Origin of the sequence: Streptomyces sp. NPDC048352 (genome assembly GCF_040651895.1) — a bacterium.
Lineage (GTDB): Bacteria > Actinomycetota > Actinomycetes > Streptomycetales > Streptomycetaceae > Streptomyces.
The window spans coordinates 1-53794 of record NZ_JBEZKZ010000037.1 but is presented as its reverse complement, the minus strand read 5'-3'; the positions used below and the strand labels follow the sequence as shown (position 1 = coordinate 53794).

General features: G+C 73.9%; 59 protein-coding genes, 1 tRNA gene and 1 pseudogene (1 of these 61 cut by a window edge). 33 read left to right on the top strand and 28 right to left on the bottom strand.

Annotated elements, in window-relative coordinates:
* The 4 genes from AB0D45_RS20210 to AB0D45_RS20195 form a co-directional block, all read left to right on the top strand.
* Window positions 1-651, top strand: partial view of a polysaccharide deacetylase family protein gene (locus tag AB0D45_RS20210; protein ID WP_362460833.1) — the 3' portion only. 366 nt of this gene lie to the left of the window's left edge; 651 of the gene's 1017 nt are visible here — the last part of the coding sequence; its start codon lies off the left edge, out of view; its stop codon occupies window positions 649-651.
* A gap of 222 nt (window positions 652-873) precedes the next feature.
* Window positions 874-1665: a class II aldolase/adducin family protein gene (locus AB0D45_RS20205; protein ID WP_361609183.1), complete on the top strand. Its 792-nt coding sequence runs from the start codon at window positions 874-876 to the stop codon at window positions 1663-1665.
* Between the two features lie 8 nt (window positions 1666-1673).
* Entirely contained in the window at window positions 1674-2447 is a 774-nt protein-coding gene (locus AB0D45_RS20200; protein WP_362460830.1) for a TetR/AcrR family transcriptional regulator C-terminal domain-containing protein, read from the top strand.
* Window positions 2444-3319 (top strand): alpha/beta hydrolase, encoded by an 876-nt coding sequence (locus tag AB0D45_RS20195; RefSeq protein WP_362460827.1) that lies wholly within the window; start codon window positions 2444-2446, stop codon window positions 3317-3319. The genes AB0D45_RS20200 and AB0D45_RS20195 overlap by 4 nt, the downstream gene beginning before the upstream one ends.
* On the opposite strand, the gene AB0D45_RS20190 is transcribed toward AB0D45_RS20195, so the two are convergent.
* Complete coding sequence (locus AB0D45_RS20190; RefSeq protein WP_362460824.1) at window positions 3256-3747, bottom strand: DUF3052 family protein; 492 nt, start codon at window positions 3745-3747, stop codon at window positions 3256-3258. The two genes, AB0D45_RS20195 and AB0D45_RS20190, sit on opposite strands and share 64 nt — an antisense overlap.
* A 302-nt stretch (window positions 3748-4049) precedes the next feature.
* Here AB0D45_RS20190 and bla point away from each other — a divergent pair, with 302 nt between their 5' ends.
* Window positions 4050-4958: a class A beta-lactamase gene (gene bla / locus AB0D45_RS20185; RefSeq protein WP_362460821.1), complete on the top strand. Its 909-nt coding sequence runs from the start codon at window positions 4050-4052 to the stop codon at window positions 4956-4958.
* A gap of 317 nt (window positions 4959-5275) precedes the next feature.
* Window positions 5276-5671, top strand: coding sequence for a hypothetical protein (locus tag AB0D45_RS20180; protein ID WP_362460818.1), 396 nt, complete (start codon window positions 5276-5278; stop codon window positions 5669-5671).
* Window positions 5672-5714: 43 nt separating this feature from the next.
* Here AB0D45_RS20180 and AB0D45_RS20175 read toward each other — a convergent pair whose 3' ends face one another.
* Window positions 5715-6029, bottom strand: coding sequence for a helix-turn-helix domain-containing protein (locus tag AB0D45_RS20175; RefSeq protein WP_362460815.1), 315 nt, complete (start codon window positions 6027-6029; stop codon window positions 5715-5717).
* A 120-nt stretch (window positions 6030-6149) separates the two neighbouring features.
* On the opposite strand from AB0D45_RS20175, the gene AB0D45_RS20170 reads away from it, so the two are divergent.
* The gene (locus tag AB0D45_RS20170; protein WP_361610925.1) at window positions 6150-6503 is read left to right on the top strand and encodes an anti-sigma factor antagonist; all 354 of its coding nucleotides are present in this window, start codon (window positions 6150-6152) and stop codon (window positions 6501-6503) included.
* On the opposite strand, the gene AB0D45_RS20165 is transcribed toward AB0D45_RS20170, so the two are convergent.
* From AB0D45_RS20165 to AB0D45_RS20155, 3 genes are all read right to left on the bottom strand, one after another.
* Window positions 6491-6895, bottom strand: coding sequence for a DUF2267 domain-containing protein (locus AB0D45_RS20165; RefSeq protein WP_362460869.1), 405 nt, complete (start codon window positions 6893-6895; stop codon window positions 6491-6493). The genes AB0D45_RS20170 and AB0D45_RS20165 overlap by 13 nt on opposite strands.
* Before the next feature lie 146 nt (window positions 6896-7041).
* Complete coding sequence (locus tag AB0D45_RS20160; RefSeq protein WP_362460812.1) at window positions 7042-7437, bottom strand: DUF2267 domain-containing protein; 396 nt, start codon at window positions 7435-7437, stop codon at window positions 7042-7044.
* 104 nt (window positions 7438-7541) lie between these two features.
* Window positions 7542-7976: an Hsp20/alpha crystallin family protein gene (locus tag AB0D45_RS20155; protein WP_361610929.1), complete on the bottom strand. Its 435-nt coding sequence runs from the start codon at window positions 7974-7976 to the stop codon at window positions 7542-7544.
* Window positions 7977-8101: 125 nt separating this feature from the next.
* Between AB0D45_RS20155 and AB0D45_RS20150 the strand changes: the two genes are divergently transcribed.
* Both AB0D45_RS20150 and AB0D45_RS20145 read left to right on the top strand, forming a co-directional pair.
* Entirely contained in the window at window positions 8102-8791 is a 690-nt protein-coding gene (locus AB0D45_RS20150) for a type III effector protein (protein ID WP_362460809.1), read from the top strand.
* Between the two features lie 239 nt (window positions 8792-9030).
* A complete protein-coding gene (locus tag AB0D45_RS20145) occupies window positions 9031-10104 on the top strand; it encodes a glycosyl hydrolase (RefSeq protein WP_362460807.1) in 1074 nt (357 codons plus the stop codon).
* Between the two features lie 3 nt (window positions 10105-10107).
* Here the strand turns inward: AB0D45_RS20145 and AB0D45_RS20140 are convergent, their stop codons facing one another.
* A complete protein-coding gene (locus tag AB0D45_RS20140) occupies window positions 10108-11556 on the bottom strand; it encodes an amino acid permease (RefSeq protein WP_362460804.1) in 1449 nt (482 codons plus the stop codon).
* 228 nt (window positions 11557-11784) lie between these two features.
* Between AB0D45_RS20140 and AB0D45_RS20135 the strand changes: the two genes are divergently transcribed.
* From AB0D45_RS20135 to AB0D45_RS20120, 4 genes are all read left to right on the top strand, one after another.
* Window positions 11785-12333: a hypothetical protein gene (locus AB0D45_RS20135; RefSeq protein ID WP_361609067.1), complete on the top strand. Its 549-nt coding sequence runs from the start codon at window positions 11785-11787 to the stop codon at window positions 12331-12333.
* Entirely contained in the window at window positions 12330-12791 is a 462-nt protein-coding gene (locus AB0D45_RS20130) for a VOC family protein (RefSeq protein WP_361609069.1), read from the top strand. Before AB0D45_RS20135 ends, AB0D45_RS20130 begins: the two co-directional genes overlap by 4 nt.
* 122 nt (window positions 12792-12913) lie before the next feature.
* On the top strand, window positions 12914-13756 hold the full coding sequence (locus tag AB0D45_RS20125) for a class I SAM-dependent methyltransferase (RefSeq protein ID WP_362460801.1): 843 nt from the start codon (window positions 12914-12916) through the stop codon (window positions 13754-13756).
* Window positions 13757-14130: 374 nt separating this feature from the next.
* Window positions 14131-14373 (top strand): protealysin inhibitor emfourin, encoded by a 243-nt coding sequence (locus AB0D45_RS20120; RefSeq protein ID WP_361609073.1) that lies wholly within the window; start codon window positions 14131-14133, stop codon window positions 14371-14373.
* Window positions 14374-14915: 542 nt separating this feature from the next.
* Here AB0D45_RS20120 and AB0D45_RS20115 read toward each other — a convergent pair.
* The 5 genes from AB0D45_RS20115 to AB0D45_RS20095 all read right to left on the bottom strand — a co-directional run bounded on the left by AB0D45_RS20115 (window position 14916) and on the right by AB0D45_RS20095 (window position 18954).
* The gene (locus tag AB0D45_RS20115; protein ID WP_361609075.1) at window positions 14916-15152 is read right to left on the bottom strand and encodes a hypothetical protein; all 237 of its coding nucleotides are present in this window, start codon (window positions 15150-15152) and stop codon (window positions 14916-14918) included.
* Window positions 15153-15304: 152 nt separating this feature from the next.
* A complete protein-coding gene (locus tag AB0D45_RS20110; protein ID WP_362460797.1) occupies window positions 15305-16129 on the bottom strand; it encodes a DUF1206 domain-containing protein in 825 nt (274 codons plus the stop codon).
* Window positions 16130-16236: 107 nt separating this feature from the next.
* On the bottom strand, window positions 16237-17097 hold the full coding sequence (locus AB0D45_RS20105) for a DMT family transporter (protein WP_362460794.1): 861 nt from the start codon (window positions 17095-17097) through the stop codon (window positions 16237-16239).
* Between the two features lie 133 nt (window positions 17098-17230).
* Window positions 17231-18319: a mechanosensitive ion channel domain-containing protein gene (locus AB0D45_RS20100; RefSeq protein WP_362460791.1), complete on the bottom strand. Its 1089-nt coding sequence runs from the start codon at window positions 18317-18319 to the stop codon at window positions 17231-17233.
* 74 nt (window positions 18320-18393) lie between these two features.
* Window positions 18394-18954, bottom strand: coding sequence for a hemerythrin domain-containing protein (locus AB0D45_RS20095; RefSeq protein WP_362460788.1), 561 nt, complete (start codon window positions 18952-18954; stop codon window positions 18394-18396).
* A 234-nt stretch (window positions 18955-19188) separates the two neighbouring features.
* Between AB0D45_RS20095 and AB0D45_RS20090 the strand changes: the two genes are divergently transcribed.
* From AB0D45_RS20090 to AB0D45_RS20080, 3 genes are all read left to right on the top strand, one after another.
* Window positions 19189-19638 carry an SRPBCC family protein gene (locus tag AB0D45_RS20090; protein WP_362460785.1) on the top strand — a complete coding sequence of 150 codons (450 nt, stop codon included), beginning with the start codon at window positions 19189-19191 and terminating at the stop codon, window positions 19636-19638.
* A gap of 451 nt (window positions 19639-20089) precedes the next feature.
* Window positions 20090-20326, top strand: coding sequence for a chaplin (locus AB0D45_RS20085; RefSeq protein ID WP_361611545.1), 237 nt, complete (start codon window positions 20090-20092; stop codon window positions 20324-20326).
* Between the two features lie 142 nt (window positions 20327-20468).
* Window positions 20469-21572 (top strand): hypothetical protein, encoded by a 1104-nt coding sequence (locus AB0D45_RS20080; protein WP_362460781.1) that lies wholly within the window; start codon window positions 20469-20471, stop codon window positions 21570-21572.
* A gap of 109 nt (window positions 21573-21681) precedes the next feature.
* Here the strand turns inward: AB0D45_RS20080 and AB0D45_RS20075 are convergent, their stop codons facing one another.
* The 3 genes from AB0D45_RS20075 to AB0D45_RS20065 form a co-directional block, all read right to left on the bottom strand.
* Window positions 21682-22464: a CAP domain-containing protein gene (locus tag AB0D45_RS20075; RefSeq protein ID WP_362460778.1), complete on the bottom strand. Its 783-nt coding sequence runs from the start codon at window positions 22462-22464 to the stop codon at window positions 21682-21684.
* A 433-nt stretch (window positions 22465-22897) separates the two neighbouring features.
* Window positions 22898-23446 (bottom strand): hypothetical protein, encoded by a 549-nt coding sequence (locus AB0D45_RS20070; protein WP_361611199.1) that lies wholly within the window; start codon window positions 23444-23446, stop codon window positions 22898-22900.
* A gap of 121 nt (window positions 23447-23567) precedes the next feature.
* Entirely contained in the window at window positions 23568-23843 is a 276-nt protein-coding gene (locus AB0D45_RS20065) for an isoamylase early set domain-containing protein (protein ID WP_361611200.1), read from the bottom strand.
* A 208-nt stretch (window positions 23844-24051) separates the two neighbouring features.
* Here AB0D45_RS20065 and AB0D45_RS20060 point away from each other — a divergent pair, with 208 nt between their 5' ends.
* Window positions 24052-24249: a hypothetical protein gene (locus AB0D45_RS20060; RefSeq protein ID WP_362460775.1), complete on the top strand. Its 198-nt coding sequence runs from the start codon at window positions 24052-24054 to the stop codon at window positions 24247-24249.
* Between the two features lie 319 nt (window positions 24250-24568).
* On the opposite strand, the gene AB0D45_RS20055 is transcribed toward AB0D45_RS20060, so the two are convergent.
* Complete coding sequence (locus tag AB0D45_RS20055) at window positions 24569-24751, bottom strand: hypothetical protein (RefSeq protein WP_361611206.1); 183 nt, start codon at window positions 24749-24751, stop codon at window positions 24569-24571.
* A gap of 144 nt (window positions 24752-24895) precedes the next feature.
* Here AB0D45_RS20055 and AB0D45_RS20050 point away from each other — a divergent pair, with 144 nt between their 5' ends.
* From AB0D45_RS20050 to AB0D45_RS20040, 3 genes and pseudogenes are all read left to right on the top strand, one after another.
* Window positions 24896-25255 (top strand): hypothetical protein, encoded by a 360-nt coding sequence (locus tag AB0D45_RS20050; RefSeq protein WP_361611208.1) that lies wholly within the window; start codon window positions 24896-24898, stop codon window positions 25253-25255.
* Entirely contained in the window at window positions 25252-25638 is a 387-nt protein-coding gene (locus AB0D45_RS20045) for a VOC family protein (RefSeq protein ID WP_361611209.1), read from the top strand. Before AB0D45_RS20050 ends, AB0D45_RS20045 begins: the two co-directional genes overlap by 4 nt.
* Window positions 25639-25723: 85 nt before the next feature.
* A pseudogene (locus tag AB0D45_RS20040) lies at window positions 25724-26655 on the top strand (IS5 family transposase).
* Between the two features lie 78 nt (window positions 26656-26733).
* Here the strand turns inward: AB0D45_RS20040 and AB0D45_RS20035 are convergent.
* Entirely contained in the window at window positions 26734-28065 is a 1332-nt protein-coding gene (locus AB0D45_RS20035) for a hypothetical protein (protein WP_362460771.1), read from the bottom strand.
* A 352-nt stretch (window positions 28066-28417) separates the two neighbouring features.
* Between AB0D45_RS20035 and AB0D45_RS20030 the strand changes: the two genes are divergently transcribed.
* Window positions 28418-28492: transfer RNA gene (locus AB0D45_RS20030), tRNA-Trp, on the top strand.
* A 25-nt stretch (window positions 28493-28517) separates the two neighbouring features.
* On the opposite strand, the gene AB0D45_RS20025 is transcribed toward AB0D45_RS20030, so the two are convergent.
* Window positions 28518-29723, bottom strand: coding sequence for an FAD-dependent oxidoreductase (locus AB0D45_RS20025; protein WP_362460768.1), 1206 nt, complete (start codon window positions 29721-29723; stop codon window positions 28518-28520).
* 238 nt (window positions 29724-29961) lie between these two features.
* On the opposite strand from AB0D45_RS20025, the gene AB0D45_RS20020 reads away from it, so the two are divergent.
* The gene (locus tag AB0D45_RS20020; protein WP_362460766.1) at window positions 29962-30858 is read left to right on the top strand and encodes a GNAT family N-acetyltransferase; all 897 of its coding nucleotides are present in this window, start codon (window positions 29962-29964) and stop codon (window positions 30856-30858) included.
* Here AB0D45_RS20020 and AB0D45_RS20015 read toward each other — a convergent pair.
* Window positions 30844-31827 (bottom strand): aldo/keto reductase, encoded by a 984-nt coding sequence (locus AB0D45_RS20015; protein WP_361611130.1) that lies wholly within the window; start codon window positions 31825-31827, stop codon window positions 30844-30846. The genes AB0D45_RS20020 and AB0D45_RS20015 overlap by 15 nt on opposite strands.
* Window positions 31828-31927: 100 nt before the next feature.
* On the opposite strand from AB0D45_RS20015, the gene AB0D45_RS20010 reads away from it, so the two are divergent.
* Window positions 31928-32515, top strand: a complete 588-nt coding sequence (locus AB0D45_RS20010; protein ID WP_362460763.1) for a TetR family transcriptional regulator — start codon at window positions 31928-31930, stop codon at window positions 32513-32515.
* Window positions 32516-32682: 167 nt separating this feature from the next.
* Here AB0D45_RS20010 and AB0D45_RS20005 read toward each other — a convergent pair whose 3' ends face one another.
* The gene (locus AB0D45_RS20005) at window positions 32683-33543 is read right to left on the bottom strand and encodes a helix-turn-helix transcriptional regulator (protein WP_362460760.1); all 861 of its coding nucleotides are present in this window, start codon (window positions 33541-33543) and stop codon (window positions 32683-32685) included.
* 103 nt (window positions 33544-33646) lie between these two features.
* Here AB0D45_RS20005 and AB0D45_RS20000 point away from each other — a divergent pair, with 103 nt between their 5' ends.
* Both AB0D45_RS20000 and AB0D45_RS19995 read left to right on the top strand, forming a co-directional pair.
* The gene (locus AB0D45_RS20000) at window positions 33647-34570 is read left to right on the top strand and encodes an MBL fold metallo-hydrolase (RefSeq protein ID WP_362460758.1); all 924 of its coding nucleotides are present in this window, start codon (window positions 33647-33649) and stop codon (window positions 34568-34570) included.
* A gap of 167 nt (window positions 34571-34737) precedes the next feature.
* Window positions 34738-35499, top strand: coding sequence for a DeoR/GlpR family DNA-binding transcription regulator (locus AB0D45_RS19995; protein ID WP_361611229.1), 762 nt, complete (start codon window positions 34738-34740; stop codon window positions 35497-35499).
* Between the two features lie 3 nt (window positions 35500-35502).
* On the opposite strand, the gene AB0D45_RS19990 is transcribed toward AB0D45_RS19995, so the two are convergent.
* Both AB0D45_RS19990 and AB0D45_RS19985 read right to left on the bottom strand, forming a co-directional pair.
* Entirely contained in the window at window positions 35503-36801 is a 1299-nt protein-coding gene (locus tag AB0D45_RS19990; RefSeq protein WP_362460756.1) for an FAD-dependent oxidoreductase, read from the bottom strand.
* A gap of 89 nt (window positions 36802-36890) precedes the next feature.
* On the bottom strand, window positions 36891-37559 hold the full coding sequence (locus AB0D45_RS19985; RefSeq protein WP_362460753.1) for a DUF5701 family protein: 669 nt from the start codon (window positions 37557-37559) through the stop codon (window positions 36891-36893).
* 236 nt (window positions 37560-37795) lie between these two features.
* Here AB0D45_RS19985 and thpR point away from each other — a divergent pair, with 236 nt between their 5' ends.
* Window positions 37796-38419: an RNA 2',3'-cyclic phosphodiesterase gene (gene thpR, locus AB0D45_RS19980; protein ID WP_362460750.1), complete on the top strand. Its 624-nt coding sequence runs from the start codon at window positions 37796-37798 to the stop codon at window positions 38417-38419.
* 27 nt (window positions 38420-38446) lie between these two features.
* Window positions 38447-39901, top strand: coding sequence for an argininosuccinate synthase (gene argG / locus AB0D45_RS19975; RefSeq protein WP_361611645.1), 1455 nt, complete (start codon window positions 38447-38449; stop codon window positions 39899-39901).
* Between the two features lie 71 nt (window positions 39902-39972).
* On the opposite strand, the gene AB0D45_RS19970 is transcribed toward argG, so the two are convergent.
* Window positions 39973-40443, bottom strand: a complete 471-nt coding sequence (locus AB0D45_RS19970; protein ID WP_362460747.1) for a hypothetical protein — start codon at window positions 40441-40443, stop codon at window positions 39973-39975.
* Between the two features lie 154 nt (window positions 40444-40597).
* Entirely contained in the window at window positions 40598-41209 is a 612-nt protein-coding gene (locus AB0D45_RS19965) for a GNAT family N-acetyltransferase (protein WP_362460744.1), read from the bottom strand.
* Window positions 41210-41318: 109 nt separating this feature from the next.
* Between AB0D45_RS19965 and AB0D45_RS19960 the strand changes: the two genes are divergently transcribed.
* Complete coding sequence (locus tag AB0D45_RS19960; RefSeq protein ID WP_362460741.1) at window positions 41319-42149, top strand: dienelactone hydrolase family protein; 831 nt, start codon at window positions 41319-41321, stop codon at window positions 42147-42149.
* Here AB0D45_RS19960 and AB0D45_RS19955 read toward each other — a convergent pair.
* Window positions 42129-42758, bottom strand: a complete 630-nt coding sequence (locus tag AB0D45_RS19955) for a 2'-5' RNA ligase family protein (RefSeq protein ID WP_362460738.1) — start codon at window positions 42756-42758, stop codon at window positions 42129-42131. The genes AB0D45_RS19960 and AB0D45_RS19955 overlap by 21 nt on opposite strands.
* A 7-nt stretch (window positions 42759-42765) precedes the next feature.
* The gene (locus AB0D45_RS19950; RefSeq protein WP_362460735.1) at window positions 42766-43044 is read right to left on the bottom strand and encodes a hypothetical protein; all 279 of its coding nucleotides are present in this window, start codon (window positions 43042-43044) and stop codon (window positions 42766-42768) included.
* A gap of 246 nt (window positions 43045-43290) precedes the next feature.
* Here AB0D45_RS19950 and AB0D45_RS19945 point away from each other — a divergent pair, with 246 nt between their 5' ends.
* Window positions 43291-46017, top strand: coding sequence for an exo-beta-D-glucosaminidase (locus tag AB0D45_RS19945; protein ID WP_362460733.1), 2727 nt, complete (start codon window positions 43291-43293; stop codon window positions 46015-46017).
* Between the two features lie 66 nt (window positions 46018-46083).
* Here the strand turns inward: AB0D45_RS19945 and AB0D45_RS19940 are convergent, their stop codons facing one another.
* A complete protein-coding gene (locus AB0D45_RS19940; protein WP_362460730.1) occupies window positions 46084-46482 on the bottom strand; it encodes a DUF4440 domain-containing protein in 399 nt (132 codons plus the stop codon).
* 130 nt (window positions 46483-46612) lie between these two features.
* Between AB0D45_RS19940 and AB0D45_RS19935 the strand changes: the two genes are divergently transcribed.
* Window positions 46613-47767, top strand: coding sequence for an alpha/beta hydrolase (locus tag AB0D45_RS19935; protein ID WP_362460727.1), 1155 nt, complete (start codon window positions 46613-46615; stop codon window positions 47765-47767).
* A gap of 60 nt (window positions 47768-47827) precedes the next feature.
* Here the strand turns inward: AB0D45_RS19935 and AB0D45_RS19930 are convergent, their stop codons facing one another.
* Entirely contained in the window at window positions 47828-48877 is a 1050-nt protein-coding gene (locus AB0D45_RS19930; RefSeq protein ID WP_362460724.1) for a M4 family metallopeptidase, read from the bottom strand.
* Between the two features lie 326 nt (window positions 48878-49203).
* Here AB0D45_RS19930 and AB0D45_RS19925 point away from each other — a divergent pair, with 326 nt between their 5' ends.
* From AB0D45_RS19925 to AB0D45_RS19915, 3 genes are all read left to right on the top strand, one after another.
* On the top strand, window positions 49204-50604 hold the full coding sequence (locus AB0D45_RS19925) for an MFS transporter (protein WP_362460721.1): 1401 nt from the start codon (window positions 49204-49206) through the stop codon (window positions 50602-50604).
* A gap of 115 nt (window positions 50605-50719) precedes the next feature.
* A complete protein-coding gene (locus AB0D45_RS19920) occupies window positions 50720-51436 on the top strand; it encodes a response regulator transcription factor (protein WP_361610996.1) in 717 nt (238 codons plus the stop codon).
* Window positions 51433-52842: a HAMP domain-containing sensor histidine kinase gene (locus AB0D45_RS19915; protein WP_362460718.1), complete on the top strand. Its 1410-nt coding sequence runs from the start codon at window positions 51433-51435 to the stop codon at window positions 52840-52842. Before AB0D45_RS19920 ends, AB0D45_RS19915 begins: the two co-directional genes overlap by 4 nt.
* A 39-nt stretch (window positions 52843-52881) precedes the next feature.
* Here AB0D45_RS19915 and AB0D45_RS19910 read toward each other — a convergent pair.
* On the bottom strand, window positions 52882-53794 hold a 913-nt coding region (locus tag AB0D45_RS19910; protein ID WP_362460715.1), incomplete at its 5' end, for a TAXI family TRAP transporter solute-binding subunit.

The window sequence follows — 53794 nt, the reverse complement described above, 5'->3', positions numbered from 1 at the left end:
TTCGACGACTCGACCAACAGTCAGGTGCGTCTGGGACCGGACGGCGCCCCCGCACCGGACACCGCCGTCGCCATCCTGGCGGAGACGGCGAAGAAGCACCCCGCGTTCAAGCCGGTGGCGACCTTCTTCGTCAACGCGGACGCCTTCTCGGCCACGGGCTCCGCCAAGGCCCTGACCTGGCTGAAGGAGCACGGGTACGAGGTCGCCAACCACACCGGCCGCCACGAGAACCTGCGCTCCCTGGACCAGGCGGGCGCCGCGAGGGCGATCTCGTCCGGACAGCAGGCGATCGAGAAGGCCGCGCCCGGGACGCGGGTCACGTCGCTCGCCCTGCCGTTCGGCGCGATGCCCGAACCGGCCGAGGTCGCGGCGCGCGGAGCGGGCTACCGCTACGACGGGGTGTACCTCGTGGGCTCGAACCCGTCGGTCTCCCCGTTCTCGAAGGCGTTCACCCCCGGCGCGATCCCCCGGATCCGTTCGGCGGGGCCCAAGGACGAGGACGCCGAGTTCGGTTCGTCGCGCTGGCTGGACAAGCTCGCCAGTACGAAGAGCCGGTACGTCTCCGACGGCGACCCGGACACCGTCGCCTTCCCCAGCGCATCGCGCGACGAGCTGGCACCGGCCTTCGCCAAGCGGGCCCGGGCGTACTGACCGGGGCGGCCCTCCCCCGCGCACCCTCCCCCGCAGACCCTCCCCCGCGCACCGGACACCGGCCGGTCCCCTCCGGCCGGCCCTCCGGGGTCTTGCGCAATGCGTCCATTGGACGCAGGATGTGCGTCCAATGGACGCACAAGGAGAGGGGGCGCCGTGCAGGAGCCTGCGGACGGCCGCACGACGGGGAGCGGTACGGCAACGGCCCGCGTGGCCGAGGGACTGCGCGGCAGCGCGTTCGTCCCGCGGCAGGAGGACGTGGAGCTGTCGCTGCCCCCCGTGTTCGACGACCTCGACCAGGAGCGCGAGCACCGCAAGCAGCGGCTCGCCGGAGCCTGCCGGATCTTCGGCCGGTTCGGCTTCTCCGAGGGCGTCGCGGGGCACATCACGGTGCGCGACCCGGAATATCCGGACATGTTCTGGGTCAACCCGTTCGGCATGTCCTTCCGGCACATCCGGGTCTCGGACCTGATCCTGGTCGACCACGAGGGCCGGGTCCGCCACGGCCGTCGCCCGGTCAACCGTGCGGGGTTCGTGATCCACTCCGCCATCCACGCGGCCCGTCCCGACGTGGTCGCCGCCGCCCACGCGCACGCCGTGCACGGCAAGGCCTTCTCCAGCCTCGGCCGTCTGCTCGACCCGATCACCCAGGACGCCTGCGCCCTGTACGAGCAGCACACCGTGCACCGTGACGGCGCCGGGGCCGTGGTGGTCGAGGAGGAGGCGGGCCGGCAGCTCGCCGCGGGGCTCGGGCCGCACAGGGCCGTCATCCACCAGAACCACGGCATCTTCACCGTCGGCGAATCCGTCGACGAGGCGGCCTGGTGGTTCATCTCCATGGAGCGCAGCGCCCAGGCGCAGTTGCTGGCGCAGGCCGCCGGCACGCCGCTGCTCATCGATCCCGAAGCCGCCCGGCACACCCGCGACCAGACCGGCTTCCCGCTCGCCGGCTGGTTCTCCTTCCAGCCGCTGTGGGACGAGATCGTCCGCACCGACCCCGACCTCTTCGAGTAGGCCCCGGCATGGCAACCGCCTCCGACCGTCAGCCGCCCGCGGGTTCCGCAGACCCCGCCGGCCCCGCGCCGGTGCCTGCGGAACCCGGTTCCGCCTCGTGGTGGCAGGCGCGCTACGCCGAGCGTGACCGGCGCCGGCCCCGCACGGGCGGGCTGACCCTGGCCCGGATCACCGGGGGCGCCCTCGAACTCGCCGACCGTGACGGGCTGGACGCCCTCACGATGCGCAGCCTCGGGGAACACCTCCAGGTGCGCCACACCTCCCTGTACCGCCACGTGGCGAGCCGGGAGGAGCTCCTGATCGAGACCGTCGACCACATGCTGGGCGAGATCCGGCTGCCCTCCCTCGACGGGGACTGGCGGGCCGGCCTGGAGCAGGGGGCGCGGGAGTTCCGCCGGGTCCTCACCGCCCATCCGGCCCTCGTCCCGGCCCTGACCAGCGGCCAGCTGCTCGGCCCCAACGCCCTGCGGGCCCGCGAGCACGCCCTCGGGCAGCTCCTGGCCCAGGGGTGGGCCCCGCGCACCGCCGTGCACGTGTACCTCACGGTCACCCACTTCGTGATCGGCTCCGCCGTGCTCGACACGGGTGGGGCGGCCCGGACCGGTCCGCAGCGCGCGGCGATGGCGGAGCTGTTCGCCGGCCTGTCCCCGCAGACCCACCCGGTGGTGCGCCGCCATGCCGGCCTGCTCAACTCCCCTGACGGTACGGAGGAGTTCGCCTTCGGCCTGCGCGTGCTGATCGCGGGGCTGGGCCATCTGCACGCCGAGGGGGCCGGAGCGTGAGGAGCACACCCGTCCTGCCGCCGCTGGAGCAGTGGGTCCGGGGCGGCACCCGCGTCCCGGTCGGCGGCCACGAGGTCTTCGTCCGCCAGGACGGTCCTGCGGACGGGGCGCCCGTGACCCTGCTCCACGGTTTCCCCACCTCCTCCCACGACTGGGCGCCGGTCGTCCCGGCCCTCACCGCGGCCGGACTGCGGGTGACCACCCTGGACTTCCTCGGCTTCGGGGAGAGCGACAAACCGCGCCGGCACCGGTACTCGCTGCTGGACCAGGCCACCCTGGTTGAGGAGGTGTGGCGGCGGTGCGGAACCGGTCGTACCGCCCTGGTCGCGCACGACTACGGCGTCAGCGTGGGCCAGGAGCTGCTGGCCCGGGACCCGTCGCGCGTCACCCGCATGGCCTGGCTCAACGGCGGGCTCTACCCCGACCTGCACCGCCCGGTCGTGACCCAGCGCCTGCTGCACGGGCCGCTCGGCCCGCTGGTCGCGCCCCTGACCACACGCCGCCGGTTCGGCGCGGCCCTGCGCGGGGTGCTGGGGCGGGAGCTCTGCGACGCGGACGTGCGGCAGTTGTGGGCGGCGGCGTCCCGGGCGGGCGGCCACCGGCGCGCGCCGCGGCTGCTGCGCTACATCGACGAGCGCCGCCGCCATGCCGGGCGGTGGACGGCGGCCCTGGAGGAGTACCCGGGCCCGGTGCTCTTCGTATGGGGGCCGGCCGATCCCGTCAGCGGCGCCCACGTGCTGGCACGGATCCGCACCCGGATGCCGCGGGCCCGCGTCGTCGAACTCGCCGGGCCGCCCGCGGTCGGGCACTATCCGCAGCTGGAGGATCCGTCGGCCGTCGCCGCCGCGCTGGGATCGTTCCTGGCGCCCTGAGGCCGGCCGGTCCCGCCGTCGCGGACGACCGGGGTGGCCTGCCAGGCTCCGAGGGGCACGCAGGCGGTCGCGGCCATACCGATGTCCTGCGCGGCCTCGCCGACCTCGTCCGGGTCGACGTGGCCGGGCTTGCCGGCCACGGGAGTGACGACCCAGACCGTGCCGCCCTCGGCCAGCGGAACGCGCGCGTCGTCCAGCAGGAAGGGGAGGTCCCCGTCGCCCAGCCGGAACCACATCAGCACCGCGTCCACGGCCGTGCCCGCCGCGTCGGCGGCGTCGTCGTCGAGCATGGCCGTGCCCGTCAGCCCTTCGATCCCCGCGCGCAGCCCGTCGTCCACGTCATGGTCGAAGCCGACCTCCATCACGCGCTGTCCCGCCGTGACACCGAGCCGGGCGGCCATGACCGTCGGGGCTTCGTACGCCGTCATCCGCCGTCTCCTCGCGGGTGCGCGGTCGGCACCCCCGCCGCAACGTACGGGACCGGACGCGCGGTCACCAGGGGCCCGCGGCGCCCGGAGCACCTCCACGGGTTTGGACGCCGCCGTCCGGGATACACGCGGGGTGTCGGTGGTGCGCCTTCGCAGACGGGCCGCCACCGCGGCTGGGTGACCGTGGGCGGCCCCCCTCCCCCTGGGGCCGCCCACGGCCCACGCTTTCGTGGCGCCCTGGACTGGACTGCCCGGAGCGAGGCCCGTCCCGGGCCCGCTCACACGGACAAGAGGACGTGCTCATGGAGGTGCGCCCCGATCGGCGCCGGTTCGTCGGCGGGGTGGCAGCGGCCGCTCTGGCCACGGTTCTCCCGGCCGCAGGCCCGGCCTCCGCGGCCGTCGGGCCGGAGGGCGGGATCTCCGGCCGGCTGCGTGCGCTGGAGCGGGCGCATGCGGCACGACTGGGGGTCTTCGCGCGGGACGCGGCCACCGGCAGGACCGTGCTCTACCGGGCGGACGAGCTGTTCCCCCTGTGCTCGACGTTCAAGACCGTCGCCGTGGCCGCGGTGTTGCGGGACCTCGACCATGACGGCACCTTCCTCGGCCGCCGCATCCGGTACACGCATCAGGAGGTCGAGCAGTCGGGCTACGCGCCGGTCACCGGTCTGCCGCAGAACCTCGAAGACGGCATGGCCGTCGCGGACCTGTGCGCGGCAGCCATCACCCACAGCGACAACGCCGCCGCGAATCTCCTGCTGCGCGAGCTCGGCGGCCCGTACGCCGTCACCCGCTTCTGCCGGTCCATCGGCGACGGCGTGACCCGGCTCGACCGGTGGGAGCCCGACCTGAACTCCGCGGAACCGGCAAGGGTCCGTGACACGTCCAGCCCCCGCGCCCTCGGCCGCACCTACACCCGGCTCGCCGTCGGGGACGCCCTCAGCCGGCCCGACCGTGAACGGCTGACCGGGTGGCTGCTGGGCAACACGACCGGCGCCAACCGCCTGCGCGCCGGGCTGCCGAAGGACTGGAAGGTCGCCGAGAAGACCGGCAGCGGCCGCTACGGCACGGCCAACGACGTGGGGATCACCTGGCCGCCCGGCCGGGGACCGGTCACCATGGCGGTCCTCTCCACCCGGAACGAGCCCGCGGCGTCGGCCGACGAGCCGCTGATCGCCGAGACGGCCGCGCTGCTGGCGTCGGCCTTGATGTGATCCCCGCAGGCCCGGGGGTGCCGGAGCCGCCGGCCCCCGCAGAGGAGTGGACGCGGCGGCAGGGCCCGGAAGCCGGGGGGACGGGCTTCCGGGCCCTGTGTGTCGCGTACCGCAAGGGGGGAGCGGTGTACCTGCTGGTGCGACATAGGGAAAACGATTCACCAGCCCATAGGTCACGCCCCCCGGGTGCGGGATTCGGTCTGGGTTTCACACCGGCTCACCGGCACCGGCGCGCGCGAGGGGGAACGGGAGAGCAACCTGCGGGGGAGCCGCGGCGTTGATCCCCGCGTGACAGCCACGCCTGAGAGGGGAAACCCGTGAGCAGCCCCGTCCTCGTGTCCGAGGAATGCCTTGAAGCCCTCCACCACGTGAAGGAGAAGCGGGAGGTCAACACCGCGGTCCTGCGGCTGGCGGAAGGGGCCCTGGTCCCGGAGGCGGTGGCCAACTGGACCCAAGAGGAACTGATCCAGTGCCTGCCCCTCACGGAGCCGCGGCTGGTCGTCCACGAGCTGGCCTTCGCCACTCCGGGGGGTGCCCGGCGCAACGAACCGCTGCTGATCTTCTGGATGCCCTCGGACGCGGTCGGGCAGGAGGAGGACTACACGGCCGCCTACACGGTCCTGCGGGAACTCCTCACCGACGTGCACGTGCACCTCACGGCCCGGCGGCCGGACCAGCTCGCGTACCGCAGGCTCGTCGCGCTGGCCGGCTGACGACGGGACGCGGGCCACCGGCCCGGACGCCGGCGGACGGGGCTCACGGGCGCGGACCCGGCTGGGGGCCCGCGAGGAGGTTGAGGAGGCCGGCGATGTCGCGGCCCGCTTCGGCGGGGTGGCGGAACTTGGCGCCGGAGTTGATCCGGTAGTGGTTGCGGCGGCCCACGCGCATCCGGCTGAGGTAGCCGCCCTCCTCCAGATCGGAGACGATCGACTGGACCGTCCTCTCGGTCAGCAGGCAGTTCTCGGCGACCTCCCGCAGCCGCGCGCCGGGGTCCCGGGCGATGGCCAGCAGGACCCGGGCGTGGCTGGTGAGGAACGTCCAGGGCGCGCTGGGAACCGGCGGATCTCCCATGCCTCCAGGATGTGCCAGCTTTGGGATATATGCACTATTTTTCGCGTATTTCTTGACGCATGTCGGCCCGGCGCGGACGATGCTGCTAAGGACAGCCCCCGAGAGCGCGGGGAGGACCGGATGACCCTGACCATGCAGTGCGGCCCCCTTGCCCCGGCCGTACCGGCCGACGGCCTGAGGATCACGGTCGAGCAGCGAGAACCCGGGACGGCACTCGTCACCGTCAGCGGCGAGGTCGACTTCCACAGCGCCGCCGCGCTCCTCGAGACCCTGCTGGCCGCGCTCCTCTCCTACCGGACGGCCGTCGCCGTCGACCTCGGTCAGGTCACCTTCTGCGATTGCGCCGGCCTGAACGCCCTGCTGGCCGCCCGCGCCGCCGCAGACCGGGCCCACCGCCGCATGCGCGTCACCACGACCAGCCGCCGCGTGGACCGGCTCCTCCACCTCACCGGCACCCGCCGCTACCTCACCTGAGCCCGGACCGCGCGCTGGGGGCGGCGCAGTTCGGCCCGGCCGAAGAGCAGGGCCCAGCCGTCCGGGAGCTGTTCGAGGATGCGGCTCGTCAGATGCGGGCCGGCCAGGCGGGCGACGACCGTCAGGACGGCTCCGGTCTCCCAGCGGGCGGTCGCGGGGGTGCCGCCGCTGCGGGCGGCGAGGTCCCGTACGAAGGCCCACCCGGTGAGGGGTACGGCGACGGGCAGTTCGGCGCTGAAGGCGAGGGCGGCCTCGACGGGGAGGCACTGCGCCAGGTCACGGCGCTCGTCGCCGGTGAGCTGACGGCCCAGGGCGGCCAGGACGCGCTGGACGGCTTCCTCGGCACGCTGCGTGGTGGGGTAGGCGCCGTCGTAGCGGACGGCTTCCAGCATCTGGTCGTAGGTCGTGCCGGGGGCCTGCGGGGGAAGTGTGGTCGGGGTGAGCACGGGCCACGCCTTTCTCGTGGGGCTGGCAGGGGGTGGGCGGCAGCCGGCCCGGCCCCCCGCGCGAACCGCGGCGGGACCGGACCGGTCCGGGGTCAGATGGACTGGGGGCGGCCGAAGAGGGCGTCGTAGCCGGTCGGGAGCTGGAGCAGCAGTCTGTCCGTCAGCTCTTCCCCGGCGGCGTCGGCGACGACGCTGAGGACGGCTGCGACGTCCCAGGTGGCGGTGGCCTGGGAGGCGCCCTCGATCCACGCCGCCGTCGCGCGGACGAAGCGCTCGGGGCTGAGGGGTTCGGCCGCCTGGAGCGGATTGAGCAGGATCAGGGCGTAGCTCTCGGGCAGGCGGGCGGCGAGTTCGGCCCGCTCGGCGCCCAGTACGTGGGCGCCGAGCAGGGCCAGGACGACGCGGGCGGCACGGTCCGCTTCCTCGCGGGTGTCGTACTCGCCGCGTTCCCGCACCTGGTCGAGGAACGCCTCCCAGCGCAGTGTCATCGCCTGGGACCTCCGTGGCAGGGGTGAAAGGAGGGGTGGGCGAAGGGCGGGTGCCGGGGGGAGGTTCGTTCCCGTCCTTCGCCGGTCCTGCGGGGCGGCCGGTGTCAGCCGCGGATCTCCTTGCGGCCGCCGCCCGCGTTGATGCTGACCTTGCGGGGCTTGGCGCGCTCGGCGATCGGGATGCGCAGGGTCAGGACACCTGCGTCGTAGTCGGCCGCGATGTGCTCGGTGTCGAGGGTGTCGGCCAGCACGATCTGCCGGGAGAACACGCCCAGGGGCCGCTCGGAGAGCTCCATCTGGACGTCGTTCTCCTTCAGGGTGGGCCGGCGCTCGGCCTTCACCGTGAGCATGTTCCGCTCGACGTCGATGTCGATCGCGTCCGCGTTGACGCCGGGGAGGTCGAAGGCGATGACGTACTCCTCGCCCTCGCGGTAGGCGTCCATCGGCATCACGGACGGCTTGGACCAGGTGCCGGCCGTCCCCATGAGCTGCTGGGTGAGCCGGTCGAGTTCACGGAACGGGTCAGTGCGCATCAGCATCGTCAAACACCTCCGGTCGCTTCAGGCAGTGGTTGCCATGCGCTTTTCGCGTATCCCGTTGTAGCATGTCGTCCATCGGATGACAACAGCAGACGTCATGCAGTCGACGACATCAGGGAGGGTCCGTGAACGCGGCCAGGAAACCCGCCTCCGAACAGCAGCCCGGCCCCGCCCCCGCGCAGCCCGGTCCGGCCACCTTCTTCGCCGCCGCGGGCGCGCTGGAGGCCATCCGGGCGGCGGTGGACGAGGCGCACAGCGCCGGGAGCGGCACTCCCCCGGGGCCCGCCGACGGACCGCACCACGCCCTCGCGGCCCTCCAGCTGCTCCGGGAGGTGCGTACGGAACTCGCGGGGTGGGAGAGCGGGCTGATCGAGACCGCCCGGGCGGCGGGTGCCAGCTGGGCCGACCTGGCCGGGCCGCTCGGCGTGGCCAGCCGGCAGGCGGCCGAGCGCCGGTACCTGCGCGTGCGCCCCGGCGCCGCCGAGACGACCGGCGAGCAGCGGGTCCAGGCCGTGCGCGACCGGCGTGCCGCGGAGCGCAGCGTCACCGCCTGGGCCAGGGAGAACGCCGGCGCGCTGCGCCAGCTGGCCGGGCAGATCATCGGGCTCACCGACCTGCCCGCGGCCTCGGACGGCAGGATCGGCGAGCTCAACGCGGCCCTGGGCAGCCAGGACGCGGCCCGCCTCGTCGAACCGCTGTCGGCCACCCACCGGGACCTGCACGCGGGCCACGGGGACCTCGCCGAGCGCGTCGACGCGATACGGGAGCACACCCGCCGCCTGCGCGACGACAGCGACAAACAGCGCGGCGCGTGACCGGCGCGGGGCCGTGCGCCCCGCGCGCTCCGGCCGCCGCCGGCCCCCCGGTCCACGCGCCTGGACCCCGCGGCCCCGCGACATGCGGTCAGGGCCCGGCTTTCACCCGGTCGGTCCAGGCGCGGGGGCCCCGGCTACCGCGAATGGCCCAGGATCGGGGCACCGGGCAGGCCGCGGCCCGGTGGGGACGCCTAACGTCACTGGCAAGCCCGTCCGTTCGCGAAGCTTGTGGAGACGCCATGTCCCGGAGACGCCGCTGGATGACCGGCGCCTGCATCAGTACGGCCCTCGTCGCCCTGCTCGCCTACGGGGGTGCCCCCGCCCCGCACGAGGGGTCCCCGGGCGGGTCCGGACCGCGCGGCGCCCTCGCCCCCGTCCCCGCGCCGCACGGGGCGTCGCGCGGCGGTTCCGGCTCGGGGATCGCGGTGGGCGCCTACCTCCACTACGCCTCGCCCGGCGTCGACATGATGCAGGGGCTCTCGCGCTGGCTCGGGGGGACCGACCTGCGCGCCGGGCACACCTACCTGCCCGGCGACACGTGGGCGAACATCGAGGGGGAGCCCGCTTCCCTCGACAGCTGGGCGCGGTGGCGCAAGCAGAGGTCCGACCGGCTGTTCGTCCTGAACGTGCCCATGCTGGCGGGCAACGAGGACGGCGCGCCCGACGCCCGGGTCGCCGAACTGCTCCGCGCCGGTGCGCACGGCGCGTACGACGGCCACTTCCGGCGGCTGGCCGAACGCCTGGTCTCGCTCGGGGTGCCGGACACGGTGATCGTGCTCGGCTGGGAGATGAACGGCTTCAACTACACCCACCGGTGCCGGCCCGACCCCGCGAGCTGGAAGCAGTACTGGCGGCGCATCGTGGGCGCCATGCGCTCGGTGGAGGGCCAGCGGTTCCGGTTCGACTTCGCCCCCAACCGGGGGCCCGACGCCATCGCCTGGACCACGTGCTACCCCGGCGACGACGTGGTCGACATCATCGGCATGGACTCCTACGACCAGCCTCCCGGGAACACCTTCGCCGAGTACGTCGACCAGCCGCACGGGCTGCGGGCCCAGGTCGACTTCGCCAGGGCCCACGGCAAGCGGATCTCGTACCCCGAGTGGGGGTTGTTCCGCAACGGCGACAACGCGGAGTACATGCGGGACATGCTGGAGTGGATCGCCGCGCACAAGCCGCTCTACCACAGCATCACCGACTACTGCCCGCACGGCGTGTGGCAGTGCGAGGAGAACCCGCAGGCCGCACAGGTGTTCCGGGAGCTCCTGTCGCAGCACCGGGGCGGCCGGCGGGCTTCCCTCCCGCGGCCCTGACCCCTACGGCCGCGGCTCCCGGCCGGCGGTCGTGCCCGGGGTGCGCCCGGCCAGCTTGGAGTGGCGGTAGGAGTAGCCGAAGTAGACGACCAGCCCGATGAGGAACCAGACCACGAAGCGGATCCAGGTCTCCACGCGCAGGTAGGTGATCAGCCAGATCGAGGCGATGACACCGACCGCGGGCGTGAAGGGCATCAGCGGCGTGCGGAAGGTGCGGGGCAGGTCCGGACGCCGGTAGCGGAGCACGATGACCGAGGTGCACACGACGGCGAAGGCGAGCAGGATCCCGATGTTGGTGAGCTCCGCCGCCTCGCCGATCGGCACGAAGCCCGCGATCGCCGCCGACGCCACGCCGACGATCCAGGTGACGCGGGTCGGGACGTGCCGGGTCGGGTGCGTCTTGGCGAACCAGTGGGGCAGCAGGCCGTCGCGGCTCATGGAGAACCACACGCGGGTCACGCCGAGCATGAACGTGAACATCACCGTGAGGATGCCGATGATCGCCCCGACCGCGATGATGTCGGCGACCACGGGCAGTCCGGCCGCCTTGAAGGCGCTGGAGAAACCGCTCTCCGGGTCGATGTCCGTGTACTTCTGCATGCCCGTCAGGACCAGGCAGGCGAGGACGTACAGCACCATGGCGATGGCGAGGGAGTAGAGGATCGCCTTGGGCATGTGGCGCTGCGCGTCCTTGGACTCCTCCGCCGCCGTGCTCATCGCGTCGTAGCCGAAGACCGCGAAGAAGACCGTGGCCGCGCCGGTGAAGGCGCCGCCCACCCCGAAGGGGAAGAAGGGCGTGTAGTTGCCGGTGTTGATGTGGAAGAAGCCGACGACGACGACCAGCAGCACGACGAGCACCTTGAGGACGACCACGACCGTCTCGAAGCGTGCCGCGTTCCTGATGCCCAGGGTGAGCAGGTAGGCCGTGAACAGGCACAGGACGGCCGCGATGAGGTCGAAGCGGTGTCCCTCGCCGGTGCCGGGGGCCCCGAGCATCCAGGTGGGCAGGGAGGCGCCCGTCTCCTCCAGGAGGAAGTTGAAGTACCCGGAGATGCCGATGGCGACCACCGCGACGATGGCGGTGTACTCCAGCAGCAGGTCCCACCCGATGAACCAGCCCGCCAGCTCGCCGAGGACGGCGTACCCGTAGGTGTAGGCGGATCCGGCCTTGGGGATCAGGCCGGCGAACTCCGCGTACGAGAACGCGGCCGCGGCGCTGGCCACACCGGCGATGAGGAAGGACAGCAGCACCGCCGGTCCCGCGACGCCGTTGGCGACCGTGCCGGCGAGCGTGAAGATGCCCGCGCCGATGATGCCGCCGACACCGATGGCGGTGAGCTGCCACAGGCCGAGGGTGCGGGCGAGCTGTTCGCTGGGTGCGCCTTCGGGGTCTTCGATGTGCTCGATCGGCTTGCGGCGGAGTACGCCTTGCCCTGACCACGAGGTGGCCATGCTCCGTTCCTTTCCGCCGGGGGTGGGGAGCGCACATCATCTCGGACGCGGCAGCCATACGGAATGAGGCGCTCCGGTAGCGTCGGCACAAGGCGGTCGGCAGTGGACAGTCGGCACTGGGGAGTCGGCAGAAGGCCTTCCTCCGCATTCGCCGGACTCCACCCCCTGCGCGCTCTACCGTACGGACGTGACCGCGCTCCCGCCGCGGGCTCACACGAGGAGGATCCTGTGTCATCGACCTGCGACCCCCGGCACGCTCCGGCCGGCGATGTGGGCGCCGCGCTCATGGTGATCGACTCCCGGCTCAAGGCCGTCCACGACGGCAGGACCGGGGTCGACCCCGAGCAGCAGCAGCTGATCGAGCAGTTCACGGCGTCCATGGACGCCGAGGAGGCCCGTGACCTGCTGGACGGTGCGTGCACCCTCATCTTCATGTTCATGACCTGGCTGCGGAAGGCCTACGAGCGCCACGACAAGGACGTCATGGAGTACGTGGTGCCCAGCCTGGTGGCCACGATGCGCAGGCTGCGCAGGAGCGTCCGCCCCGAGACCATCCCGACCATGGTGGGGATGGTGGTCGCGGCGGGCATCGGCCTGAGCCCGAGTCTGTGGCGCACGCAGCACGGCGAGTGGACCGACGAGGAGATGAACGCCCTCGAGGCCACCACCCTCCTGCTCGCGGAGCACATCAACCAGCTGACCGACGACCGCGACTTCGCCACCCGCATGGTCACGACGGCCCTGGCCGGCGCGGAAGAGGACGGGGCGACGGCATGAGCCGCCAGGTCCAGATCACCTTCGACGCCCGCGACCCCCGGGCGCTGTCGTCCTTCTGGCGCGACGCGCTGGGCTACGTGCACCCCGCCCCGCCCGGGGTCGAGCTGCCCGAGGGCGCCGACCCGCTCGCGGCGTGGGACGCGTTCCTGGAGCGGGCCGGCGTACCGGAGGAGCAGCACAACGCGGCCTCGGCCATCGAGGACCCGGACGGACACGGCCCGCGGGTGTTCTTCCAGCAGGTCCCCGAGGGGAAGACCGTCAAGAACCGCGTCCACCTCGACGTCCGCGCGGCCCCCGGACTCCGGGGCGAGGAGCGGATGGCCGCACTCGAAGCCGAGTGCGGCCGGCTCGTCGCCCTGGGAGCGGCGCGGGTGCGCCGCCATGAGCCCGCTCCCCCGATGAGCGAGGGCTTCATCGTCATGACCGACCCGGAGGGCAACGAGTTCTGCCTGGACTGACACGGCGCGCCCCGGCCGGCCGTGCGCCGGGGGCGGGTGGCTCGCCGGGCTGGGGGCCCGTTCGGTTCCTATGCTCGAAGGAGGAGGCCATCGGCACCGTACGGACGAGGGAGGCGGGTGGCATGACCGGAACGGCGGACGCGCGTGAGGCCGACCGTGCGCTCAAGGCGAAGCACCGGACGATGTGGGCGCTCGGCGACTACCCGGCGGTCGCCACCCGGGTCGTGTCGGCCCTCGGGCCCGTGCTGGTGGAGGCCTGCGCGGTGAAGGCCGGGGACCGGGTGCTGGACGTCGCCGCCGGATCGGGGAACGCCGCCGTTCCCGCCGCGCTGGCCGGCGCCGACGTGGTGGCCTCGGACCTGACGCCCGAGCTGCTGGCCGTCGGGCGCAAGGAGGCCGCGGCACGCGGTGCCGAGCTGCGCTGGCAGGAGGCGGACGCCGAGGCGCTGCCCTTCGAGGACGCGGAGTTCGACACGGTGATGTCCTGCGTCGGGGTCATGTTCGCCCCGCACCACCAGGCCGCCGCCGACGAACTGGTGCGCGTCTGCCGGCCCGGCGGCACGATCGGGCTGATCAGCTGGACCCCGGAGGGGTTCATCGGGCAGATGTTCGCCACCATGAAGCCGTACGCGCCGCCGCCCCCGCCGGGGGCGCAGCCGCCGCCGCTGTGGGGGCGGGAGGAGCACGTGCGGACGCTGCTCGGCGACCGCGTCACCGGCGTCGAGGCCCGGCGGCAGGTGATCCGCGTGGACGCGTTCCGGGAGCCGGAGGAATTCCGCGCGTTCTTCAAGTCCGCATACGGGCCGACGATCGCGGCCTACCGGAACCTCGCCGACGAGCCGGAGCGGGCCGCCGCGCTGGACGGGGCCCTCGACGGCCTGGCGGCCGGCGCCCTGCGGGACGGCGTCATGGAGTGGGAGTACCTGCTGTTCACCGCACGACGCGGCGCGGCGGGGGCGGGGTAGGCAACGGGCCGGGCCGGCTCCGTACGGCAGGGAGGCGAGGGCCCCTCAGGGCGGCCGACGCCGTACGCCGCGTGCTCCTCCTGCCGGCGCCGCCTCCACTGCTCCCGGCAGGGGCCGGGGCCCGCCCGCTCCGGCGGAACCCGGCCCCGGCATGCTGACGGCGCGGGGACGCCGCCCGGCGGCACGGGGCTGACCGCCCGCCCGCTCGCGTATCGGCCGTGCGGCGGCGCTTTCCGGTCGTTCCCCGCCCTCCGGCACCCGCTCACGGGAACGGGCCCGCATCCGGGGCAACCGCGACAGCGGCGGCAGCACGCCGCGCGGCGCGGACCGCGCCGGGACCCGGAACACCCGACGAGAAACCGGAGGAAACGATCATGCTGATCACGGTCACCCGCACCGGAGGCTTCACCGGGGCCGAGAAGCTCCGCGAACTCGACACCGCGGGCCGGCGCGACGCGGCGCGGATCGAGGAACTCGCACACCGCGCCGTCTCCTCCGTGCCCGACGGCTACCACTACCGGATCACCGTGGACGGCGAGGTCCTCGACGTGCAGGATCCGTGCCTGTCCGACGACCAGCGGGCGCTGATCCGCACGGTTCTCGGGGAAGGCGCCTGACCGCCTCCCAGGCCGTCTCTTTCGGATCTTGCCGGTTAAGCCCGCGTCGTCCGGTGCCGTGCATCGCAAGGCGGAGAGGCTCCCGATTACTGGACGTCCTCGGGTGCCTCGACAACGCGGCGAGGTGCGGTGCCGGGCGACGCGGGTCAGGAAAGATCCGGAAGAGACGGCCTAGCCCCCGCATCCGCCACAGGAGCCGTACTGGCGCTGCTGTCGCTCCCACCAGGACTCGCACCGGCACGCCCCGAACGGCGAGCTGCACGTGGGGCACGGGGGCTCCTGCGGGCCGGGGTCCGCTTCGGCGGGCGCATCGGGCACGCTCGCACCGCGGAACCGGGTGCAGTCGCACGGCGGACCGGCCGTGGTGCCGAGGCACTTGAGCAGGAAGACGGCGTGGACACCCTTGCCGTGTCCGCACCCGATGCAGCGGCGTGACGCCATGCGCACCACCTGAGGTCGACGGGAAGACGCGTACGTGCCTCCCAGAGTGGCCGACCGGGGCGCTCATGGCCATGGGTCGCGGCGATGTGACGCGCCGTCGGTCAGTGCAGGGCCCAGGTGAACTTGCCCCCTCCGACCCACCGGACCTCGTCCAGGTCGTCGAGGTCGTGGATCGTGATCCCCGCCTCCGCGGCGACCAGGAGCACGTCCGTCATCGACGTCGCCCTGCCGACGATCTCGCCGTCGAGTTCGACGATGCGAAAGGGCGGGGTGCCGGGTTGGATGCCCAGGACGGTGATGCGCGCCGGGGAGAGGTGGGGTGTCAGACCTTCCGTCATGGGGAGACGGTTGCACGCCGTCACCGGTGAGGGGCTCGGCGACACGGCCGGCGGGGCCGATCGTGGGCCCACCCGGTGAAGCCGGCGCCGGCTTCGCCGGCGGGACGGGGCAGCCGCGGAGCACCCGGACTCCCCCGCCCGTTCCATCGCCCTCAGACCCGGCGCCAGGCGGCCATCGCCCAGGAGAACGCCCCGAACAGCACCAGGCCCGCCGCCACCGCCACCAGCAGCCACGGTCCCGCGGGGGTGTCGGCGAAGCTGCGCAGGGTGTCGTCGACGCCCTTGGCCTTCCCGGGGTCGAACTCCAGCGCCGCGTAGACCGCGCACCCGCCCGCCGTCGCGAACAGCGCGCCCCGGGCGAGCCCGCCGCCCACGCCGAGCACGTCGACGACGTCGCCGACCCACCGCGGCCACGTGGGCAGCGCCAGGTGCTTGCGGAACGTGCGCCGTACGGCCGACACCGCGATCACCACGCCGCCCACGGCTATCCCCAGCCCGGCCAGCGCGACCAGCCAGCGGCCGGCGGGCAGTTCGAGGACGCTCGCGGTGGCGTCGCGCGACTGCTCGTCGCTGGACTTGCCGCCGCCCTGCCCGGCGGCGAACGCCAGGGCGGACCCGGCGGCCACCGCGTAGAACACCGCCCGGCACGCGGCCGCGAACCGCTTGCGGGCCTTGCGGCCGCGGGGGCCGGGTCCGCCGAAGACGGCCTCCGACAGCTGCCAGAGGGCCATCCCGACGAGGCCGATCCCGACGGCCCAGATCAGCACCTTGCCCAGGGGGCCGCCCGCCAGTCCGGCGAGCGCGCCCTGCCGGTCCGCCTCCTGCCCCGGGTTCTCACCGAAGGCGATGCGCAGGGCGATGACGCCGACCAGTACGTACAGCACCCCGCGCGTGGCCAGTCCCGCCCGGGCCGCGGCCTCGACCCCGGCGCGGGGGGCGACCTCCCGCACGCGGTTCTCACCAGAAGTCGACTGCATGGCCACCTCTCCGTCCCCGGAGCGCCCGCGCGCTCCCCGGGAGCGTCTGCCCCGTCCGGCGGCGTTGTCCCAGGCCTACCGCACCGGTCACGCGGCGCGAGGGGTGCTCACGCGGGGTGATCCGGGGTGGCGACCCTGGCCAGGGCCAGGACCCCGGCGCAGATCAGGACCAGGCCGAGGAGCTGCGGCACGAGCCACCAGTGGGCCCGCACGTGTTCCTCGTACAACAGCACCCCCAGGGCGATGCTGACGCCGGCGTCGCCGAGGGTCAGTGCGGGCTGCGAGGCCACCAGCGGGCCGCCCTGCACGGCGTGTTCGAGGAGCAGCAGGGCGCAGACGCCGCTCGCGCCGAAGGCGTACGTCTCCCAGGTCGTCAGGAACGCGCCGATGCCGCCGTCGTCGAGTACGTGTACGGCCGACTTCATCAGGGCCGCCGTGAGCGCGTAGCAGACGGCGGTGGCCGCGCCGAGGCAGCCGGCCCGCATCCGGCCGGCCGGATGCCGCAGTCCGGCCACGGCCAGCGCCGCCACGGCCGCCGCGCACGCCGCCAGCGCGAGGACCCACCGGTCGAGCGGGACGTGGGTACGGTTCCCGGCCGGTGCGGCCGCGACCAGGACGATGCCGAGCCCGGCCACCACCGCCGCCACGGCGAGCCACAGCGCCCCCGGCAGCCGGCTCCGGGCCGCCAGGGAGGCGATCAGCAGGGCGAGCGGCAGCTCCAGCACGAAGAGGGGCTGTACGAGGGCCAGCGCGCCGGTGGCCAGCGCCAGGGCCTGGCCCACGCCGGCCGCGATCACCGCCAGGATCCCGGCGATCCACAGGGGCCGCCGCAGCAGGTCGAGGACGAGGCCGAACCGGAAGCCGTCGCTCTGCGGGACGGTGAGCGACGCCCGCCGCTGGAGGACGGTCGCGAGGGCGTTGCTGAACGCCGCGAACAGCGCGAAGAGGACCGGCAGGAGGAAGCCCATGCCCCGATCATCACCGCATCGGGAGCCGCTCGCGGCCGTGACACCGTCCGCTGCCCGCGCGAATGAGTGAGTTGGTTGGCTGGCTCCCTGGAGACAGAGGGCCGGCCCCCGGCGTGCCCGGCCGGGGGCGGGCTCACGGGCCGGGCTTCGTCCAGCGCCCACCCGGGTCACCGGCCGCGGGCTCCGTTCCCGGCGTCGGCGCGAGGACCAGGCGCGGCAGCGCCTCCGGGTGCTTCTCCGAGAGCCACGCGATGAGCTGCTCCCGTACCGCGCAGCGCACCGTCCACAGGTCGTCGGCGTCCTTGGCCGTGACGATCGCGCGCACGACCATGGTGGAGGGGGTCGTCTCCGTGACGGCGACGTCCCAGCCGCGGCCGTCCCATTCCCGGCAGTGGTTCAGGATCTCGTGCACCTTCTCGCGGATGAGGTCCACGGGGGCGGCGTGGTCGCAGTGCAGGAAGACGGTGCCCGTCATCTGCACCCCGCCCCGGGACCAGTTCTCGAAGGGCCGGGTGGTGAAGTAGGAGACGGGCATGGTGATCCGGCGCTCGTCCCAGGTCCGCACGGCGAGGAAGGTCAGCGTGATGTCCTCCACCACGCCCCATTCGCCCGCGACCACGACCGTGTCCCCGATGCGCACCATGTCGCCGAAGGCGATCTGGAAGCCGGCGAAGAGGTTCCCCAGCGTCGACTGGGCGGCGACGCCCGCCACGATGCCGATGATCCCGGCGGACGCCAGCACCGAGGTGCCGAGCGCACGGAAGCTCGGGAAGGTCAGGAGCATCGCCGCGACCGCGACCACGGCGACGACGGCCGTCACGACCCTCATGATCAGCGTCACCTGGGTACGGACCCGGCGGACCCGGGCCGGGTCACGGGTCCCGGTGGCGTAGCGGGCGTACCCGGACTCGACGACGGCGGAGGCCACGCCCACGATGAGCCAGGCACCGGCACCGATCAGGGCGAGCGAGAGGGCCCGGCCGACGGCGGCCTGGTGCTCCTGGAGCGGCCGCCACGCGGTCTGGTGGTACGCGGCCCTGAGCAGCGCGGCGAGGAGCACGATCTGCAGTGCCGGACGGCAGCGGCGCAGCGAGTGCCACAGGGGCGTTCCGGGGTCGCGGGCGTCAGCCCGGCGCAGCAGCAGGTCGACGATCCAGCCCGCGGCGGCGGTCAGCAGGATCGAGCCCCCCAGGACGGTCAGCAGGCGAAGTGCGGCGTTCATATCTCCTCAGCGGGTGTAGACGTCGAGGACATGGCCTCCCCGCACCTGCCCCGACGAGGAGGGCCGACACCGCTCTACTTGCCCCGGCCGCCCGCGAGGTCCCGTGCCCGGTCGACGAGCCCGGTGCCGACGGCCGGCAGCCGGTGATGCGGCTGCGGGGCGGACATGCCGGGGTGGGGGCGGGTCGGCACGAACTTCTTCGCGCGCCGCACCTCGGCCCCCAGCGCCTCCAGCGTCTCCCGGGGGCAGGCCTCGCGGAGCCGGGGGAAGAGGTTCTCCTCCTCGTCGTGGACGTGGGCGGTGACCTCGGCCTTCAGCGCGGCGATCAGCCGGTCGAAATCCGGTCCGCCGGCGTCCAGTCCTTCGAGGTCCTTCAGCAGCTTCTCGACGCGGGCGTGGTCGGCCAGTTCCCCGTCGGCGACGAGGGCGCCCTCGCCCTGCGGGAAGTGTGCGCGGATCGCCGGGCAGAGGTGCTCCTCCTCGGCCACGGCGTGCCGGACGAGTTCGATGGTCAGCTGTTCCGCCGCCTTGCGGCGTTCGCCGACGGGGACGGTCTGCTCGATCCGGGCGAAGAGGCCGGCCAGTTCCCGGTGGTCGGTGGTGAGTTCGGCGATGAGGTCCGCTTCGCGTGCCATGGCGGGGTCCCTTCCGGTCGGCGCCGGCCGGCGGCTGCGAGCCGGTCGCAGCGCGTGTACCCGTGGGGACGCAGAGCTAACGGGAGGAGCGGAGGGTCCGGCCGGCGCCACGCGCGCGGGGGCCGTCGGTCCGGCGCATGGGGCTCCCGGGGACGGGTACCCGGGGCGGTGACGTCCTGTCGGCGGCCCGCACCAGGGGGTGCGGGAGCCGCGGGGACCACGGAAGGGGTGCACATGTCGCACGTCGAGGAGTACGTCGAGGTCTGCGTTCCGGTGCGCACGGCCTACAACCAGTGGACGCAGTTCGAGGACTTCCCCGCGTTCATGGAAGGGGTCGAACGCGTCGAGCAGCGCACGGACACGCTCACCCACTGGGTGACGAACGTGAACGGTGTCCAGCGCGAGTTCGACGCGCAGATCACCGAGCAGCTCCCGGACCGGCGCGTCGCGTGGATGACGGTCGAGGGGGAAACCCGGCAGGCCGGGCTGGTCACCTTCCAGCCGATCGACGCGAGCACCACCAAGGTCGTCCTGCACATGAACTGGGTGCCCGAGGGGCTGGCGGAGACGGCCGCCGACAAGCTCGGCTTCGTCAAGCGGCAGGTCGCCGGGGACCTGAAGCGGTTCAAGCTGTTCATCGAGTCACGCGGCAGCGAGACGGGCGCCTGGCGGGGTGAGGTCTGACCGCCCGCCGGGGACACCGCCGTTGACCGGTCCGGCCTCGAACACCGCACGGTGCGGGGCCTGTTCGAGAGGGTCGTCCCCCACTGCGGCGTGCAAGCGGGCGAGTCGACCAGGACGCCGGGCGGCCTGGCGCGCCACCTGTGCGCAGCCGGCCCGGCGAGCAAAAGGCCCCGGTCTCCGTGAGGAGGCCAGGGCCTTGATCGAGCGCTGGGCAGGCCTTGCACCTGCATCCCCCCACGGGAAGTGGGGTGTCTTTCCTTGGACCACCAACGCCGGTCCCACCACCGTGTTCCACGGCGGCGAGCTCGAGAACAAGCATACGACACGCCGACGGGCCGCACGAACGGCCCAGGCCGCCGTAACACGCCGTTGGTCAGGTGAATGCCGGGCATGAGGCCCTCGGAGGCGGTGTGATCCTGCTTCGACGTTCCGTCATCGACTTGGGAGTGACATGCGTATTCGAACTGCGATCGCCGCCACCGTTCTGGCCGCGGCCGGCATCCTCGGCGCCACCGGTTCCGCCGTCGCCGACGTGACCGCCGAGGGGCTCGCCTACGGCTCCCCTGGCGTACTGTCCGGCAACGTCATCCAGGTGCCCCTCCACGCGCCGATCAGCGCGTGCGGCAACTCCATCGGCCTGATCGGCCTGGTCGGCGGGACCGCCGGCAACACCTGCGTCAACACCTGACCGCGCCGCGGCAGCGGCCGCTCCCGACGGTGCCGCCCGGGTCCCCCGGGCGGCACCGTCCGCGCACCGGGGGTGCGACCCGCGCGAGAGCCCACCGCGCACGGCGGGTTACGGTGTCCCTCCAGGTCAAGGGGGAACAGCGATGTCGCACCACGCAGGGTGGGAACAGCAGCCGCAGCCGTCCGTACCGCAGTGGGGAGGCGGCTGGTATCCGCCCCCTCCCCCGCAGCCGGGGGTCATACCCCTGCGGCCGCTGGGCGTGGGAGAGATGATCGGCGGCGGCTTCTCCGCCTTCCGCCGGTACTGGAAGCCGCTCGTCGGCATCATGCTCTCGGTGCAGGGCGCCGGCCTGCTGATCGTGGCCGCCGCGATCGGCATCGCCGTCATGGCCGTGCGCAGCCGCTTCTCCGCCGTCTTCGACCTCCCGCCCGGGGAACGCCCCACCGGCGAGGACGTGACGACCGTGGTCCTGGCCTTCGTACCGGCCGGCGTGCTCCTGCTGGTCACGTTGCTGCTGGGCGCGGCGTTGATCAGCGCCCTGTGCCCCGCCGTCGCCCAGGAGGCCGTGCTCGGCCGGCCCGCCACGTTCGGAGCCATGTGGCGCCGCTGCTGGTCCCGGCTGCCTTCGGTGCTCGGCGTCCTGGCGCTGATCGGACTGATCGCGGGCGGGCCGGTGCTCCTCCTCTACGCGATCGGCCTTCCGCTGGTCGTCCTGTCCGCGGACTCCTCCGAGCCGCCGGCCGGCCTGTTCCTGCTGCTCGCGGGCGTCATGGCCTGGATGCCGGTCTCGACCTGGCTCATGACGCGGTTCAGCTTCGCGCCCGCCGTGGCCGTGTTCGAGGGACTGGGGCCCGTCGCGGCGCTGCGGCGCTCCGCGCGCCTGGTCCGCGACGCCTGGTGGCGCGTCTTCGGCATCACCCTGCTGGCGTACCTCGTGGGGATGGCCGTCGGTTACGCCATCCAGCTGCCGTTCGGCTTCGTCGGGATGCTCGGGCTCTTCCCCGCGATGTTCGAAGCCGGCTCGGGCGACGGCGACCTCGGCATGGTGGTCTCCGGGATCGTCGTCTACGCCGTCTCCCTGCTCATCGGCTCCATGGTCAGCGCGCTGTTCCAGCTCGGCTACCCGCAACTGGTCGTCGCCCTGCTCTACGTCGACCAGCGGATGCGCCGGGAGGACCTCGCGGCAGCCCTGATCGCCTCCACCGTCCCCGCCCAGGCGGCGCCGGGCCGTACCGCGGGCCCCTGACCGGGTTTCCCGCCCCGCACGGCCGCGCCCCTCGGCGCCCGGGCACGCGGCGGCCGCGGCGCCTCACCGAAGGGCGCCGCGGCCGGATCCTCGCTCTGCGCCGGACGGGTCAGCGCGTGGCGCCGAAGTCCTGCGTCCAGTACTGGCCCGGCTGGGCGAGGCCGATGCCGATTTCCTTGTAGGAGCAGTCGAGGATGTTCCGCTTGTGGCCCGGGCTGTTCATCCAGCCCTCCATGACCTGCTCGGGGCTGCTGTAGCCGTAGGCGACGTTCTCGCCGTACGTCCGCCACTGGTAGCCCGCGCGGGTGATGCGCCCGCCCGGGTCGGAACCGTCGGAGCCGGTGTGGGACATGTTGCCGTGGGCTGCCATGTCCGCGCTGTGGTCCTGCGCGGCCTTGGTGAGCTTCTCGTTGACGGTGAGCACCGGGCACCCGACGGCGGCGCGCTCCTCGTTGACGAGCTCGAGGACCTTCGCCTGTGCCTCGGGAAGCGCTCCGGCGGCCTGCGGGGCCGCGGCGGTCCCGGCGGAGGCCTCGGCCGGCTGCGGCTGCGGAGCTGCGGGCGGCGCGGCCTCGACGACCGGCTCGGCGGGCTCTTGGGCGACGGGCTCGGCGGGCTCTTCGGCAACGGGCTCGGCGGGCTCTTCGGCAACGGGCTCGGCGGGGGCCTCGGCCCGCACCGGAGCCTGGACCGGAGCCTCCTGCGGCAGCGGGGCCGCCGGGGCGCCGAGGGGCGCGGCCCGGTGGTGGGCGACGTGCCGTACGGGGCCGTCGGCGCGGGTCTCGTGGGGGTCCAGGCACGCCATGGCGGCGGTCGGCACGCCCACGATGGCCAGCGCCCCGACGGCGACGGCTATTTTCCTGTAGTGCGTCTTCTTGCGGTGCTTCTTCATGCGGGACCTCACTCGGTGATCGCGAAGCTCCCGGCGCCGGACCACGAGGGCGCCGGAGGAGTCGCCATTCTCAGGAGCCCCGCAGCGGCATGGCAAGCCGGAACCGTCCGGCGCCGGGGGCCCCGCGGCCCCCGGCTTGAAAGGGCCGGAAGAACGTGCATGCCCCCGTCGGGGCCCCCTGCGCACCCAGCTGACGTGCCGCTAGAACGGCCCCTCGTCAGTCCCGTTGGGCGAGCAGTAATGAAAGTCGACAATTCCGTTTCTGGCGGAGTGCGGCATGTCAACGCCAAACAGGGACAAATGGCGAAATGTGGAGGCGTCGGCGATCTCCGCGAGGCCCGCCGGGCCGACGGGGACGGTGTGTCGCATGTCACGGAATGCGGAAAGCCCCGTATGCCCGGACACCGGGCATACGGGGCTCCTCGATGTGGCGTCAGCTCCGCGAGGCGCTGGCGACCACGCATTCCTTGTACTCGCTGCCGTCGCCCTTGCCCGTGTACGGGGCCGTGGCCTCGGTCTGCTGCGAGGCACCCGCCTTGACCTTCAGGCCGGTCACCCGCGCCTGGGCGGGGATCGCGGTGGAGGCGGCGTCCCCGCGGAACTTCATCGTGATGTTGTAGGTGTAGTCCAGCGCACCGCTGTTGGTGACGGTGAGCCTGGCGACCAGGTTCTTGCCCGTGCTGTCCATCTTGCAGCCGTCGATCCTGATGTCGCGCTCGGCCCTGTTGCTGCTGGAACCACCCGGCACGGTGCCGCCGGTGGACGTGGAACCGGTACCGCCGCTGGTGCTGCTGCTGTCCTGGCTGCCGCCGGTGGTGCCCCCCGTGGTGCTGCTGCCGCCGGTGGAGCTGCTGGAGCCGGAGTGGGAGCTGGAGCTGTGGCTGCTGCCGCCACAGCTGGCACCGTGCGAGCCACGGGCTCCGGTGAGTGCGACGACGGCGATGCCGAAAACAGCGACCGCGCGGACATGGCGAAGCTTCACGTTCAAAAACCCCGTTGACGTATCAGTGAGCAAGAGGCCCGTCTTGACGGGCGCACGTCACCCTACAGCCGACGGGAGGGTGCTCCCGACACTCCGTCCGCGCGGTGCGGGGCCGGGGCGTTCAGGTGTGGAGGAGGCTGTTGGGGCCGTCCTGGTCCCCCGCGCTCTCGTCGTTGAACCAGTAGTCGCCCGCCGCCAGGTACCGGAAGGAGTGGGCGCCCTTGCTCGGCAGTTCGACCGTCACCGCGCGCTTCCCGTCCTTGCGGGGGCGCAGGGTGTGGACGCCGGGCTGCCAGTCGTTGAAGTCCCCGACCACACTGACCGGGCCGGGCGGCCGGTCCCCGGGGAGGACGAAGGTGACCTCGGTACGGTCCTTGTGCAGCTTGCGCTCCAGCATGGGATCGGCTCCTCGGGGCTCGGGGTGGTCGGGGCTCGCACCATCCTGGGCACCCGGCCCGCGCTTCCGCGGCGACGCGTCCGCACGGCGTCCGGACATCACCCTCACGCCACGATCCGCGGCCGGCGGGGAGCGGACGGGGCCGATCCGTGGCACGGTGAACGGGGAGAGCCATCCGTACACCCCAGGCATCGAGGAGTCACCCGTCATGGGCGGTATGAAGGACAAGCGCCAGGAACCCGGCAAGGGCCGCGAGGAACAGAAGCGTCCGCAGCCGTCCGGCCAGGATCCCGTCCACCCCGAGCCCCTCACCCCGTCCCGCGGGCAGGACATCGTGGAGAAGGGGCGGCGCCGCGCGGCGGAACGCCGGGGCGAGGAACACGACCTGAGCGACGACGACTTCTGAGCGGGGCTCCGCCCCGCGCACGCAGAGCCCGGCCGGGCCCGTAGTCACCCGGCCGGGCTCTGTCCCGTCCCGCCGCCGACGCGGTCGCTCGAGGTGTGCGCGAGGACCGGCACGCGACGGCGCTCGTCGTCGCTGGGCGGTGCCCCGTCCGTCACCGCGGTGGGGCTGCCGCCCGCGCCGTCGTGCGGACCGGCGCGGACGATCGTGACGGGCGGACCGCGCGTCGTCCGGAGCGGATCACGGGAAGTACCGTCCCCGCGCGCGGCGTTGCCGCGACGAGCGGACCCGTCCGCGGTCTCCGGCCGGGTGCGGCCCGGGTTCAGCGCCGCAGCCGCTTCTCGGGGGGATCGTCCCGGGGCCACAGGCCGATCATGTCCAGCAGGGATTCGAGGTCTTCGGCGCTGGTGGCGCGGGAGGCGACCGCGCGGCGGGCCGCGGCCCGGTCCACGCTGCCCGCCCGGGCCAGGAGCGCCGGCTCGTCACATCCGAAGGGATCCTTCATACGACCGATGCCACCACGCCCCGGGCCGATCCGCAGCCGCCACTGCTCCCATCGGCCCCCGTGGAGTGGGCGCCCCTTAGGGTGAAGCGGAGATCCACCAGCCGGGGTCCGGGCCTGCGGACCGCCTTCCTCCAGGAGTTGTCCATGGCGCGCTCGCTCGACGGCCTCGTCTTCTTCCCGGTCGCCGACCAGTCCCCCGGCCAGGTGGGCCGGCGGACCCGGTTCGCCTACCACGAGCAGGACGGCCGGGTCTGGGCCGAGTACCGTGGCGGGGACGTGGTCAGGGGACACCTGGTCGGCACCCGGGCGGACGACACCGTCGACTTCCGCTACGTCCAGCTCCGCCACGACGGCACGACCGCCTCCGGCCACTGCGTCTCGCGCGTGACGGAGCTCGCCGACGGGCGGCTGCGTCTGGAGGAGGCCTGGACGTGGGAGTCCCAGGAGGGCAGCGGTACCAGCGCGGTCGAAGAGCAGCCCGGAACGAGGGAGAGCGCTTCATGAGGATCCACCTGACCAGTGTCTTCGTCGACGACCAGGACAAGGCACTGGCCTTCTACACGGACGTCCTGGGGTTCCTGAAGAAGACGGAGGTGCCGCTGGGCGCGGACCGGTGGCTGACCGTGGTCTCGCCGGAGGATCCCGACGGGACGGAACTGCTGCTGGAGCCCGACGGCCACCCCGCGGTGGGGCCGTACAAGGAGGCGCTGGTCAGGGACGGAATCCCGGCGGCCTCCTTCGCCGTGGGCGACGTACGGGCGGAGTTCGACCGGCTGCGGGTGCTCGGGGTGCGGTTCACCCAGCCGCCGGTGGAGTCGGGCCCGGTCACCACCGCGGTCCTGGACGACACCTGCGGCAACCTCATCCAGCTCGTGCACACCGACTGACGGCCCGGGAAGGCACCGGGCCGATGGCCTAGGACTTGTCCGGCCGATCATGTGTCTACGCCGTGCGCAGTTCGTTGATGTGGACATGGGGCGGGGTGATCTGAGTGATGTCGAGTGGGAAGGGCTGCGGCCGTTCCTGCCAGTCAGTAACAGGCGTTGCGGCCGGTGGCGGGACCACCGGCAGGTGATCAACGGGATTCTGCACCGGGTGCGGACCGGCATGCAGTGGCGTGACCTGCCGGAACGCTTCGGGCCGTGGAAGACTGTCTACGAACGCCATCGGCTGTGGTCGGCAGACGGGACTTGGGAGCGTCTGCTCCAGCAGGTCCAGGCCGCGGTTGATGCGGCGGGTGAGATCGACTGGGACATCTCGGTCGACTCCACCATCGTGCGAACGCACCAGCACGCGGCGGGCGCCCGCACTGACCCGCCGCCAGCCACCGCGCCAAAGGGGGCCGAAGGGCCAGAACACCAGGCCGAAACGCCGTGGCAGAGCCTCGTCGCCTGCCTGGTGGAGGTGGTGCGGGAGGTGAGGGCTTGGGCCGCTCGCGCGGCGGGTTCACCACCAAGCTCCACCTGAGCGCGGACGGCTGCTGCCGCCCGCTATCCCTGATCGTCACACCAGGTCAGCGGGCTGACTGTACCCAGTTCAAACCAGTGCTGGAGAAGATCCGAGTTCCGAAGTCCGGGCCGGGCAGGCCCCGCAACAAGCCCGACAGCGTCGCGGCCGACAAGGCCTACAGCAACGGGCCCTGCCGCGAATATCTGCGGCGCCGGGGCATTCGGCACACGATCCCGGAGAAGACCGACAGCCAGGCCGCCCGCCAGCGCAGAGGCTCACGAGGTGGCCGGCCACCGGGCTTCGACGATGGGCGGTACAAGAAGCGCAACACCATCGAACGGGCCATCAACCGGCTGAAGCAGTTCAGGGCCGTCGCCACGAGGTACGACAAGCGCGGCTACGTGTTCCTTGGCACAGCCACGGCAGCAGCCTTGGTCATCTGGCTCCGTATTTGATGGACGGGGCAAGTCCACGTGGTGGTCTTCTGCCTTACGGCGGACACAACGCATAAGCAGCGAGCGTTGCGGCCCGGATCACCGGCGGGGGTAGACGAGGATGCTCTCCCCGCCGGCGGTCGACGTGCCGAAGACGGCGACGTCGGCTCCGATCGCGGTGGGCAGGAGAGTTCCCCATGGCAGCGGGGACGCATGGCCCGAGGAGAGGTCGACGCTGGCGGGTGACTGGGAGGTTTTGCCGTAGGCGGTACCGGCCTTGTCCACCGTCGCGACGGTGATTGCGTTGCGGGTGCTTGTCTGCTCGAAGCACTGACCTTGCCCCGACTGAAGGTCGATCACCACGCGGCCGGCCAGCACATAGCGGCCATCACCCGACACCGTGGGCGTGAAGGCGGAGTCGCTCTCGTTCGCGCACGCGACGGAGGCGCGCACCAGGCCCGTCTTTCCGTCATGCACCGCATAGACGTTGGTCTGCCCCTTGCCCTCCTTGTCAGGCCAGGATGCCAGTGCGTCCCCGTTGGGCAGGCCGGAGGCCGTGACCCTGCGCCCGCCGCGCTCCGGCACGGCACCGGCAGGCACCACATCACCACTGAACCAGCCGCCGGCCCAGAAGGCGCCGTAGCCCTGGACCAGCGGCCCCACAGGCGTCTGCCCGGCCACCGTCACCCGGCTGTTGTCGCAGGTGCCGATCAGTTGCTGGCAGGGCTTGGGGGACTTCAGCGCGTGGTTCCTGTCGTAGGTGGTGACCTGGCCGGAGACTACGTCGACGAGCGACACGCCCTGGTCTGACGCCACTTTGACGACGCCCAGTTCCCGCTGCGCTGTGAAGCCGAGGGCCGGCCCCGGAACGGTGATCTCCCGCTGAGGCTTCACATCGTCGCCCGAAGAGGCGATGTCGTACACGGCCAAACGTGTGACCGGGCTCGCCGTGTTGACACCGTCACCACCCTCGCTGCCGGTAACCGCCAGAACGGCGTACTCCTTGCTACCGCCGCGGGCCAGCAACACCTTGGAGTCGACGGGCATCCCGCTCTTGGGGGCCTCCGGACGGACCACCGGCTTGCTGCTCCAGCGCACCTTGCCGGTCTTCGCATCCCTGGCCACCACGCGCGCCGTCTTGCCGCCTCGTTCGTGCCAGCGCAACAGAACCAGCCCGGCCTCATCGGAGATCACAGGCCCGGACAAATCGTGTTCGTCGTCCCTGATCTCCCAGCCCTTCGTATTGTCGAACGCCGCCGGCACGGGCTGCTTCGGTGCGGCCGCGGGTGCCGCCCCCTGCTCCGCGCCCTGGGCAGCACCACCCTTCGATCCGTTCGCCCCGTTGCCGGACGAACCGCCCCCGCACGCTGCCAGCGACAGCGCGGCGAACGCCGTCACCACACCCACAGCCACTCGCAACTTCTTCCGCATCACTTGCTCCCCCGATCGCTCCTCAACAAACCTGAGAAACATACGGGATGATCAATCATCAGATCCAGCGCCATTGCATTGGCCGCATGGCGCTGCGTTCGCAGGCGGACTCCCCCGGAAGACGCCTCGAACAGCCGGGCCGCCGTGGTGAGAGCGGTGCGCAGGGCGTGCACTGCACCTGGATCGACCTGGGCGGGTGCGCCGCGGGAGGCTTCCCACCCGAGGGTGAACTCGGTGGCGGCGGAGGCGTCCGGGCCGAGCTCTATCACCCCCCTTGGCGCAGCTGCGGCGGCTGTCCTCGTCATCTGGCGCGTACGTGATCGCCCGGACACCCCCTAGGATCCGGACGGGCGGGGCCGTAGCGCAGAGGTCGTCGCGCGCGGTCTCCAACACCGCGAGGACGCCGGTTCGATTCCGGTCGGTCCCGCCCGTCCCGCCGGGCCACGGGGTGGTCAGGCCGGCTGTTCGGCGGTGGCCGGCGCCCCGCCCTGTCCGGCCCGGAGCTGCTTCTGGCGCGTGCCGCCGCCCGACATGCGGTGCAGGCGGTAGCCGCCGGGCTTGCGGGCCTCGTCGGCCAGGTGCTTGACGACGCCCTTGCAGACGGTTTCCTTGAGTTTGGCGCCGGGCCGGCCGTCGACGTGGAGCCAGATCGCGACGTCGGCCCGGGTGGCGAACTGGAAGATGCCGTCGCGTCGGCCGAGGCTGATGCACTGGGCGCCGAACGCCTGGTTGAGGTGCTCCGGCCGCTCGCCCGCGATCCGGCTGAGGACGGTGTCGGCCGCCCGGGCGCCCAGCGGCATCGCGGCCTGGCAGCTCATGCGCAACGGCACGCCCGAGGGGGCGGCCGAGTCGCCGGCCGCGACGATGCGCACGTCGTCCACGCTGGTCAGCGTCTCGTCGGTGAGCAGGCGCCCGACGGGGTCGGTGCGCAGGCCGCTGCGTGCGGCGAGGTCGGGGACGGCGAAGCCGGCGGTCCAGATGGTGACGCTGCTGGGCAGTTCGCGGCCGTCGGCGAGGCGGACGGTGTCCCGGGTGACGGCATCGACCGTGCTGTCGGGGCCGTCGATGACGCGTACGCCCAGGGCGGCCAGGCGGCGGGCGACGGAGCGGCGGCCGCGGGGGTGGAGGTAGGGGCCGAGGACGCCGCCGCAGGCCAGGGTGACGGTGCGGCCGGCTTCGGCGAGCTCGGCGGCGGTCTCGATGCCGGTGGGGCCGGCTCCGACGACCGTGACCGGGGCGGACGCGGGTGCGGCGTCCAGGACGGGGCGCAGCCGCTGGGCCTCTTCCAGGGTGGCGACCGGGTAGGCGTGCTCGGCCGCTCCGGGGACGCGCAGGGCCGCGCTGGTGCTGCCGACGGCGTAGACGAGGTAGTCGTAGCCGAGCGTGCCGCCCGAGGACAGGGCCAGGGTGCGTGCGGGAGCGTCTATGCGTGCCGCGGTGTCGACCACCAGCCGTACCCCGTCGGCCAGGACGTCCCGGTAGTCGACGACGGCCTCGTCGCTGCCGCCCACCAGCTGGTGCAGGCGGATGCGGTGGACGAACGAGGGGCGCGGGTTGACCAGCGTCACCGCCACGTCGCCGCGCAGGGTCAGGCGGTTGGCCGCCATGACGCCCGCGTAGCCGCCGCCCAGCACCACCACGTCGGTCTTGTCGGTCATGATCTCTCCTTCGTTTCCGGTCTCGCGGAAACCGGTGGCCGAGCATCACTCACATGCAGTTGCTGCACTGGTGTGCAGCGACTGCATCAGGATATACCGAGGCGAGGAGTGGACGTCAAGATCGGTCCGCCAAGTGGTAGGCGGCCGTACGAAGTTCGGCGACGAGGCGTGCCGGGCGGCAGCCCCGCCGGGGCGAAAAGGAAGGGCCGCTGTCGGCGCCCGTGATTAGGCTGCACGGATGAGCGAGATGGAGATCGTCACCGAACGGGCCGAGTGGCGGGGCGGGTTCGAAGAGCGGCTGCTGGCCGGGTACCGGGGCGCGGGGTGCCCGGAGCCCCTGGCCAGGGCCCTGCTGGAACGGGCGGCACAGGGGATGGACGGCTGGACGGTGGCCACCGACGGCACCGGATGGGTCGCGGTGTCCGTGTCGGAGGACAACGGGGTGCCCGTGGGCCGGATCCACGACCTGACGTTCCCCGAGGGGCGCGCGTGGGCCGAGCGGTGGTGTGCCGAGCACGGCGCGCGGCGGGTGGAGGTCCGCCTCACCGGCGGAGCGGGAGCCTTCGCCGACTACCCCGTACGCGGGCAGAACCGGATCCGCGCCGTGGCCCGGGAGCCGCAGCTGCCCCCGGGCCTTACGGTGCGCCGGCTCACGGAGGAGGAGTACCCGGCCTGGTACGCCGGCGAGGAGGCCGCGTACGTCGCGGACATCGTCCGGGCCGGGGCCCTGACGCCCGAGCAGGCCAAGGAGAAGTCCGACCGGGACTTCGCCCTGCACCTGCCCCAGGGCTACCGCACCCCGGGGCACGCCTTCTACGCCATGGAGGCCGGCGGTCAGGTGATCGGCACCGGCTGGGTGAACCACGGCTTCCTGCCGGGCGTCACCTTCGGCTTCTCGCTCGAGGTGTACGAGGAGCACCGCGGCAAGGGCTACGGCCGGGCCGCGATGGCCGTCGGCGAATGGGCCACCCGGCAGGGCGGGGACGAGGCGATGATGTTCAACGTCTTCGGCGGCAACGACGTCGCGATGAGCCTGTACGACTCCACCGGTTTCGCGGTACTGGAGGAGTTCCGCTCCGTCGACCTCCCGGTCGCGGCCGGAGCGGTCCCCGCTCCGGTGTCAGCCGTTCAGTGACGTCATGAGCTCGGGCGCGTACCGGTCCCCCGAGACCACGCCGTGCGGCGCGACGGCGTCGATGGAGGCCAGGTCGGCGTCGGTGAGGGCGACCGCGGTCGCGGCGACGTTCTCCTCCAGGTAGCGGCGGCGCTTGGTCCCGGGGATCGGCACGGCGCCCATGCGCAGGGTCCAGGCCAGCGCGAGCTGCGAGGGGGTGACGCCCTTCTCGGCGGCCAGGGCGCGGACCCGGTCGACCACGGCGAGGTTGCGGTCGAAGTTCTCGCCCTGGAAGCGGGGGTCGGTGCGCCGGAAGTCGTCGGCGGCGAAGTCGTCCGGGCTGGTCACGGCGCCGGAGAGGAAGCCGCGGCCGAGCGGGGAGTAGGCGACGAGGCCGATCCCGAGCTCGCGCAGGGTATCCCGTACGCCGTCGTGCTCGATCCCGCGCTCGAAGAGGCTGTACTCGGTCTGCACGGCGGCCAGCGGGTGCACGGCGTGGGCGCGGACGATGGTGGACGCGGCGGCCTCGCAGATGCCGATGTGGCCGACCTTTCCGGCGGCGACGAGCTCGGCCATGGCGCCGATGCTCTCCTCGATGGGGACGGCCGGGTCGACGCGGTGGAGGTAGTACAGGTCGATGTGGTCGGTGCCGAGGTGGCGCAGGGAGCGGTCGGCGGCGCGGCGGATGTACTCGGGCGTGCCGTTGTGGCCGCGGAACTCCCCCTGGTCGGTGAACTCGACGCCGGTCTTGGTGGCGATGACGGCGGCGTCGCGGCGGCCGGCGAGGGCCTTGCCGAGGAGCTGCTCGTTGATGAAGGGGCCGTAGCCCTCGGCGGTGTCGAGCAGGGTCACGCCCAGTTCGAGGGCGCGGTCGATGGTGGCGAGGGATTCGGTCTCGTCGGCGGCTCCGTAGTGGGCGCTCATGCCCATGAGGCCGAGGCCCTCGGCGCCGACCTTCAGTCCCTGGCCGCCCAGTGCGCGGATCTCCATGGTGTCCTCCCGGGGTAAGTAACTAACTGGATAGTTCGAGTCTGCACCCCTGGGGCGCCGCATGTCAATAACCAGATAGTTACTTGCTAGGCTCCGCGGTATGGCACGGGATTCCAGCGCAACCAAGGCACGCCTGCTCGACGCGGCGTTCTCCGAGTTCGCGGCGTACGGCATCGCCGGCGCCCGCGTCGACCGCATCGCGGAGAACGCGCAGGCGAACAAGCGGCTCATCTACGTCTACTACGGCAACAAGGAGCAACTGTTCGACGCCGTGCTCCAGCGGGCGCTGGAGACGGGCTCGGAGTCCGTGCCCTTCGACGCGGAGGACCTGCCCGGGTACGCGGGGGCGGTCTTCGACCACTTCGCGGCGCACCCCGACCTGACGCGCCTGGTGCAGTGGAAGCAGCTGGAGCGGCCCGAGACCCCGGAGCTCGTGGCGCAGTCCTACCGGGCCAAGCTCGAAGCGGTGGAGCGGGCACAGGCGGCGGGGCTGGTCGACCCGGGGCTCGACCCGGCGGACGTCCTCACGCTGGTCATGGGGCTGGCCCAGGCGTGGACCGGCGAGGTCGGCGGCCCCGCCACGGGCGGCCCGGCCGCGCCGTGGCCCGCCGAGCGGCTGGCCCGCCACCGCGAGGCGGTCGTCGAGTCCGTCCGCCGCCTGATCCGGCCGCCGCAGCCCGAGGCTTGACCGGACCGGCTCCGGCCCGGGCCCGGCCTCCCGCGGAGGCGGCCCGGGCCGTCCCTGCCGGATCCCGCCGGTCGAGCCCGCGGCGCCCGGCGCCGTGCGTCCCGAGGCGGAGGAAGGCCCGGTTACGGCTGTCCCCGGGCCCTCCGGCAAGGCGGCGGGGCGCGGTGTCAGGCCGCCGGGGGGCGGGGCGTGGCCTGTGCCAGGAGCCTGAGGGCGGTGTCGTCCTCGGAGCCCGCCGGGGCGGTCGCCACCAGCAGGGTCTGGTCGTCCGTGACGCGCAGCGCCTGCTGGGTGACGGTCAGGGTGCCCACCAGCGGATGCCACATCCGCTGCTCGGCGGCGGTGCAGGGCCGGGCCCGGTGGTCGGCCCACATGGTTGCGAACTCGTCGCTCTTCATGCTGAGTTCGCCGACGAGGGCCCCCAGCAGCGCGTCGTCCGGATGGCGGCCGGCCGCGTACCGCAGATTGGCGACGGCGGCCCTGGCTTTGGATTCCCAGGTGACGTACAGCTCGCGCAGGTACGGGTCGAGGAAGATCGACGAGGCCATGTTGGGCCGGTCGGCGGGCCGGTCGGGCGCGGTGGGGTCGAGGTGCCCGGCGAACAGGGCGTGGCCCAGCGGGTTCCAGGCCAGGACGTCGGCGCGGCGGCCGGTGAGGACGGCCGGGACGTCCGGCATGGAGTCCAGCAGCCGGCGGGTCGCCGCGTCGACCCGTTCCGCGGGCGGGCGCCGGGCGGGCGGCCGCCGCACGGCCAGACCGGCGAGGTCGTGCACGTGCCGCCGCTCGGCCTCGTCGAGGTTCAGCGCGCGGGCGAGGGCGTCCAGCACCTCCGGCGAGGCGTTGTGCGAGTGCCCCTGCTCCAGCCGCGCGTAGTACGAGGCGCTGACCCCGGCGAGGAGGGCCAGCTCCTCGCGGCGCAGGCCCGGGACCCGGCGCCGTTCGCCGTACGTGTCGAGGCCGATGTCCGCCGGCGTCAGCCGGGACCGGCGGGCCTGCAGGAACGCGCCGAGGCTGCTCTGTCCGTCCATGCGCCCCAGTATCGCCGGGCCCGCGGCCCGCTTGCCTCTCCCTGCCGGGGATAGGCAGCGGAGGGTGTGGCTGTGCCGCGCCGCGCCGCGCAGGGTGGGGGCCATGAACACAGACACCATCGAGTTGGGCCACGTCACCGTCACCCGGGTCCGCGAGTACTACGGACCGCTCGGGCTCCCCCCGCGCGGCTTCGTCCCCGAGAGCAGCGAGGACGTCTGGACGGCGCACTCCGACTGGCTGCGGCCCGACTTCGCCGACGGCGAGCCGCCCGTGGCGCAGGTCGCGCTGCAGACGTGGGTGCTGCGCAGCGAGGGCCGCGTCGTCCTCGTCGACACCGGCGGCGGCAACCACAAGGCCCGGCCCGGCACCCCGTGGGACCGGCAGGAGACCGCCTTCCTGGACGACCTCGCGCGGGCCGGGGTCAAGCCCGAGGACGTCGACCTCGTCGTCAACACCCACCTGCACGGGGACCACGTCGGATGGAACACCCGCCTGGACGGGGAGGACTGGGTGCCCACCTTCCCGAACGCCCGCTATCTGATCAACCGGAACGACTTCGAGTTCTGGAACCCCGCGAACGGCCACACCTCCGTCCTCGGCGACGGCAACGCCGGTGTCTTCGAGGACAGCGTGGCCCCCGTCCACGAGGCGGGCCAGGTCGTGCTGTGGGAGGACAGCCATGTGATCGACGCCAACCTCCGGCTGGACCTCGCCGCCGGGCACACCCCCGGGTCGAGCGTGCTCACCCTCGCCTCGGGCGGAGACCGGGCGGTGTTCGTGGGCGACCTGCTGCACAGCCCGGTGCAGATCATGGAGCCGGACGCCAACAGCTGCTTCTGCGAGGACGCCGGACAGTCGCGGGCCACCCGGCGCCGGCTGCTCGGCTGGGCCGCCGACCACAACGCGCTGCTGGTTCCGGCGCACTTCGGCTCCCACGGTGCCGTCGAGGTCGTCCGGGACGCGGGCGCCTTCGCGGTCAAGGGGTGGGCGGGGTTCGCGCCGTACACCCCGGGCGGCGAGGGCTGAGCCGAGCCCGGACGGCGCGCCCCGGGACCGGCTGGTCGCGGGGCGCGCCGTCGTGTGCGGGGCGCTCCGCCGGGCTGCGCGGCGGCCGGGTCGGCTCCTGCCGGTCCGGATGCGAGTAGGGTCCGTCGTAGACAGGCACCGGCCCCCACGAACGGATCCGATCCCCCATGTACGCACCCGAGCGTCAGCAGCGGATCGTGCAGCTGACCCAGGAGCGCGGGCGCGTCGAAGTCCTCGCTCTGGCAGCGGAGTTCGGAGTCACGCAGGAGACCGTCAGGCGGGACCTGACCGCCCTGGAACGGGCCGGCCTGCTGCGCCGGGTGCACGGCGGCGCCCTGCCGGCCGGGGGGCTGCACCTGGAGCCGGGGCTCGCCGAGCGCGACTCCACCGCCGCGGCCGCGAAGGAGCGGATCGCCAAGGCCGCGCTCGGGCTGCTCCCGGAGGAGGGCAGTCTGCTGCTGGACGCGGGCACGACGGTCTCCCGGCTGGCCGCCCTGCTCCCCCTGGACTCCACGCTCACCGTGGTCACCAACGCCCTTCCGGTGGCCGCCCGGCTCGCCGAGCACCCCGGGCTCGGCCTCCACATCGTCGGCGGCAGGCTGCGGCACCGTACGCAGGCGGCGGTGGACGCGTGGGCACTGCGCGACCTCGCCGAACTGGAGGCTGACGTGGCGGTGATCGCGGCCAACGGCTTCTCGGCAGAGGCGGGGCTGACCACCCCCGACCTGGCCGAGGCGGCGGTGAAACGGGCCATGGTGGGCGCCGCCCGCCGGGTGATCCTCGTCGCGGACTCCTCCAAGTACGGCGCCCGCCACTTCGCCCGGTTCGCCGCGCTGGCACAGGTGGACGTGCTGGTCACGGACACCGGGCTGACCGAGGAGCAGGAGGCCGAGGTCGCCGCCCGCGGCCCCCGGGTGATCCGGGCCTGACCATCAGCCGGGCAGGCGGAAGCCGTTGAAGAGGTCGTCCATGCCGCGCAGCGCCAGACGGGCGGGGACGGCCCGGACCGCGAGGTCGCGGGCCGCCGCGGCGAGCGGGTTGCCGAGGGCGCCGAGCCGGCCGACCCGGCGGGCGCGGACGCGTACGGCGTCGGTGCGGTCCCGGCGGGCCGCCGTGTACGCGGCGAGGGCGGCCGGGACGGGGTCCGGGCCGCCCTGGCCGTCCGGGCCGCCCTGGCCGTCCGGGCCGTCACCCGCCGGGAGCAGGTGGGCGAGGACCACCGCGTCCTCGATGGCCTGGCAGCCGCCCTGGCCCAGGTTGGGGGCCATGGCGTGGGCTGCGTCGCCGAGCCAGGCGATCCGGCCGTGGTGCAGGCGGGGCAGCGGGGCGGCCAGGTCGTGGAGGTCGTTCTGCAGGACGTCGGCGGCGTCGAGGCGGCCGACGCGTTCCAGCAGGGCCGGGATCGGGTCGTGCCAGGCTCCGAAGCGGCGGCGGAGTTCGGCGCGGGGGTCGGCCGACCGGGTGCCGGCCGGGACGCGTGCGGTGGCGTAGAGGTAGTACCGGCCGTCGGCGAGCGGCGTCACGCCGAACCGTTCGCCGCGCCCCCAGGTCTCGCTCATGGCCGGCACCGGCAGGTCCGGGGCGTCCACGAGGGCCCGCCACGCGGTCTCGCCGAGGTAGTGCAGGCCGGGGTGGGCGGGGAAGTGCGCCCGGCGGAGCGGGCTGTGGATGCCGTCGGCGGCGACGACCAGATCGGCGGTGAACTCCTGGCCGGTGGCCGTACGGACGCTCGCGCGGCCCGTGACGCCGCCGGCGGCCGGTGCGCCGAGGGCGGGCGGTGCGCCGAGGGCGGGCACGGCGACACCGGGTACGGAGGCATCGGGCTCGGCGTCGGTCAGGTCGACGCCGGTCACGGCGGTGCCGTAGCGCAGGGCCCCCGGTGGCAGGGCTGCCGCCAGGGCGGCGGTGAAGGCCGGACGCGGGACGGCGATCGGGGGCGTTCCGTAGCGGGCCGCCATGTCCGCGGTGGCGACCCGGGTGAGCCACCGGCCGTCGGAGCGGCGTACGCCCATCGCCTCCGGTACGCGGCTGCCGGCGGCGCGGGCCGCGTCGACGCCGATGGCATCGAGTGCGCGCAGGGCGTTGGGGGCGAGCCCGATGCCCGCGCCGGTGGCGGGGAGTTCGGGGGCACGTTCGCAGACCGTGACGTCCCAGCCGCGGCGGTGCAGTGCGAGGGCCGCCGTGAGACCGCCGATTCCGGCTCCGGCCACCACCGCGTGCCGTTTCGCCACGGCGCACCCCTTTCCCTCCGGCGCGGGCGCCGTCGGCGGCCGCCGAGCCCCGACCCTACAACTCCCGGGCCGGGGCTCCGGCCCGCTTTTCAGGAAGCGGCCGCGCCGCGGCGGCCGGTGGCGGAGGCGAAGCCGAGCCAGGTGTGGCGGTTGCCCCACCAGCACCAGCCGACCTTCGGGGCGTTGCGCCGCTCACGGCCGTCCCGTCCCGTGCCGTTGCTGATCCAGATCGCGGGGGTGCGTGCGTCCAGGGCGCCGTTCGGCTTGCGCAGGCGGGAGCCGATGGTCATGAAGCAGCGGCCGCGTTCGAGGACTTCCGGCTGCTGGAGCACCCAGTGGATGCCTTCGGTGAGCAGCAGCGGGGTGCGGTCCTCCTCGGCGAGGGCGGGCAGCGCCTCTTCCGGGCTCCAGTTGGCCATGTGATCGCCCCGGTCGACGCCGGTGACCAGGTAGAGGGGGGCGTCGGGCAGCTCGACGGCGCCGGGTGCGAAGTCGTCGACGTCGGTCATGTCGGTGACGACGAAGCCGGGCTTGCCGTCGTGGCGGAGCAGGGGCGCCAGCGCGGAGGCGGGGGCGCGCTCCGGGTGGACGGCGAGCAGGGCGCCGCGGTGTCCGGCGCCGGCGTCCTCGGCGAAGGCGCGCAGCTCCTCGGCGGATATCCCCGCGATGTCGTGCACGCCGAGGCGGATCAGCTGGTCGGCCTGGGTGGCGAGCGGCGGGAGGGAGGGCGTGGGGGCGGCGGGCGAAGCGTCGGTCAAGGTACTCCTCGGTCGGCGGTGGGGAGCGGTGGGGAGCGGCGTGCGTGGGATGAACGAGGCGCCCCGCCGCAATGTTCCCGACGCGGCACTGTTTTTGACACGGGTTCAGGCGCACCGCGGCCGGGCCGGGCGGCGGCCCCGGCGTCACCCCGCCGGTCACGGGACCGGCCGCTCCCGCGGCGCCGCTGACGGGGCGGGAGGTGACGGGAGGAGCCCGGAGGAGGTACAAGGCGTAGGTGAAGGAAAAGACCCAGGCCGCGACCGTCCGCGTGTTCATCGCCCTCGCCCCGCCCGACGCGGCGAAGCAGGAACTGGAGCGGGCGCTGCTGCCCGCCTACGAGGCGTACCCCCGCATGCGGTGGAACCGGATCGAGGACTGGCACATCACCCTGGCCTTCCTCGGCGAGCTTCCGGTCGGGGCCGTCCCGCTCCTGCGGCCGCCGCTCGCGGCCCTGGCGGCGGCGCGCCGGCCCGTACGGCTGTCGCTGCGCGGCGGCGGGCATTTCGACGAGCGGGTGCTGTGGAGCGGGATCGACGGGGAGGTCGAGGAGCTGCACGTACTGGCCTCCGAGGTGCGCGCGGTGGTCAAGGAGTGCGGCATCGCCTTCGCGGACCGGCCGCTGCGTCCGCACCTGACCCTGGCCCGGGCCCGCCGAAACGATCCCTCGGCCGCCGTGGAGGCCGCCGCCGGACTCGCCGGCTTCGCCGGGCGGCCCTGGGAGGCCGGGCGCCTGCACCTGGTCGGCAGCAACGTCGGCCGGGGCCCGGGGCCGATCCACTACCGGGACATCGCGTCCTGGGGCTTCGGCGGCGGGAGCGGAGAGGCCCGCGGCCACGCCACGCGGACCGGAATTGCATGACCATGCGGGAGCATGCATAATCTTCCTATGTCTAAGGTCCTCACCTCCCTTCCCGCCGGCGAGCGCGTCGGCATCGCCTTCTCGGGCGGCCTCGACACCTCCGTCGCGGTCGCGTGGATGCGCGACAAGGGTGCCGTCCCGTGCACCTACACCGCCGACATCGGCCAGTACGACGAGCCCGACATCGCCTCGGTGCCCGGCCGTGCGAAGGCCTACGGTGCCGAGATCGCGCGCCTGGTCGACTGCCGGGCGGCGCTGGTCGAGGAGGGCCTGGCCGCGCTGACCTGCGGCGCGTTCCACATCCGCTCGGGCGGGCGGGCCTACTTCAACACCACCCCGCTCGGCCGCGCCGTCACCGGCACCCTCCTGGTGCGGGCGATGCTCGAGGACGACGTCCAGATCTGGGGCGACGGCTCGACCTTCAAGGGCAACGACATCGAGCGGTTCTACCGCTACGGCCTGCTCGCCAACCCGCACCTGCGGATCTACAAGCCGTGGCTCGACGCGGACTTCGTGACCGAGCTGGGCGGCCGCAAGGAGATGTCGGAGTGGCTGCTGGCCCACGACCTGCCCTACCGCGACAGCACCGAGAAGGCGTACTCCACCGACGCCAACATCTGGGGCGCCACCCACGAGGCGAAGACCCTGGAGCACCTGGACACCGGCGTGGAGACGGTGGAACCGATCATGGGCGTCCGGTTCTGGGACCCGTCCGTCGAGATCGCCACCGAGGACGTGACGATCGGCTTCAACCAGGGCCGCCCCGTCTCGATCAACGGCAAGGAGTTCTCCTCCCCCGTCGACCTGGTCATGGAGGCCAACGCCATCGGCGGCCGCCACGGCATGGGCATGTCGGACCAGATCGAGAACCGGATCATCGAGGCCAAGAGCCGCGGCATCTACGAGGCGCCCGGCATGGCGCTGCTGCACGCCGCGTACGAGCGCCTGGTCAACGCGATCCACAACGAGGACACCCTCGCCCAGTACCACAACGAGGGCCGGCGCCTGGGCCGGCTGATGTACGAGGGCCGCTGGCTGGACCCGCAGGCCCTGATGGTCCGCGAATCCCTCCAGCGCTGGGTCGGTGCGGCCGTCACCGGTGAGGTGACGCTGCGGCTGCGGCGCGGCGAGGACTACTCGATCCTCGACACCCGTGGCCCGGCGTTCAGCTACCACCCGGACAAGCTCTCCATGGAGCGCACCGAGGACTCGGCCTTCGGCCCGGTGGACCGGATCGGCCAGCTCACCATGCGGAACCTGGACATCGCCGACTCCCGCGCCAAGCTGGAGCAGTACGCGGTCCTCGGCCTGATCGGGACCGGCAGCCCCGCCGTCGGCGCCGCCCAGGCGGCCTCGACCGGGCTGATCGGCAGCATGCCGGAGATGCCGCAGGGCGGCGCCGAGGCCATCGCCTCCCGCGGCGAGGTCTCGGCCGACGAGGAGATGCTGGACCGCGCCGCGATGGAGTTCGGCACGGACTGACCGGCCGCCGGCACGGAGAAGGCCGGTCCGGCGCCTGGGGCGCCGGACCGGCCTTCGTCTTTTCGAGCTCCTCAGTAGACGAGCTTGTACGTCACGTCCTTCGGCACCGGGGCCGGCGCCGTGTCGGTGTAGAGGAGCCGGATCGTGGTGAAGCGCCGGACGTCGGGGCGGTCGGGCCAGGCCTCCGGCCGGCTCAGGGTCACCGTCACCGGGTAGGAGCGGAAGCGCCCCGCCGCGCAGTACGGGCGGCAGTCGTTGACCATGTCGGTCCCGGTGGCGGTGGCGGTGCTCGGCCCCCACGTCTCCCAGCGCAGCGCGACCAGCCGGTTGTTGCCGTCGCCGCAGGCCAGCAGGTACTCCTCGGGACGGACCTGGGCCTGCGCGGAGCAGTCGACCACGACGACCGGATCGGGCGCCGGGGTCGGGGCGGCGGAGGCCGGGACGGCGGCCGCCGCGCAGGCTGCCAGCGCGCACGCCAGCGCCGCTCTCCGCGCTCCGGACCGGCGTGTCCGTCCGGGCCGGGTCATTCGTGAAGCCTCCATCAGCCCCTCCTCGCCAGTCCGTACCGTCGGCGCGCGGCCATGCCCAGCTTCCCCCATCCGGCCGCACCCCGCACCCGCGGGGAGGCCCTCACCTCCCTGCCGGCGACCGCCCGGCCGTCCCCGGACGGGGCGGGACGGCCGGGTGGCGGGGCGGCTACGCCGGGGTGCGGGGGGCCCGGCGCATGGCCCACAGGAGGGGGCCGCCGCCCGGGAGCCGGACTTCGCCCTGGACCGTGAAGCCGAAGTGTTCGTAGACGGGCAGGTTGGCCGGCTTCGAGGACTCCAGGTAGACGGGCAGGCCCGCGGCGTCGGCCCTGGCCAGGCCCGAGCGCAGCAGCGCCGCCCCGTGGCCCTGGCCCTGGCCGGCCGGGTCGGCGCCGATCAGCGCCAGGTACCAGTGCGGCTCCTGCGGCGCGTGCCGGGCCGCCGCCTCGACGGCGTCCCGGAAGAGGTGGGCCCGGTCCCCGAGCAGGGCCGTCAGCTCCTGGATGGTCTCCGCGTCGGGCACGGCCTTCTCGTGTCCCTCGGGCGACACCCAGAAGGCGGCCGCAGCAGCGGTGCGCTCGCACACCCCGTGGCGGAGGTACTGGCGTGTGTAGAGGGTGCTGAAGTAGCGGGCCAGGGTCTCCTCGCGCGAGGTCTCGGCGGGGAAGAACCAACTCATCATCGGGTCGTCGTGGAAGGCGCGGGCCAGGGCGCGGCTGATCGACGGGGCGTCGTCGGCCGTTGCCGTCTTCGGCTGGTTCGTGATCGACATACGGGTCATTCTGTACCCTGATGATCTTGAAATCGGCGGGGGGTCCGGTTGACGCCCCGCCCCTACGTGCCGGTAACTTGTGGGCGGCCGAGCAGACTTCGACGCGGGGAGCGCCACCGTGCCAGACCACGACCTGACCGGCTTCACCGAGGGCACCTTCCGCCATGACGGCGCCACCCGCCGGGTGCTGCGCCGCGGCTCGGGGCCGGCCGTGATCGTCATCGCGGAGATCCCGGGCATCACCCCCAAGGTCCTCCGGTTCGCCTCCCGCGTCGCGGAGGCCGGCTGCACCGCCGTGCTCCCGGTGCTCTTCGGGGAACCCGGCCGTGACCCGGACCCCGCCGCCGTCGGCTGGCCGAAGGCGGGGCGCTACCTGGCGGCGTCGATGTGGCGGGTGTGCGTGAGCCGGGAGTTCACCCTGCTGGCCACGGGGCGCAGCTCACGGGTGGTGGGCTGGCTGCGGGCGCTCGCCGCCGCCGAGCACGCGCGGTGCGGCGGCCCCGGCGTCGGCGCCGTCGGCATGTGCCTGACCGGCGGCTTCGCCCTGGCCATGGCCACGGACGAGCGCCTCCTCGCCCCGGTGCTGGCCCAGCCGTCGCTGCCGCTGGCGTGCACCTCCGGCCGTGCGGGCCGCATCGACATCTCCCCGGCGGACCTGGCCGTCGTCCGCGGCCGGTGCGAGCGCGAGGGGCTCCAGCTGCTCGGGCTGCGCTTCCGGGGCGACCGGCTGGTGCCGGGGGACCGGTTCGCGTACCTGCGCCGCGAACTGGGCGAGGCGTTCGTCGCCGTCGAGCTGGACGACGACGCGGCCGACCCGGCGAGCGCGCTGCCCCCGCACTCCGTCCTGACGGAGCACCTGGTGGACGAGCCCGGCGAGCCCACCCGGCAGGCCCTGGACACCGTCCTCGACCTGTTCCGGACGCGCCTGCTAGCAGCCGGGCCCCGCTGACGGGTCGGGTTCGTGGTGCCAGGCCGTCTCGCCCGTCCCCAGGGTGAGCGTGACGCGCGGCCGCATCGGCCCCTCGCCCCGGCGGGAGAGCACCACGACCTCCTCGACCCGCGCCGGCGTGCTGCCCAGGAGGGCGGCGCACTCCGCGGCGAGGCGGCGCGGATCGTGGGTACGGCCCAGTGACAGGTGCGGGGTGAAGCCCGGGTGGCGGCCCCGGCAGCGGGGGAAGGGCTCGGCCAGGGTCTCCTGGAGCGCCGTCCAGGGGCCCCGGCCCGCCGCGGCCGGGTCGAGCCACAGGGTGGCGTACGCGCGGTGGCGGAAGGCGCGTACCCCGCTGAGGCGGATGGCGAAGGGCGCGCACCGCGCGGCCGCGGCCGCCAGCAGCGGGAGCGCGGCGGGAAAATCGGCCTCCGGGACGAAGCCGAAGAGCAGGTTCACGTGCGGGGGCCAGCGGCGGATCTGGGGGTCGTGCTCCGCCCTGATGCCCTGGACGGACGGCCACAGCCCCGCCGGCGGGAGCCAGGCGACGGCGGTCCGGGGCGTGGGGACCACGTCGAGGAATCCCGGTACTCCGGCGGCGCCGCCCCCGCCGGCCGCAGGCAGGCTCACCCCGCCATCATCCCCCGCATCCGGCCCGGGCGGCGCCCAGGGGGCGGATGCGGGCCAGCTCCGGGCGGGAGGCCAGTGCGGCGTGGACCGCCCCCAGCAGCGGGAGCGGAGTGGCGGCGGCGTCCAGGGCCAGCGCGACGTCCTTCGCGGCCAGCGCCACCGGGAAGTGCGAGCCGGCGGCGAAGGTGCGGGCGACCGCTCCCGCCAGCGGGCCCCTGGCCAGTTCCGCGCGGACCAGGTCCGCGGGCAGTCCGCGGGCCTGGCCGAGCCGGAGCGCTTCGGACACCAGGGCCACTCCCCCGATCACCGCGTTGATCAGGACCAGCTCGAGGGCGGCCCCGGCGCCGGGGCCGCCGCACTCGGTGATCTTCCGGATGACCCGTTGAGGCGCGGCCGGCGACCCGCCCGCCGGCGGGAGCCCCGGCGGCGGCGACGCGCGGCGCGCCGTGCGGGGCCGGCGCGGCCGTGTCGGGGGCCGGGCGTGACAGACTCCGCGCGGAGTCCCGAGCACCGTCCCCGCGGGAGGCCCCCCGTGTTCCACCGCCCCGTCCCCGTCTACGCGAGGACCGCCGCCCTGGCCGTCGGCGCCGCGGTCCTCGCCCTCGCCCTCGCCGCCGTACCCTCCCCCGCGGCGCCCGCTCCCCCGCCGGCCGGCGGGCCGCGGGTGACGGTGGTCGGGGCGGCTCCCGGGAGCACGACGGCGCTGGCCGGGTACGCGATCCAGTCGACGGCGAAGGTCGCGGAGCCCGCCGCCACCGTGTCCAGCCCCGGCTATCCGGCGGCCGGCTGGTACCCGGCCGGCCCCCGTTCCACCGTGCTCGCGGCCCTGCTCGCGGCGGGCGCGTACCCCGACCCCTTCTACTCCGCCAACCAGGAGGAGATCCCGGCCGGGGACTTCACCGTGCCGTGGTGGTTCCGGGCCGACTTCTCCGTCCCCGACACGAGCGCCCGTACCCACCTGGACTTCAGCGGGGTGATCTCCGCCGCCGACGTCTTCGTCAACGGGCGCCGGATCGCCGGCCCGGACACGGTCGCCGGGGCCTACACCCGCCACGAACTCGATGTGACCGACCTGGTCCGGGCCGGTACCAATACGGTCGCGTTCCGGATCCAGCCCAACGATCCGCGCGAGCGGCTCACGACGGGCTGGCTCGACTGGCTGCAGCCTCCGCCCGACGCGAACATGGGCATCGTCCGCGACGTCACGGTCCGCCGGGGCGGCCCGGTCGCCCTGCGCGACGCCCACGTGGTGGCGTCCCTGGCCCTGCCCTCCCTGTCCTCGGCCGATCTGACGGTCAAGGCGCGGGTGCGCAACGACGCCCCGACCGCCGTCACCACCACGCTCTCGGGCACCGTCGGCCCGGTCGCGGTCAGCCGCAGCCTCACCCTGGCCGCGCACGAGAGCCGCACCGTGGTCTTCTCCCCCGCCGACCACCCCGGCCTGCGGCTGGCCTCCCCGCGGGTGTGGTGGCCCGCCGCCATGGGCGGGCAGCCGCTGTACTCCCTCGACCTGACCGCGACGGTGGACGGCCGGCCCTCCGACACCGCGCACCAGTCCTTCGGGATCCGTGACGTACGGGCACCGCTGAACGCCGACGGGGCGCGCCAGTACGTGGTCAACGGACGCCCGCTGCTGATCAGGGGCGGCGGCTGGTCCCCCGACGAGTTCCTGCGCTGGGACCGCACCTACGCCGAGGACCGGCTGAAGTACGCCCTGGACCTGGGGCTGAACACGCTGCGCCTGGAAGGACACCTCGAACCCGACGAGTTCTTCGACGTCGCCGACCGGTACGGGATCCTCACCCTGCCCGGGTGGGAGTGCTGCGGCAAGTGGGAGGGAGAGGTCAACGGCTCGGAGGCCGGGGTGGGATGGGAGAGCGCCGACTACCGCGTCGCGAAGGCCTCGATGGCCGCCGAGGCCGCACGGCTGCGCCACCACCCCAGTGTGGCCTCCTTCCTGATCGGCAGCGACTTCGCACCGGACCGCAGGATCGAGCAGGGCTACCTCGACGCGCTGAAGGACGCCGACTGGACGGCGCCGGTGATCCCGTCGGCCTCCGACCGTCCCTCGCCGATCACGGGCGCCTCCGGGATGAGGATGACCGGTCCCTACGACTGGGTCCCGCCCGGCTACTGGTACGCCAAGCGGGAGGGCGGTGCCACCGGCTTCAACTCCGAGACCAGCGCCGGACCGGACGTACCGACCCTCGACACGCTGCGGCGGATGATGTCGCCGGCCGAGCTGGACACCCTGTGGAGGGACCCTTCCGCGGCCCAGTACCACCGTTCGCCCTCGCGCACCTTCGCGACCCTCAGGCTGTACGACGCCGCCCTCGCGGCCCGTTACGGCCCCCCGACGGGCCTGGAGGACTACGTGCGCAAGGCGCAGCTCGCGCAGTACGAGAACGTGCGGGCGCAGTTCGAGGCGTACGCGCGCAACGCGAAGGACGCCTCCGCACCGTCGACCGGTGTCGTGTACTGGATGTTCAACAGCGGCTGGACCTCGCTGCACTGGCAGCTCGTGGACCGCTACCTCGACCAGGGCGGGGCGTACTTCGGGGCGAAGAAGGCGAACGAGCCCCTGCACGTCCAGTACGGGTACGACGACCGGACGGTGTCGGTCGTCAACAGCGGGACGCGCGCGGTCTCGGGTCTGACGGCGCGGGTGACGCTCTTCGACCCCGACGGCACGCAACGGTACGACCGGACGGTGCCGGGCCTGAGCGTGGGGGGCGGCGGCGCGAGCAGCACCGCGCTGACCCTGCCCGAGTCGGTCGAGGGGCTGTCCACCACGCATCTCGCGCGGCTGCTGCTCACCGACGGCGCGGGACGGGAGCTGAGCCGCAACGTCTACTGGCTGTCCACCGAGCCCGACGAACTCGACTACTCCGAGACCGACTGGTACCACACGCCGACCACCACGTACGCCGACCTGCGGGGGCTGAACTCGATGCCCCGGGCGGGCGTCACGGCGACGGCCGCCACGACGGCGGACGGGCGGGGGACGTCCACGACCACGGTGACGGTGCGCCACGCGGGTGCGGGCAGCGCCCCGGCCCTGCTGACGGACGTCCACCTGCTGGGAGCCGGGGGCGCGCCGCTGCTGCCCGTCCGGTGGAGTGACAACCAGATCACCCTCTGGCCGGGCGAGTCGGCGACGCTGACGGCGACCTACCGCACGTCCGGCCTGCGCGGTGCGGAGCCCGCGCTGCGGATCTCCGGCTGGAACGTCCCGACGGCGACGGTCCCGGCCGGCTGACGGCGGGCGACGTGCCTCCTCGGACAGGCGTCCGCAGGGGGCTGCGGTCGCCCTGGGTGTCCGGCGTCAGGGGTGGTCGTACCAGGAGAAGGCGGCGATGCGCCAGCCCTGGGGTGTGCGGACGAACTGGATGGTCTTGGTGCCGCCGCCCTCGAACGGTTCGCCGTCCAGGATCCCGGACTTGCGGTACTCGCCGAAGCGGGAGGCGATGTCGCCCCGGATCTCGGTCCGTTCGGAGGTCTCCCACTCGCGGAACTCCGTCAGCCGGCCTTCGGACAGGAGCCGGCGGCGGGGCCCGACGAACTCGTCGACGGTGTAGACGGTGAAGTCCGGGCCGGTCTTGACGATCACTCCGCCCGGCAGGACCAGGCGGCCGATTTCCACCAGATCGGCCTTCCTGCCGCCCCGGTTGTCGAAGGCGCCGAAGAACTCGGCGGTCACCAGGTCTATTTCGGTCTTGGCCATGGCGTGACGGTAACACCGGGGGCGTACGCCCGGGGATGTACCCGTCGGCGGATGTAGTCCCGTGAGCCGATGGCCCGCCGCGCGCGGATTCCTAGCATTCAGGCATCGGAATCAACGGACGGAGAGCGCGATGAAGCACAGGATCCTTGCCGGGGCGGTCGTTTCGCTGCTGATGGCCGGCACGGTGATCGGCGCCGGTCCGGCCCGGGCCACGGCTGCGGCGGAGCCGTCGGCGGACACCGTGATGGCGTTGCCCGCGCCCGGCGGGCGGCAGCCCATCGGCAGGAGCGTCATCCACCTGAAGGACGACAGCCGCGCGGACCCATGGGTGCCGGGGACGCGCCGCGAGCTGATGGTCTCGCTCTGGTATCCGGCCGGCCGGCCCTCGGGGGTGCCGGCGCCGTACATGACCGGGAAGGAGTCGGAGCTCTACGTGAAGGAGAACGCAGACCTCCTCGCCCGGCACGGGGTGGTCCTGCCGGCCGACGCCTTCACCAAGGTGGCCACCCACGCGACCGTCGACGCCCCGCCCGTACGGACGCGCGGCGGACTGCCGCTGGTCCTCCTCTCCCCCGGCTTCGGCATGCCGCGCGCCACCCTGACGGGCCTCGCGGAGGAGCTGGCCGGCCGCGGCTACGCCGTCGCCGGGATCGGCCACGACCACGAGTCCTCCGTCACCTCCTTCCCCGACGGGCACACCACCACCTGCGACGCGTGCGGAAAGGCCCCCTGGCCCACGGTCGGGGCCGTCCGCGCCCAGGACGTCTCCTTCGTGCTGGACCGGCTCACCGGCCGGGACCCGGTGTGGGGGAACGGCACGCTCATCGACACGGACCGGGTCGCGATGGTCGGGCACTCGGCCGGCGGCTTCAGCACCATCCCGGCCATGCTGTCGGACCCGCGGATCAAGGCGGGCGTCGACATGGACGGCAACTTCCACGTCCTGCCCGACCGGCCGCTGGACCGCCCGCTGCTGATGCTGGGCCGGCCCGGCCACGTACCCGGCGGCGACGACGCCACCTGGGAGAAGACCTGGGGCATGACGACCGGCTGGAAGCGCTGGCTGACCGTCGACGGCACCCAGCACCTCTCCTTCACCGACCTGGCGGTCCTGACCAAGCAGCTCCGGGTCCCCTTCCAGCCCCTCGACGGCGACCGCGCCGACGCCGCCACCCGCGCCTACGTGTCCGCGTTCATCGGCACGCACCTGGGCCGCGGCGGCGCGTCGCCGCTGCTCGACGGGCCGTCGCCACGGTTCCCGGAGGTGCGGTTCCACCAGCCGTGACGCCGGGGGCGCGGCGGCACCGGCGAGCGGGCAGGGGCGGCGGAGCGCCGCCCCGGGGCCCTACGCGACGCCGGGGATCTGCCGGGCCGCGAAGGCCGCCCGCACCGCGTCCGCCTGCGTGTCGCCGTACATCCGGCGGGCCGTCTCGATGGTCGTCAGCGCCGCGTCCCGGAAGCTGGTGCCGGGTGCGAAGCCGAACTGCGCGTTGATGATGATCCGGTCGGCGGTGCGGGCACCCAGGGCGTTCCGGATGTCGAACAGGGCCCGCGACCAGATCTCGCCGTCGGCGTGCACCTCGCCCTCCAGGTCCCCGTACACCTTGCCGCCGTCCACCCGGCGCAGGCAGTGCGGGGCGGGGGTGTACGGGACCGAGTCCCAGTCCGCCACGCACGCCAGGTCGGCACGGCGCGGCCAGCCGTAGGCCTCCACCGCGTGCTCTCCGACCTCGACGGCCAGGTAGTCCCCGAAGGCCTCGCCGATCGCGCCCGCCTCGCGGGACGAGCCGAAGCCCGGCACCTGCGCCTGGTGCACCGCGTGCCCGTACTCGTGGACGATCACCTCGGCGTCCTCGGCGTCGTCCACGCCGCCCTTGCCGTAGCGGATCTCGCCCCGCCTGTCCCTGAAGAAGGAGTTGTCGCGGCCCCACTGGTTGATCCGCACGGCCTGCCGGCGGTCGTTGGCTCCCGGCAGCTCGCTGCCGAAGCCCAGCCCTTGCAGGTACTCCTGCGCCTCGTTGACCCAGAAGTACGCCATGACCTGCTCGAACTGGTCGTCACTGCGGTCGTACGAGGCCGCCGCGGAGACCGCGGCGGGGGCGCCGGTCTCCGAGCGGACGTACGCCCACCTCCCCGAGAGCCGGCCGCTCGCGTCGAGGTTGCGCAACTCGGCCAGGGTGTAGGCGGAGTCGGGGACGGCCGAGGCGGAGTCCCGCTGGTCGGTGAGGCTCTGGTCACCCGTGGACTGGACGGGGTTGACCATGAAGATCCGCGCCTGGGGCAGGGCGGCGGCACCGGCACCGGGAGCGGCGCCGACGGGTCCGGCCGGGGCGAGCAGTGCGATGCCGGCGGTCGCCGCGGCGACGAGGCAGCGGACGGGGGTGCGGCGAGCCATCGACATCCTCCTGGTGGGACGGTCCGACCTCGTCGAACACATGAGCGTTGACGCTTCGGCCACGGGGACGATGGAAACACGCCGCCCGGCCGCGGCCAAGGAACCCCGGGGGTGAACTCCCGCCCCTGCCGCGACCGGATGGCCGTACGCCGGCCCGGGAACGCAGCCCGGAGCGGCCGGCCGGCGCCGGCGCCTGCGGGTTTCTTAGCGGAACGTTAGATCTGGGCGGTGGCCCTTGTCCGGGTCCGGCGGCGGACCCATGCTCTGGGCACCCCCTCATCCGGGGCGTTCCCCCTCCCCATCAGGGACTTCCCTCTGGAGCCGCCATGTCCTCGTCCGCCGTCACCCCCGAGTCGCCGCCGCGGGACGAGCGCGCCAGGCGCCGCCTCGCCCTGATCGGCGGGTCGCTCGGCAACCTCGTGGAGTGGTACGACTGGTTCGTCTACGCCAGCTTCGCGATCTACTTCGCCGACTCCTTCTTCCCCGGCGACAACCCGACCACCCAGCTGATGAACACGGCGGGCATCTTCGCGGTCGGCTTCCTGATGCGCCCCGTCGGCGGGTGGGTCCTCGGCCGGGCCGCCGACCGCCACGGACGCAAGAGCGCGCTCACGCTCACCGTCACCATGATGTCGGTGGCCGCCCTGCTGATCGCCGTCGCCCCGACCTACGGCCAGGCCGGGTACTTCGGCGCCCTGGTGCTGCTGATCGCCCGGCTGCTCCAGGGGATGAGCATCGGCGGCGAGTACGCGGCCAGCGCCACGTACCTCACGGAGGCGTCGGCCCGCAACCGGCGCGGCCTGGGCTCGTCCTTCCAGTACGTGTCCATGACCTGCGGCCAGCTGCTCGGCCTCGGCATCCTCATCACGATGCAGCACACGCTCACGCCGGCCCAGCTCTCCGGCTGGGGGTGGCGGATCCCGTTCGTCGTCGGGGCGCTGTTCGCCGTGGTGGTCTTCTGGCTGCGGCGGCGGCTCCAGGAGACCGACGCGTTCACCGAGGAGTCCTCGTCGGACGGCGCGGCCCGCGACGACAGCCCGCGCGGTTCGCTGAAGGCGCTGTGGCAGCACCGGCGGCAGGCGGGGCTGGTCATGGCGCTGACCCTCGGCGGCACCGTGGCCTACTACACCTACACCACCTACCTCACCAAGTACCTGGTGGGCAGCGCGGGCATGGCCAAGACCACGGCCACGCTGGTGAGTTTCACGGCCCTGACGCTCTTCGCCGTGCTCCAGCCCTTCGCCGGGATGCTGTCCGACCGGATCGGCCGCCGCCCGCTGCTGATCACCTTCGCGGTGGGCTGCACGGTCGGCACGTACCCGATCATGACGGCCCTCGGGTCGGCGGACTCCTACTGGCCGGCGCTGGGCCTGTCCCTCCTGGCCCTGGTGATCGTCACCGGCTACACGTCGATCAACGCGGCGGTCAAGGCGGAGCTGTTCCCGACGCACGTGCGCGCCCTCGGGGTGGCGCTGCCGTACGCCATCGCCAACGCGCTGTTCGGCGGGACGGCGGAGTACGTGGCGCTGTGGTTCAAGAGCGGCGGCCACGAGAAGATGTTCTTCTGGTACGTGTCCGGCTGCGCGCTGGTCTCGCTCGTGACCTACGTCCTGATGCCGGACACCCGCAACGCCGCGCTCAGCCGCGCCGAAGCCGCCTCGGACGGCGGTCCCCGCGGCGGCGACGACGGCCCGTCGGTGAAGGCCGCCGCGGGGGCCGCCCGCTGATCCCGCCCCTCTGATCCCGCCCCTCTGATCCGCCCCGTGACCCGCGACGGCGGCTCCCGTAAGCTGCTTCCGCCCCCGGCCACGGGCACCGGTCACGCGACTCGAGGTAACCGTCATGCACGCACTGCTCGTCGAGGACGACGACCGCATGGCCCGGGCCCTCGGCACCGCCCTCGCCCAGCGCGGGCACACGGTCCGCCGGGCGGCCCGGGCGCTGGACGCGCTGCGGCACGTCCGCGAGGCCGAGTTCGTGCTGCTGGACCTGGGCCTGCCCGACCTCGACGGGCTCGAACTGCTGCGGCGGCTGCGTACCGTCTGTGACGCACCGCTGATCGTGGTGACCGCGCGCTGCGAGGAACGCGACGTCGTGCAGGGGCTGCGGGCGGGAGCCGACGACTACGTCGTCAAGCCGTTCCGGATGGCCGAGCTGATGGCGCGGATCGACACCGTGCGCCGCCGGACGGGCCCACGGGCCGCGCACGCGGGCGCGGGCCCCGCACACGGCCCGGGCCGGCCGGTGCGCAGCGGGGACGTCGAGGTGGACCTGGCGGGCCGCACCGTCACCGTGGCCGGTGCCGAAGTGCGCCTGACGCGCCGCGAGTTCGACGTGCTGGCCTTCCTGGCGGCACGGCCGGACGAGGTGCACTCCCGGGAGGAGATCCTGGACCGGATCTGGGGCGACGCCTTCCTCGGCGCCTCCCGCTCCCTGGACGTGCACGTGGCGGGCATCCGCGCCAAGACCGGCCGTTCCGGCCTGGTCCGTACGGTGCGCGGGTTCGGCTACCGGCTCGGCGCGCCGGCCGCGGACGGCGAGCGGGACGACGGCCCGTGAGGCGCAGGCTGCTCGCGGTGCTGATGGTGCTCATGGGGGCCGCCGCGCTGCTGCTGTGCGTCCCGCTGGCCGACGCCTACGCGCGCGGGCGGACCGAGCACCTGCTCCTGCAACGGCGTTCGGAGGCCGTGCGCTTCGCCGACCTCGCCGACCGCACGGGCACCGGCGCCGACCGGGCGGAGCTGGCGGCCGAGATCGACCGGTACGCCCAGCTGTACGGGGCGGGCGTGCTCGTGGTCGACGCGGCGGGGGCGACGGTGGCACGGGCCGGAGCGGGACCGGCCCTGGAGGCCCTGACGGGAACCGGGGCGGACGCGGGCGGGACCCGGGCCGCCGCGGCGGACGCCCGGCACCGCGCGCTGACGGGCCGCTCCACCGACCGGCTGCCCACGCTGCGGCCCTGGGGCCCGGCGCGGGTGGTGCTCGCGGAGCCGGTGGGGCGCGACGAGCGGGTGAGCGGGGCGGTCCTGCTGGCGGTCCGCACCGACGCCGCCCGCCGGGACGTGGCGGTGCGCTGGTCGCTCATCGCCGCCGGGGCGGTCGCCGCCTTCGCCGCGGCGGCGCTGGTAGCGGTGGGCATCACGCGCTGGCTGATGCGCCCGCTCCTCGATCTGGACCGGGCGGTGGAGGGGCTCGCCGCCGGCAGCCTCCAGACCCGGGCGGTCTCCGGCACCGGCCCGCCGGAACTGCGCCGGCTGCGGCGGCACTTCAACGCCATGGCGCAGGCCCTGGCCGACTCCATCGGCCGGCAGCGCGACTTCGTCGCCGACGCCTCGCACCAGCTGCGCAATCCGCTGGCCACCCTGGTGCTCCAGCTGGAGAACATCGAGCCGCACCTCGCGCCCGGTCCCGGCCGGGCCGAGCACGGCCGGGCGCTGGAGGAGGCGGAGCGGCTGGAGGAGCTGCTCGACGGGCTGCTGGCGCTGGCGCGGGTGGAGTCGGCCTCGGTGGAGCTCCACGAGCAGGACGTGGTGCGGGCGGTACGGGAGCGGGTGCGGGCCTGGACCCCGGTCTTCGGGGCCGCCGGGGTGGAGCTGACGGCCATCCTGCCCGGGGAACTGCGGGCCCGGGCCCTGCCGGACGCGGCGGGGCGGATCCTGGACGCGGTCCTCGACAACGCGGTGAAGTTCGTGCCGCGCGGGGGCCGCGTGGAGGTGGGCGCCCGGCGGGACGCGGACGGGACGGCCGTCGTACGGGTCGCCGACGACGGCCCCGGTGCCCCCGCCGACCAGCTCCCGCTGCTGCTGCGGCGTTTCGCCCGCCTGCCCGCGCACCAGAACGTGCCCGGCAGCGGGCTGGGCCTGGCCATCGCGGACGAGATCGCCCGGGTCAGCGGCGGCCGGCTCGGCGTCGACGCCAACGAGCCGCACGGGCTGGCGGTGGAGCTGCGGCTGCCGCCGGCGTGACCGCCGGCCGGCCGGGGAGGACCGCCCGGCCGGGCCCGCTCAGCCGTAGACCGACCGGTAGTGGGCGGCCGCGCCCGGGTGGAGGGGCACCGCCCCGGTCGAGATGGCGAACCGGGGTTCGAGCCGTACCCCGGCCGTGACGTCGCGCAGCAGGTCGCGCCACCGGTCGAACACGACCCGGAGCAGCGCGCCCACGGCGTCCGCCGCCACGTCGTCGCGGGCCAGGAGGTAGTTGCCGACGCCGAGGGTGCCGATCGGCGCGGGCAGTCCGTACGCTCCGGCCGGCAGGGTGACGGCCGTGTAGACGGGGCCGTGGCGCTCGCGCAGCGGGGCCACGTAGCCGTCCAGCGCGAGGAAGCGCAGCGGCAGTTCGCGCGCGAGCTCCGACAGTGCCGGGGTGGGCACGCCACCGGACCAGAAGAGCGCGTCGACGGTGCCGGTGCGCAGGGCCGCCGTCGATGCGGCGAGGCCCAGCTGCCGTTCGTACGCCGGCGAGGGGTCCGCGCCGGCCCCGCTCAGTCCGGCCGCCCGCAGGATGCGCCCCGCGACCACCTGGACCCCCGACCCCGCCGCGCCCGCCGCGACCGGGCGCCCGGCGAGGTCGCGCACGGCGTGCACCGGCCCGGCGGCCGGGACGAGGAGGTGGGTGTAGTTGACGTAGACGCGGGCGAGCGCCGCGACCGCGGCCGGCCGGGCGAACGGCTCCCGCCCCAGCACCGCGTCCTCGGCGACGTCCGCCATGGCCAGGGCCAGGTCCACGGACCCGTCGTCCAGCTGCTTCAGGTTGTCCACGCTCGCGGCGGTGTCCACCGGCACGATGGCCAGGCGCTGACCGCTCGTGGCGGCGGCCCGCGCGAGGGCCTGGCCGAAGGCATTGTACGGGCCCCCGCGCGGACCGGTCGCCCTCCGCCGACGGCGCCCCGGGCGGGAGGTCGGTCCCCGGCCGGCGCGG

Bases quoted from the DNA above. Each gene is read 5' to 3' on its own strand.
- AB0D45_RS20200 (WP_362460830.1), top strand. From the start codon at position 1,674: ATGGCAACCGCCTCCGACCGTCAGCCGCCCGCGGGTTCCGCAGACCCC.
- AB0D45_RS20190 (WP_362460824.1), bottom strand. From the start codon at position 3,747: ATGACGGCGTACGAAGCCCCGACGGTCATGGCCGCCCGGCTCGGTGTC.
- bla (WP_362460821.1), top strand. From the start codon at position 4,050: ATGGAGGTGCGCCCCGATCGGCGCCGGTTCGTCGGCGGGGTGGCAGCG.
- AB0D45_RS20175 (WP_362460815.1), bottom strand. From the start codon at position 6,029: ATGGGAGATCCGCCGGTTCCCAGCGCGCCCTGGACGTTCCTCACCAGC.
- AB0D45_RS20170 (WP_361610925.1), top strand. From the start codon at position 6,150: ATGACCCTGACCATGCAGTGCGGCCCCCTTGCCCCGGCCGTACCGGCC.
- AB0D45_RS20165 (WP_362460869.1), bottom strand. From the start codon at position 6,895: ATGCTGGAAGCCGTCCGCTACGACGGCGCCTACCCCACCACGCAGCGT.
- AB0D45_RS20160 (WP_362460812.1), bottom strand. From the start codon at position 7,437: ATGACACTGCGCTGGGAGGCGTTCCTCGACCAGGTGCGGGAACGCGGC.
- AB0D45_RS20155 (WP_361610929.1), bottom strand. From the start codon at position 7,976: ATGCTGATGCGCACTGACCCGTTCCGTGAACTCGACCGGCTCACCCAG.
- AB0D45_RS20145 (WP_362460807.1), top strand. From the start codon at position 9,031: ATGTCCCGGAGACGCCGCTGGATGACCGGCGCCTGCATCAGTACGGCC.
- AB0D45_RS20140 (WP_362460804.1), bottom strand. From the start codon at position 11,556: ATGGCCACCTCGTGGTCAGGGCAAGGCGTACTCCGCCGCAAGCCGATC.
- AB0D45_RS20130 (WP_361609069.1), top strand. From the start codon at position 12,330: ATGAGCCGCCAGGTCCAGATCACCTTCGACGCCCGCGACCCCCGGGCG.
- AB0D45_RS20125 (WP_362460801.1), top strand. From the start codon at position 12,914: ATGACCGGAACGGCGGACGCGCGTGAGGCCGACCGTGCGCTCAAGGCG.
- AB0D45_RS20120 (WP_361609073.1), top strand. From the start codon at position 14,131: ATGCTGATCACGGTCACCCGCACCGGAGGCTTCACCGGGGCCGAGAAG.
- AB0D45_RS20115 (WP_361609075.1), bottom strand. From the start codon at position 15,152: ATGACGGAAGGTCTGACACCCCACCTCTCCCCGGCGCGCATCACCGTC.
- AB0D45_RS20110 (WP_362460797.1), bottom strand. From the start codon at position 16,129: ATGCAGTCGACTTCTGGTGAGAACCGCGTGCGGGAGGTCGCCCCCCGC.
- AB0D45_RS20105 (WP_362460794.1), bottom strand. From the start codon at position 17,097: ATGGGCTTCCTCCTGCCGGTCCTCTTCGCGCTGTTCGCGGCGTTCAGC.
- AB0D45_RS20100 (WP_362460791.1), bottom strand. From the start codon at position 18,319: ATGAACGCCGCACTTCGCCTGCTGACCGTCCTGGGGGGCTCGATCCTG.
- AB0D45_RS20095 (WP_362460788.1), bottom strand. From the start codon at position 18,954: ATGGCACGCGAAGCGGACCTCATCGCCGAACTCACCACCGACCACCGG.
- AB0D45_RS20090 (WP_362460785.1), top strand. From the start codon at position 19,189: ATGTCGCACGTCGAGGAGTACGTCGAGGTCTGCGTTCCGGTGCGCACG.
- AB0D45_RS20085 (WP_361611545.1), top strand. From the start codon at position 20,090: ATGCGTATTCGAACTGCGATCGCCGCCACCGTTCTGGCCGCGGCCGGC.
- AB0D45_RS20080 (WP_362460781.1), top strand. From the start codon at position 20,469: ATGTCGCACCACGCAGGGTGGGAACAGCAGCCGCAGCCGTCCGTACCG.
- AB0D45_RS20075 (WP_362460778.1), bottom strand. From the start codon at position 22,464: ATGAAGAAGCACCGCAAGAAGACGCACTACAGGAAAATAGCCGTCGCC.
- AB0D45_RS20065 (WP_361611200.1), bottom strand. From the start codon at position 23,843: ATGCTGGAGCGCAAGCTGCACAAGGACCGTACCGAGGTCACCTTCGTC.
- AB0D45_RS20060 (WP_362460775.1), top strand. From the start codon at position 24,052: ATGGGCGGTATGAAGGACAAGCGCCAGGAACCCGGCAAGGGCCGCGAG.
- AB0D45_RS20055 (WP_361611206.1), bottom strand. From the start codon at position 24,751: ATGAAGGATCCCTTCGGATGTGACGAGCCGGCGCTCCTGGCCCGGGCG.
- AB0D45_RS20050 (WP_361611208.1), top strand. From the start codon at position 24,896: ATGGCGCGCTCGCTCGACGGCCTCGTCTTCTTCCCGGTCGCCGACCAG.
- AB0D45_RS20045 (WP_361611209.1), top strand. From the start codon at position 25,252: ATGAGGATCCACCTGACCAGTGTCTTCGTCGACGACCAGGACAAGGCA.
- AB0D45_RS20035 (WP_362460771.1), bottom strand. From the start codon at position 28,065: ATGCGGAAGAAGTTGCGAGTGGCTGTGGGTGTGGTGACGGCGTTCGCC.
- AB0D45_RS20025 (WP_362460768.1), bottom strand. From the start codon at position 29,723: ATGACCGACAAGACCGACGTGGTGGTGCTGGGCGGCGGCTACGCGGGC.
- AB0D45_RS20020 (WP_362460766.1), top strand. From the start codon at position 29,962: ATGAGCGAGATGGAGATCGTCACCGAACGGGCCGAGTGGCGGGGCGGG.
- AB0D45_RS20015 (WP_361611130.1), bottom strand. From the start codon at position 31,827: ATGGAGATCCGCGCACTGGGCGGCCAGGGACTGAAGGTCGGCGCCGAG.
- AB0D45_RS20010 (WP_362460763.1), top strand. From the start codon at position 31,928: ATGGCACGGGATTCCAGCGCAACCAAGGCACGCCTGCTCGACGCGGCG.
- AB0D45_RS20005 (WP_362460760.1), bottom strand. From the start codon at position 33,543: ATGGACGGACAGAGCAGCCTCGGCGCGTTCCTGCAGGCCCGCCGGTCC.
- AB0D45_RS20000 (WP_362460758.1), top strand. From the start codon at position 33,647: ATGAACACAGACACCATCGAGTTGGGCCACGTCACCGTCACCCGGGTC.
- AB0D45_RS19995 (WP_361611229.1), top strand. From the start codon at position 34,738: ATGTACGCACCCGAGCGTCAGCAGCGGATCGTGCAGCTGACCCAGGAG.
- argG (WP_361611645.1), top strand. From the start codon at position 38,447: ATGTCTAAGGTCCTCACCTCCCTTCCCGCCGGCGAGCGCGTCGGCATC.
- AB0D45_RS19970 (WP_362460747.1), bottom strand. From the start codon at position 40,443: ATGGAGGCTTCACGAATGACCCGGCCCGGACGGACACGCCGGTCCGGA.
- AB0D45_RS19965 (WP_362460744.1), bottom strand. From the start codon at position 41,209: ATGACCCGTATGTCGATCACGAACCAGCCGAAGACGGCAACGGCCGAC.
- AB0D45_RS19940 (WP_362460730.1), bottom strand. From the start codon at position 46,482: ATGGCCAAGACCGAAATAGACCTGGTGACCGCCGAGTTCTTCGGCGCC.
- AB0D45_RS19935 (WP_362460727.1), top strand. From the start codon at position 46,613: ATGAAGCACAGGATCCTTGCCGGGGCGGTCGTTTCGCTGCTGATGGCC.
- AB0D45_RS19930 (WP_362460724.1), bottom strand. From the start codon at position 48,877: ATGGCTCGCCGCACCCCCGTCCGCTGCCTCGTCGCCGCGGCGACCGCC.
- AB0D45_RS19925 (WP_362460721.1), top strand. From the start codon at position 49,204: ATGTCCTCGTCCGCCGTCACCCCCGAGTCGCCGCCGCGGGACGAGCGC.
- AB0D45_RS19920 (WP_361610996.1), top strand. From the start codon at position 50,720: ATGCACGCACTGCTCGTCGAGGACGACGACCGCATGGCCCGGGCCCTC.